This window comes from Blastomonas sp., from assembly GCF_030373265.1.
Classification (GTDB): Bacteria; Pseudomonadota; Alphaproteobacteria; order Sphingomonadales; family Sphingomonadaceae; genus Blastomonas.
In genome coordinates this window covers 57,672-112,641 of the sequence record NZ_JAUCZC010000012.1, presented here as the reverse complement: position 1 = coordinate 112,641, position 54,970 = coordinate 57,672, and the positions used below count along the sequence as shown (strand labels likewise).

General features: G+C 65.0%; 45 protein-coding genes and 1 pseudogene (1 of these 46 running past the window's edge). 30 read left to right on the top strand and 16 right to left on the bottom strand.

The genetic code is table 11. The features are described 5' to 3' along the window. Both QUV11_RS09250 and QUV11_RS09245 read right to left on the bottom strand, forming a co-directional pair. Positions 1–505: pseudogene (locus QUV11_RS09250) on the bottom strand (class II poly(R)-hydroxyalkanoic acid synthase); the annotation flags it as partial. Positions 506–619: 114 nt separating this feature from the next. Further along, on the bottom strand, positions 620–907 hold the full coding sequence (locus tag QUV11_RS09245; RefSeq protein ID WP_300881903.1) for a 4a-hydroxytetrahydrobiopterin dehydratase: 288 nt from the start codon (positions 905–907) through the stop codon (positions 620–622). 51 nt (positions 908–958) lie between these two features. Between QUV11_RS09245 and ccmA the strand changes: the two genes are divergently transcribed. Both ccmA and QUV11_RS09235 read left to right on the top strand, forming a co-directional pair. Further along, positions 959–1,603 (top strand): heme ABC exporter ATP-binding protein CcmA, encoded by a 645-nt coding sequence (gene ccmA, locus QUV11_RS09240; protein WP_300881901.1) that lies wholly within the window; start codon positions 959–961, stop codon positions 1,601–1,603. After that, on the top strand, positions 1,600–2,271 hold the full coding sequence (locus QUV11_RS09235) for a heme exporter protein CcmB (RefSeq protein ID WP_300881899.1): 672 nt from the start codon (positions 1,600–1,602) through the stop codon (positions 2,269–2,271). The genes ccmA and QUV11_RS09235 overlap by 4 nt, the downstream gene beginning before the upstream one ends. A gap of 3 nt (positions 2,272–2,274) precedes the next feature. Here QUV11_RS09235 and QUV11_RS09230 read toward each other — a convergent pair whose 3' ends face one another. Further along, positions 2,275–3,006 carry an extensin family protein gene (locus QUV11_RS09230; RefSeq protein WP_300881897.1) on the bottom strand — a complete coding sequence of 244 codons (732 nt, stop codon included), beginning with the start codon at positions 3,004–3,006 and terminating at the stop codon, positions 2,275–2,277. 120 nt (positions 3,007–3,126) lie between these two features. Here QUV11_RS09230 and QUV11_RS09225 point away from each other — a divergent pair, with 120 nt between their 5' ends. Beyond that, positions 3,127–3,570 (top strand): hypothetical protein, encoded by a 444-nt coding sequence (locus tag QUV11_RS09225; RefSeq protein ID WP_300881895.1) that lies wholly within the window; start codon positions 3,127–3,129, stop codon positions 3,568–3,570. Between the two features lie 222 nt (positions 3,571–3,792). Here the strand turns inward: QUV11_RS09225 and QUV11_RS09220 are convergent, their stop codons facing one another. From QUV11_RS09220 to QUV11_RS09200, 5 genes are all read right to left on the bottom strand, one after another. Then, positions 3,793–5,181, bottom strand: coding sequence for a glutamate--cysteine ligase (locus QUV11_RS09220; RefSeq protein WP_300881893.1), 1,389 nt, complete (start codon positions 5,179–5,181; stop codon positions 3,793–3,795). 100 nt (positions 5,182–5,281) lie between these two features. After that, entirely contained in the window at positions 5,282–6,043 is a 762-nt protein-coding gene (locus tag QUV11_RS09215) for a 16S rRNA (uracil(1498)-N(3))-methyltransferase (RefSeq protein WP_300881891.1), read from the bottom strand. A gap of 446 nt (positions 6,044–6,489) precedes the next feature. Next, positions 6,490–6,711 (bottom strand): hypothetical protein, encoded by a 222-nt coding sequence (locus QUV11_RS09210; protein ID WP_300881889.1) that lies wholly within the window; start codon positions 6,709–6,711, stop codon positions 6,490–6,492. A gap of 239 nt (positions 6,712–6,950) precedes the next feature. After that, the gene (locus QUV11_RS09205; RefSeq protein WP_300881887.1) at positions 6,951–8,621 is read right to left on the bottom strand and encodes an amidohydrolase; all 1,671 of its coding nucleotides are present in this window, start codon (positions 8,619–8,621) and stop codon (positions 6,951–6,953) included. Next, on the bottom strand, positions 8,618–9,502 hold the full coding sequence (locus QUV11_RS09200; RefSeq protein ID WP_300881885.1) for an NAD(P)-dependent oxidoreductase: 885 nt from the start codon (positions 9,500–9,502) through the stop codon (positions 8,618–8,620). Before QUV11_RS09200 ends, QUV11_RS09205 begins: the two co-directional genes overlap by 4 nt. Before the next feature lie 59 nt (positions 9,503–9,561). On the opposite strand from QUV11_RS09200, the gene QUV11_RS09195 reads away from it, so the two are divergent. The 7 genes from QUV11_RS09195 to QUV11_RS09165 all read left to right on the top strand — a co-directional run bounded on the left by QUV11_RS09195 (position 9,562) and on the right by QUV11_RS09165 (position 21,838). Continuing rightward, positions 9,562–10,788 carry a threonine ammonia-lyase gene (locus QUV11_RS09195; protein ID WP_300881883.1) on the top strand — a complete coding sequence of 409 codons (1,227 nt, stop codon included), beginning with the start codon at positions 9,562–9,564 and terminating at the stop codon, positions 10,786–10,788. A gap of 459 nt (positions 10,789–11,247) precedes the next feature. Continuing rightward, positions 11,248–12,003 carry an arginyltransferase gene (locus QUV11_RS09190; protein ID WP_300881881.1) on the top strand — a complete coding sequence of 252 codons (756 nt, stop codon included), beginning with the start codon at positions 11,248–11,250 and terminating at the stop codon, positions 12,001–12,003. 55 nt (positions 12,004–12,058) lie between these two features. Then, positions 12,059–14,323, top strand: a complete 2,265-nt coding sequence (locus tag QUV11_RS09185) for an autotransporter assembly complex family protein (protein ID WP_300881879.1) — start codon at positions 12,059–12,061, stop codon at positions 14,321–14,323. Next, entirely contained in the window at positions 14,323–18,546 is a 4,224-nt protein-coding gene (locus tag QUV11_RS09180) for a translocation/assembly module TamB domain-containing protein (RefSeq protein ID WP_300881877.1), read from the top strand. The genes QUV11_RS09185 and QUV11_RS09180 overlap by 1 nt, the downstream gene beginning before the upstream one ends. Positions 18,547–18,694: 148 nt before the next feature. After that, positions 18,695–19,615, top strand: coding sequence for an alpha/beta hydrolase (locus QUV11_RS09175; RefSeq protein ID WP_300881875.1), 921 nt, complete (start codon positions 18,695–18,697; stop codon positions 19,613–19,615). Then, positions 19,612–20,862: an aminotransferase class V-fold PLP-dependent enzyme gene (locus QUV11_RS09170; protein ID WP_300881873.1), complete on the top strand. Its 1,251-nt coding sequence runs from the start codon at positions 19,612–19,614 to the stop codon at positions 20,860–20,862. Before QUV11_RS09175 ends, QUV11_RS09170 begins: the two co-directional genes overlap by 4 nt. Before the next feature lie 124 nt (positions 20,863–20,986). After that, positions 20,987–21,838, top strand: a complete 852-nt coding sequence (locus QUV11_RS09165) for a universal stress protein (RefSeq protein ID WP_300881871.1) — start codon at positions 20,987–20,989, stop codon at positions 21,836–21,838. Between the two features lie 163 nt (positions 21,839–22,001). Here the strand turns inward: QUV11_RS09165 and QUV11_RS09160 are convergent, their stop codons facing one another. From QUV11_RS09160 to QUV11_RS09150, 3 genes are all read right to left on the bottom strand, one after another. Beyond that, positions 22,002–23,048 (bottom strand): tyrosine-protein phosphatase, encoded by a 1,047-nt coding sequence (locus tag QUV11_RS09160; RefSeq protein ID WP_300881869.1) that lies wholly within the window; start codon positions 23,046–23,048, stop codon positions 22,002–22,004. A 14-nt stretch (positions 23,049–23,062) separates the two neighbouring features. After that, a complete protein-coding gene (locus QUV11_RS09155; RefSeq protein WP_300881867.1) occupies positions 23,063–25,699 on the bottom strand; it encodes a TonB-dependent receptor in 2,637 nt (878 codons plus the stop codon). A 186-nt stretch (positions 25,700–25,885) separates the two neighbouring features. After that, positions 25,886–26,554, bottom strand: coding sequence for an arylesterase (locus QUV11_RS09150; RefSeq protein ID WP_300881865.1), 669 nt, complete (start codon positions 26,552–26,554; stop codon positions 25,886–25,888). Between the two features lie 53 nt (positions 26,555–26,607). Between QUV11_RS09150 and QUV11_RS09145 the strand changes: the two genes are divergently transcribed. The 6 genes from QUV11_RS09145 to QUV11_RS09120 all read left to right on the top strand — a co-directional run bounded on the left by QUV11_RS09145 (position 26,608) and on the right by QUV11_RS09120 (position 32,993). Then, on the top strand, positions 26,608–27,318 hold the full coding sequence (locus tag QUV11_RS09145) for an ABC transporter ATP-binding protein (RefSeq protein ID WP_300881863.1): 711 nt from the start codon (positions 26,608–26,610) through the stop codon (positions 27,316–27,318). 97 nt (positions 27,319–27,415) lie between these two features. Continuing rightward, positions 27,416–29,947, top strand: coding sequence for an FtsX-like permease family protein (locus tag QUV11_RS09140; RefSeq protein ID WP_300881861.1), 2,532 nt, complete (start codon positions 27,416–27,418; stop codon positions 29,945–29,947). A gap of 61 nt (positions 29,948–30,008) precedes the next feature. Further along, the gene (locus QUV11_RS09135; protein ID WP_300881859.1) at positions 30,009–30,680 is read left to right on the top strand and encodes a hypothetical protein; all 672 of its coding nucleotides are present in this window, start codon (positions 30,009–30,011) and stop codon (positions 30,678–30,680) included. Positions 30,681–30,893: 213 nt separating this feature from the next. Continuing rightward, positions 30,894–31,682, top strand: coding sequence for a hypothetical protein (locus QUV11_RS09130; protein ID WP_300881857.1), 789 nt, complete (start codon positions 30,894–30,896; stop codon positions 31,680–31,682). A gap of 80 nt (positions 31,683–31,762) precedes the next feature. Further along, positions 31,763–32,104, top strand: a complete 342-nt coding sequence (locus QUV11_RS09125; RefSeq protein ID WP_300881913.1) for a hypothetical protein — start codon at positions 31,763–31,765, stop codon at positions 32,102–32,104. Then, a complete protein-coding gene (locus tag QUV11_RS09120) occupies positions 31,998–32,993 on the top strand; it encodes a L,D-transpeptidase (protein WP_300881910.1) in 996 nt (331 codons plus the stop codon). The genes QUV11_RS09125 and QUV11_RS09120 overlap by 107 nt, the downstream gene beginning before the upstream one ends. A 7-nt stretch (positions 32,994–33,000) precedes the next feature. Here the strand turns inward: QUV11_RS09120 and QUV11_RS09115 are convergent, their stop codons facing one another. The 3 genes from QUV11_RS09115 to QUV11_RS09105 all read right to left on the bottom strand — a co-directional run bounded on the left by QUV11_RS09115 (position 33,001) and on the right by QUV11_RS09105 (position 37,338). Then, positions 33,001–33,864 carry a hypothetical protein gene (locus QUV11_RS09115; RefSeq protein ID WP_300881855.1) on the bottom strand — a complete coding sequence of 288 codons (864 nt, stop codon included), beginning with the start codon at positions 33,862–33,864 and terminating at the stop codon, positions 33,001–33,003. Between the two features lie 563 nt (positions 33,865–34,427). Further along, entirely contained in the window at positions 34,428–35,345 is a 918-nt protein-coding gene (locus QUV11_RS09110) for a phasin family protein (protein WP_300881853.1), read from the bottom strand. 175 nt (positions 35,346–35,520) lie between these two features. Then, positions 35,521–37,338, bottom strand: a complete 1,818-nt coding sequence (locus tag QUV11_RS09105) for a class I poly(R)-hydroxyalkanoic acid synthase (protein WP_300881851.1) — start codon at positions 37,336–37,338, stop codon at positions 35,521–35,523. A 288-nt stretch (positions 37,339–37,626) separates the two neighbouring features. Between QUV11_RS09105 and QUV11_RS09100 the strand changes: the two genes are divergently transcribed. The 5 genes from QUV11_RS09100 to QUV11_RS09080 all read left to right on the top strand — a co-directional run bounded on the left by QUV11_RS09100 (position 37,627) and on the right by QUV11_RS09080 (position 42,048). Next, positions 37,627–38,838, top strand: coding sequence for an LL-diaminopimelate aminotransferase (locus QUV11_RS09100; protein ID WP_300881849.1), 1,212 nt, complete (start codon positions 37,627–37,629; stop codon positions 38,836–38,838). A 109-nt stretch (positions 38,839–38,947) separates the two neighbouring features. Further along, a complete protein-coding gene (locus QUV11_RS09095) occupies positions 38,948–39,649 on the top strand; it encodes a response regulator transcription factor (protein WP_300881847.1) in 702 nt (233 codons plus the stop codon). 83 nt (positions 39,650–39,732) lie between these two features. After that, positions 39,733–40,422 carry a glutathione binding-like protein gene (locus tag QUV11_RS09090; protein WP_300881845.1) on the top strand — a complete coding sequence of 230 codons (690 nt, stop codon included), beginning with the start codon at positions 39,733–39,735 and terminating at the stop codon, positions 40,420–40,422. Positions 40,423–40,612: 190 nt separating this feature from the next. Continuing rightward, positions 40,613–41,242: a 2-hydroxychromene-2-carboxylate isomerase gene (locus QUV11_RS09085; protein ID WP_300881843.1), complete on the top strand. Its 630-nt coding sequence runs from the start codon at positions 40,613–40,615 to the stop codon at positions 41,240–41,242. After that, entirely contained in the window at positions 41,239–42,048 is an 810-nt protein-coding gene (locus tag QUV11_RS09080; RefSeq protein ID WP_300881841.1) for a crotonase/enoyl-CoA hydratase family protein, read from the top strand. The genes QUV11_RS09085 and QUV11_RS09080 overlap by 4 nt, the downstream gene beginning before the upstream one ends. Before the next feature lie 139 nt (positions 42,049–42,187). On the opposite strand, the gene QUV11_RS09075 is transcribed toward QUV11_RS09080, so the two are convergent. Together QUV11_RS09075 and QUV11_RS09070 are read right to left on the bottom strand one after the other, a co-directional pair. Beyond that, entirely contained in the window at positions 42,188–43,204 is a 1,017-nt protein-coding gene (locus QUV11_RS09075) for an SDR family oxidoreductase (protein ID WP_300881840.1), read from the bottom strand. A 250-nt stretch (positions 43,205–43,454) separates the two neighbouring features. Beyond that, complete coding sequence (locus tag QUV11_RS09070) at positions 43,455–44,507, bottom strand: methyltransferase domain-containing protein (RefSeq protein ID WP_300881838.1); 1,053 nt, start codon at positions 44,505–44,507, stop codon at positions 43,455–43,457. Between the two features lie 85 nt (positions 44,508–44,592). Here QUV11_RS09070 and QUV11_RS09065 point away from each other — a divergent pair, with 85 nt between their 5' ends. The 9 genes from QUV11_RS09065 to QUV11_RS09025 all read left to right on the top strand — a co-directional run. Next, positions 44,593–46,005: an FAD-dependent oxidoreductase gene (locus QUV11_RS09065; protein WP_300881836.1), complete on the top strand. Its 1,413-nt coding sequence runs from the start codon at positions 44,593–44,595 to the stop codon at positions 46,003–46,005. A gap of 672 nt (positions 46,006–46,677) precedes the next feature. Next, a complete protein-coding gene (locus QUV11_RS09060) occupies positions 46,678–47,322 on the top strand; it encodes an XrtA/PEP-CTERM system exopolysaccharide export protein (protein WP_300881834.1) in 645 nt (214 codons plus the stop codon). A gap of 50 nt (positions 47,323–47,372) precedes the next feature. Next, complete coding sequence (locus QUV11_RS09055; protein ID WP_300881832.1) at positions 47,373–48,890, top strand: XrtA system polysaccharide chain length determinant; 1,518 nt, start codon at positions 47,373–47,375, stop codon at positions 48,888–48,890. A 14-nt stretch (positions 48,891–48,904) separates the two neighbouring features. Further along, positions 48,905–49,900 (top strand): AAA family ATPase, encoded by a 996-nt coding sequence (locus QUV11_RS09050; protein ID WP_300881829.1) that lies wholly within the window; start codon positions 48,905–48,907, stop codon positions 49,898–49,900. Between the two features lie 2 nt (positions 49,901–49,902). Continuing rightward, positions 49,903–51,591, top strand: a complete 1,689-nt coding sequence (locus tag QUV11_RS09045; RefSeq protein WP_300881827.1) for a hypothetical protein — start codon at positions 49,903–49,905, stop codon at positions 51,589–51,591. A gap of 29 nt (positions 51,592–51,620) precedes the next feature. Then, positions 51,621–52,859: an XrtA/PEP-CTERM system-associated ATPase gene (locus tag QUV11_RS09040; RefSeq protein ID WP_300881825.1), complete on the top strand. Its 1,239-nt coding sequence runs from the start codon at positions 51,621–51,623 to the stop codon at positions 52,857–52,859. Between the two features lie 34 nt (positions 52,860–52,893). Continuing rightward, positions 52,894–53,790, top strand: a complete 897-nt coding sequence (locus QUV11_RS09035; RefSeq protein WP_300881823.1) for an XrtA system polysaccharide deacetylase — start codon at positions 52,894–52,896, stop codon at positions 53,788–53,790. Then, positions 53,790–54,884, top strand: a complete 1,095-nt coding sequence (locus QUV11_RS09030) for a FemAB family XrtA/PEP-CTERM system-associated protein (protein WP_300881821.1) — start codon at positions 53,790–53,792, stop codon at positions 54,882–54,884. The genes QUV11_RS09035 and QUV11_RS09030 overlap by 1 nt, the downstream gene beginning before the upstream one ends. Before the next feature lies 1 nt (position 54,885). Beyond that, a protein-coding gene (locus tag QUV11_RS09025) for a TIGR03087 family PEP-CTERM/XrtA system glycosyltransferase (protein WP_300881819.1) crosses the window boundary here: on the top strand, positions 54,886–54,970 show its start. 1,139 nt of this gene lie beyond the right edge of the window; only the first 85 of its 1,224 coding nucleotides appear in the window; its start codon is at positions 54,886–54,888; its stop codon lies beyond the right edge, outside the window.

Below are 54,970 nucleotides of genomic sequence, written 5' to 3'. Positions count from 1 at the left end.
TGTAGACCATGTCGTTATAGGCGTTCTTCAGCCCCTTGAGCAGCGACAGCCCGCCCGAATCGACGATCCGCTTCTGCGCCATCGGGTTGCCGAGCAGCGTGTTGGTGGGGGCCAGCGCATCGATTATGATCGCCGAGATGAAGTTGGCGCGGTCGCGCTCGAGCGCGTCGAGCTCAAGCTCGTCGATCCAGCTCTTCATGCCCTTTTGCACGGCCATGTAATATTGAGCACCGGCGCGAAAGAACGGATTGAACCGCCACGCCGGGTCCATGAAGCGCTTGTCCTTGGGGTCGGGCGAAAGCTCCGACTGGCCCATCATGATCTTGACGACGTCTTCCGAAAACGACTGGGCGTGGCGCATGGTGCGCGCCGGGTCGCTGGCGGTCTCGCGCAGCAGCAGCCCGATCGCGCCGACGAAATCCTCCCGCGCCAGCCCCATCAACGGCCCCAGCGCGGTGGTGGACTGCGCTGCCTCTTCGACCAGATTGGGGGTGTCGTCTGCCATATGCTCTCTCTCCACTTTGGCGCGCCGCCCCGTTCATGCGGGATCGGTCGGACGCATACCGTATAGCGAGCAGGCGACCTGCACAATGGGCGCCGGAGAGAGCAGATCAGGACGTCAGATCAGCGCGTCGATCTGGGTCGCAAGGTCGATATCGCGCTGCGAAAGCCCGCCCGCATCGTGCGTGGTCAGCAGGATTTCGACCCGGCTGTAGACATTCGACCATTCGGGGTGGTGATCGGCCTTTTCGGCCAGGATCGCGACGCGGGTCATGAAGCCGAACGCCTCGACGAAATCGGTAAACTTGAAGGTGCGGGTGAGCCCGTCGCGCACCGGCTCTGGCGTCCATTCGGGCAGGGCGGCAAAGGCGGTGGTGCGTTCGATGTCGGTCAGTTTGGTGACCATCGGTTCGTCTCCTCTTGGCAGCGGGCGGCAATTGCGCCTATCGCGGTGCAGATGGCGCAAGATGCTGCACAAACCAAGGGCTTTGACGCGGACGCGGCGCTGGAATGCACCGGGCTTGCCTGTGTGCGCGGCGGCCGGATGCTGTTTCGCGGCGTGTCGTTCGCGCTTGCGGCTGGCGAGGCGCTCCATGTCACCGGCCCCAATGGCCTGGGCAAATCCAGCCTTATCCGCGTGCTTGCCGGGCTGCTTCCGGCCTATGCCGGCGCGGTGAAGGCCACGGGGCGGATGGCGCTGGCCGATGAAAAGGTGGCGCTGGATCAGGGGCAACCGCTTGGCCGTGCGCTGGCGCACTGGACGCAGCTCGATGGCAGTGCCGACGCCGCCATCGCCGGCGCCCTGGCCGCGGTGGACATGGCCCATCTTGCCGATGTTCCGGTGCGGTTTCTCTCGACCGGCCAGCGCAAGCGCGCGTTGCTCGCGCGGATCAGCCTGTCGCGCGCGGCCATCTGGCTGCTCGACGAGCCGGCCAACGGTTTGGACACCGCCTCGATCGAGCGATTGGGCGGGCTGATGGCGGCGCACCGCGCGAACGGCGGCATCGTGCTCGCCGCATCGCATCAGCCGCTGCCGCTGGAGGGCGCGCAGACGCTGCCGCTCGCCGCGTTCGTACCCGCCGTTTTGGATGAGCCCGCATGATCGGCGCATTGGGCACGCTGATCCGGCGCGAGCTGATGCTGGCCTTTGGCCTGGGCGGTGGAACGCGCGGCTCGGCCGGGTTCATCATGCCGATCATCTTCTTCCTCGCGGTGGCGACGATCTATCCGTTCGCGGTCGGGCCCGATGTGCAGTTGCTCGGGCGCACCGGGGGCGGTGTGATCTGGGTCGCGGCGTTGCTCGCAAGCATCCTGCCGATCGACCGGCTGGTGCAGGCGGATGTCGACCAGGGGATGATCGACCAGTATGTCGTGCGCGGCCTCTCCGAAGAGCTGATCGCTCTGGCGAAGACCATCGGTCACTGGCTGAGCTTCGGTCCGCCCTTGATGCTGGCGGCGGTCATTTCGGCAGGGCTTTTGGGCCAGACATCTGAGCAGCTGCTGACCATCGAGATCGGCCTTGCCTGCGCGACTCCCGCGCTAGCGGCTCTGGGCGTCATGATCGCCTCGCTGACCGCAGGCCTGCGCCATGGTGCGGCGCTGGGCGGGCTGCTGCTGCTGCCGCTCGCGGTGCCGTTGCTGATCTTCGGCGCGGGCAGTCTCGCCCCCGGTAGCCAGAACGGTCTGCTGCTACTCGCCGCCGCCAGCCTTTTGCTCACCGTCATCTGCCCGATCGCCGCAGGGGCCGCGATCCGCGCCGGACGCGAGTAACGATCAGCGGCACGCGCTCCAGCCCATCGCCCCGCGATCAGCCAAGTCGAAATGGAAGTGGTCTGCGTGCGCGGCGTTGTAGTCGGGCGACAGCGTGGTCGAGAAGACGTCGCACGCGCCATCGCGCACGCGCTTGAGGAACAGCGCCTTTTCATCGCCACCGAACCAGTCGCCCAGCACCGAGATGCGGCGGCCGTCCTCGAGCACGAAGCCGCTGACATCGAGCGCATTCGCCGTGGCGTGTTCGCTCCAGGATCCCTCGCTGCGGCTATACATCCGGCGACACGAGTAACTGCCGAAGGTCTCGATCCGGCTGACCCGGCTGCCCAGGATCTCCTGCGCCTGCGGCTGGACCACCTGCGCCTGCCAGATCAGCAGGCCGGTCATCATCGGGCACGACGGCGCGACCGAGGCGGGGGCAAGCGGAAGCAGCTCCTGACCCGACGACGCGCGCACCGCATTGTCGACCCGGCACTGGTCCGCGCCGAACGGTTCGGACGGGGTGAAATCGAGTCCAGAGGTCTCGAGCAGCGCAAGGCACTGGTCGCGATCTTCGGACAGCTGCACGATCTTGCGCCCGGTGGACATCCCGATGGGTTCGCTGAGCGACAGCGGCGTCCAGGGCATGTCCTCGCGTCCGGGTTTCAGCCAGGCGAACAGCACCACCAGCGCGAACGCGAAGATGGCGAGCCAGATCAGGCGCCGGGCGAGGCCGATGATGTTGGGAGCACGCATATGGGCCACCTTACGCGGGCATGCGGCAGAAGGATGCAGCACGATTACCTGCGGCGTAATTGTTCCGGCGCGGGCGGGCGGGGTAATCGGGGACATCGAGACGCAAACGGAGACCCAGATATGAACGGCAAATGGCAGGCGCAGATGCAGCTTTGGTGCGGCGCGGTGATGATCTTCGGGTTGTTGCTGATGAGCGGCGCTTTCGAGGCGACCAGCGCTGTCACCGATGCGATGTTCGCGATTCTCGATGCGCCGGGGCCATTGAACTACGATCCTGTCTTGCGATTCTCGCTGGCGCTGATGGGCGCAGTGACCCTTGGCTGGGGCGCAACCGTGCTCGCGGTGGTGCGCGGCACGCGCGAGATGCCCGCCGCGCAATCGCTGGCGCTATGGCGCGGAATCACGGTTGCCTTGCTCTTGTGGTACGTCGTCGACAGCGCCCTCTCGGTCGCCACCGGCTTCTGGCGCAACGCGCTTTCGAACACCGTGCTGATCGGCTGGTACCTGCTGTTGGTCGCGCGCCACCCGGCACGCGCAGGGCAGGGGCAGGCAGCGCGGGCGTAGCGCATACCCCTCCGTCATTCCCGCGAAAGCGGGAATCCCGCTTCATCTACGTTTGCGCAGTTGCGGGACCCCCGCGTTCGCGGGGGTGACGGGAAGGGAATGCCGAAACGAAAGCGCATTTTCACCCTCACCCAGCTTCGACTAATTCGCTTCGCTCATCAAGGCTTCGCAACCCTCTCCCATCGAGGGAGAGGGGAAGGATTCAAGGGAGAGGGAAAGTGATCAGAACTGCATCTCGTCATAGATCCGGCTGAGGTCGCCGCCCCATTCGCCGTGATACTTGGCGAGCAGGTCTTCCGCTGGGGTTTTGCCGCGCGCGACGGTGTCGCGCAGTGGTTCGAGGAAGCCGGTTTCGTTGTCGCCGCTCGAGTTGGTGCGCGCGCGGGCGGCGAGGCCCGAGGAGGCGATGTCGAGCACTTCGGCAGCGATGTCGAGCAATTTGCCGCCGCCGGCGATCGGCGCGTTGAGACCCATCTTGGGGACAGAATCGCGCAGGGTCTGGCGTTCCTCGATGGTCCAGCCCTTGACCACATCCCACGCGGCGTCGAGCGCGCCCTGGTCATAGAGCAGGCCGACCCAAAGGGCGGGCAGCGCGCAGATCTTGCTCCACGGGCCGCCATCGGCGCCGCGCATCTCGAGGAAGCTCTTCAGCCGGACTTCGGGGAAGGCGGTCGAGAGGTGATCGTTCCAGTCGCTGATCGTCGGACGTTCGCCGGGCAGGGCGGGCAGCTTGCCGTTGAGGAAATCGCGGAAGCTCTGGCCGGCCGCATCGATGTACAGCCCGTCGCGGAAGACGAAGTACATCGGCACGTCGAGCATGTATTCGACATAGCGTTCATAGCCGAAGCCATCTTCGAACACGAACGGCAGCATGCCGGTGCGCGCAGGGTCGGTGTCCGACCAGATGTGGCTGCGGTACGAAAGCATGCCGTTGGGCTTGCCCTCGGTGAACGGCGAGTTGGCGAACAGCGCGGTCGCGAGCGGCTGCAGCGCGAGGCCTACGCGGAACTTCTTGGCCATGTCGGCCTCGCTCGCATAATCGAGGTTCACCTGGATCGTGCAGGTGCGCAGCATCATGTCGAGCCCCATGGAGCCGACGCGCGGCATATGGTCGAGCATGATGCCATAGCGGCCCTTGGGCATGATCGGCAGTTCGGCGCGGGTCTTGTCGGGCCACATGCCCATGCCGAGAAACCCGGTGTTGGTCTTCTCGCCCACGGCCTTGACCTGGGCGAGATGCCGCCCGGTTTCGGCGCAGGTCTGGTGCAGGTTTTCGAGCGGCGCGCCCGACAGTTCGAGCTGGCCGGCAGGCTCGAGGCTGACGGTGCCATCGGGGCCGCGCATCGCGATGACGTTGGTGCCGCCTGCCGGGGTCAGTTCCTCGACCGGCTCCCAGCCGAATTCGCCGAGCGACATCAAAAGATCGTGGATGCCGCCGGGTTCGGCATAGCTCGGCGCGTGGTGATCGGCGCGGTTGAACACGAATTTCTCATGCTCGGTGCCGATCCGCCAATCGGCCTTGGGCTTCTCGCCCTCGCGCATCGGCTCGGCCAGCTGCGCAATCGAGGTGATCACGGGATCATCCTGCCCGGTGGTGGTACGTGTGCTCATTGTGCGCCCTGAACCCTGCTCTGTCTTTGGTCGCTGGCTTTAGTTGCGGCTTGCAACCCAAGCTAGTCCTAATTGTGTAATGGGGAGAATAGCCTGGCTTTCAAGCGACCCAATCGCCTTGCGACGCCATCCACACCGCGGTGGCAGCGATGGCCGCCGTTTCCGCGCGCAGGATCCGCGGGCCAAGCGATACCGGAACAGCGGCGGGATGGCCGCAGATCGCGGCGTTCTCGGCGTCGGTGAAACCGCCCTCGGGGCCGATCACAACCCCTGCCGGCCCAGGATGCAGCGCGATGGCCTGCGGGAGTGAAACGCCGCTGCCCTCGTGCAGCCGTTCATCGGCAAAGAACAGCGGGCGGCCTTCGGGCCAGGTCTTGAGCAGCGCATCGAGCTTGGTCAGCGCTGAGATCTCCGGCAGCGCGGTGCGCTCGCATTGTTCAGCCGCTTCGATCATCGTGCCGCGCAGCCGGTCGGGCTTGACCTTGTCGACCACCGCGCGATCGGTCAGCACCGGGACGAAGCGCGCAACGCCTAGTTCACAGGCCTTCTCGGCAAGAAAATCGAACCGCGCCTTCTTGATCGGCGCGGCGCATAGCCAGAAATCGGGTACCGCCTCGCGCGGCCGCAACAGGCATTCGATGGTCAGCGTCAGGTCGCGCTTGCCGCGCGCGGTGACCCTTGCGAGATATTCGCCGCTGATATCGTCGAACAGCTTGACCGCCGCGCCTTCCGTCAGCCGCATGACATTGACCAGATAATGCGCCTGTCCACCCTCGATGCGCAGCGAACCCGCTGTCGCCAGAGGCTGATCGACAAACAGACGCGGCGAGGAGCGCGGGGGCCAGGCAGGGGTTGCGGTCATGCGATCGCCTTATCGCGATGCCGCTGCCAGGTCCAGCATAGGGGGTTCAGCGCTGCGCGCGCACGAAAACCGGCCCGCGGGCGAGGCCGCTGCCGGAGAAACATCATGATAAAGGGGATAAGCCCGGGCGCGATGAGAAGGGGGGAGGATCGCGCGCCCGGGCTCATATTTGTTAGAACGACATCGGAGGGGGGGCTTGGTCTGTCGTCCTGAATCAAAAACCAAGATCGCGAATTTTGGTTCCGACAAAAAATGCAGGCGATGATATTTTTTTCGAAGAGCGTTTTGGGCGGCTGATGCCACCTGTCCCACCGAGCGGACTGAAAGGCGCTCCAAGGCAATGAGGCCAGCCGCCGGTGGGACCGAGAGGGCATAAAAAAACGGGGCCCGAAGACCCCGTTTTCTAACTTGATAGGACCGAAACGGTCCGACCTGTCTGATCGAAATCAGGGGCTGGTCGGGGTGTCGCTGTCCTGGTCGGCTGCAATCACGATACCACCGATAACGGCAGCAGCGGCGAGAACGCCGATGATGATTCCGGTGCCGCCTTCAGCTTCGTTTTCTTCTGCCGAAACAGCCGAAATACGCTCTGCGCCAGCCTGCGCCAGTACCGGCGTTGCGGTGATGGCAAGTGCAGCAAGAGCAGCTGCAGCAATACGATTCTTCATTATAGCCTCCGTCACGTCTTAGTTCGGTTCCCTAATCCATTGAAGATCAAGGATTTTCAACCCGTTGTGAAAAGAGCGTTGTTTCCGCTCTTCCCGACACTCAATGCCCCACTAAGGCTTAAGTTCCGGTCATGCAAGGCAGAATTCACGTTCTAAAAGGCGCAAAAAGGCTTTTGTGGCAGGGTGTTGCATGCGGGCAACGAATGCTTTCAAAGGGGTTAATACGGACGGCCGATGCCTTATCGGCCGCCGCGCGCTTCATAGCGGCGCACCCCGCCGATCCAGGTTTCCACCACCTTGGCATTGCGCAGTTCGCCGGGGCTGCTGAGCAGCGGATCGATATCGAGCAAGATGAAATCCGCCCGCATTCCCGGTTGCAGCGTGCCAAAGCGGTCTTCGGCAAAGCCGGCATAGGCCGCGCCGCGGGTGAAGGCGTCGATTGCCTGTACCCGGCTCAACCGTTCCTGCGGCTGCCATCCACCGAAAGGCTGTCCGTCCGCGCCTTCGCGCGTGATCGCGGCGGCCAGTCCGGGAAACGGATCGGGCGATTCCACCGGCGTGTCCGACCCGAAGGCCAGCGGTACGCCGCCTTCGCTCAGCGTTTTCCAGGCATAGGCCCCTGCCAGCCGCGCCGGACCCAGCCGGGCCTCTGCCATCAGCCGGTCAGAAATCTGGTGCACCGGCTGCATCGAGGCGATGATGCCGTTCTTGGCCAGGCGCGGGATGTCGAGCGGATCGATGATCTGCGCGTGCTCGATCCGCCAGCGGCGGTCGCCCTTATAGTCCTGCGCCAGTTCCTCGATGGCGGACAGGGCCTGCGCGTTGGCGCCGTCGCCGATGGCGTGCGCGGCCACCTGGAAATCGTCCATGGCTGCGCGGCTCATCATGTTGAGCAGCTGGGTGTCGTTGACGAAGCTCAATCCGCGTTCGCCGGGCTTGTCGGCGTAATCGGCCTTGAGCCGCGCCCCGCGTGATCCCAGCGCGCCATCGAGATACAGCTTCACCCCGTTGAGCCGCAGCCGGTCGTCATACAGCCATGGTGTCGGACGGGGGCCAGCGATGGCGACCATCGCATCGATCCCGCTGGCATAGGCCATGATCCGGACATAGAGCCTTTGTTCGTCGCCCGCGCGGCGATAGGCCTGCCAATCGTCGATCGAGGTCCCCATATCGGCGATCCCGGTGATGCCCAGGCCGAGCAGATGATCCTGCGCTGCGATCAATGCGGCATCGCGGTCGACCGCGCGCGGCGGTGGCACGGATTTGGCCACCAGCGTTTCGGCGGCATCGACGAACACGCCCGCAGGCTTGCCGCCGATCCGTTCGATCCGCCCGCCCGGCGGGTCCTTGGCATCCGGCTTGACGCCGGCTGCCTGCATCGCGGCGGTGTTAGCCCAGCCGGCATGGCCATCGACCCGCTCCAGCCAGACCGGGCGATCGGGAACGACCGCGTCGAGATCGGCTGCGGTGGGAAAGCGGCCAAGACCCCATTTTTCCTGGTTCCACCCGCGCCCGATGATCCATGGGCGGGAAGGGTGCTCGTCGGCATAGGCCTTGATCAGTCCAAGCGCCTCCTCGAGCGAGCGCGTGCCCGACAGATCGAGCGTCAGCAGCGAAAAGCCGAGCCCCATGACATGGCCATGCGCATCGATGATGCCAGGCATCAAGGTGCGGCCGTCACCGTCGAGCTTGTAGTCGAGCTTTTCGGGGCGCTTGTCGCGGCGCTGAAGCAGTGCCTTGACCTTGCCATCGTCGTCGATGACCAGCCCGGTGAAGTTGACGACCTTGCCCTTGGCATCGAGAGTCATGCCGTTGACGTTGTCGATCAGGCCATCGGCAAATGCGGGGACGGCAGCGCTGGTCAGCAGCGCGGTGGTGAGCGCGAGCGCGCGCAGGGTGCGGCCGATCACTTGCGCGGCAACCTGCGAACGAGGGCGCTGGTGTCCTGTCGGCCCGCACCCAGATGCTGCGCCTCTGCAAAGAACTGGTCGAGCAGGCCTGCCACCGGAATCGAAGCGCCGTTGTTGCGCGCCTCGTCGAGCGCCAGCCCCAGGTCCTTGCGCATCCAGTCGATGGCAAAGCCGAAGTCGAAGCTGTCCTCCGACATCGTCTTCCAGCGGTTGTCCATCTGCCAGCTCTGCGCCGCACCGCCCGAGATCGCCGAAAACACCTTGTCGAGATCGAGCCGGCTCGCCTGGGCAAAGCGCATCGCCTCGCTCAGTCCGCCGATGATGCCCGCGATGCAGATCTGGTTGACCATCTTGGTGGTCTGGCCATCGCCCGGACCGCCGACATGGACGATCCGCGAGGAATAGCTGTCGATGATCGGCCGTGCCGCCTCGATCGCTTCGGGCTTGCCGCCGCACATGATCGCAAGCGTGCCGTTTTCGGCGCCGGCCTGGCCTCCGGTCACCGGTGCGTCGACGCACAAGATGCCCTTGGCGCGACCTTCGACCGAAATCTGTCGCGCGATCGTCGCCGACACGGTGGTGTGATCGATGAACACCGACCCGCGGGGCAGCGTGTTGAACGCGCCCTGACGGCCCATGATCACCTGGGCCAGATCGTCGTCGTTGCCGACGCAGGTGATCACCGCATCCATGCCTTCCGCCGCTTCTGCGGGGGTGGCGGCGACGCGTGCCATGCCGGCCAGATGCGGATGTGCTTCGAGCCAGCTGTGAACCTTCGCCGGGCTGCGATTGTACAGCGCCAACGAGTGCCCGTTGTTGCCCAGATGCCGCGCCATGGGACCGCCCATTACGCCGATGCCGATAAATGCTATATTTGCCATGGCGGTGCCTTAACGGATGTTTTCAATCGGCGCCATATCGGTTAGGTGCCGCAGCCGATATGACCAGCCCATCCGCACAGCTCACCCTCGAGACCATCCGCGCCGCGCACCAGCGCATCGCCGGGTCGATCGTCCGCACCCCGACCTTGGTGAGCAAGACGCTGTCGGCGATTACCGGGGCGACGGTCTATTTGAAGTTCGAGAACCTCCAGTTCACCGCCGCCTACAAGGAGCGTGGTGCGCTCAACTTCCTCTCCCAGATGAGCGAAGAGGCCAAGGCCAAGGGCGTCATCGCCGCCTCTGCCGGCAACCATGCGCAGGGTCTGGCCTGGCACGGCACCCGGCTGGGCGTTCCGGTCACCATCGTGATGCCCAAGACCACGCCGACCATCAAGGTCCAGCAGACCGAAGCCAATGGCGGCAAGGTGATCCTGTTCGGCGAGAAATATGACGATGCCTATGCGCATGCGCGCGAGCTCGAGGCGACCGAGGGGCTGACCTTCGTCCATCCGTTCGACGATCCCGTCATTGCCTCGGGGCAGGGGACGGTCGCGATCGAGATGCTCGAGGATGCGCCCGACATCGATCATTTCATCATTCCGATCGGTGGTGGTGGACTGTTCTCGGGCATGGGCACCGCGGCGCGCGCGCTGAAGCCCGACATCAAGCTCACCGGTGTGCAGGCCAGGCTTTATCCCAGCATGTACAACACCGTGAAGGGCACCGATTATCCGTGCGAGGGCGACACGCTGGCCGAGGGCATTGCGGTCAAGCAGCCCGGCGACTTCACCCGCGAAATCGTCCGCGCGCTCGCCGATGACATCGTGCTGGTCACCGAGCCGCAGCTCGAGACCGCGGTCAGCCTGTTGCTGCAGATCGAAAAGACTGTGGCCGAAGGCGCCGGCGCAGCAGGGCTTGCCGCCTTGCTGGCAGAGCCCGAGCGCTTTGCGGGCCAGACCGTCGGCGTGGTGCTGTGCGGCGGCAACATCGATACCCGGCTGCTTGCCAACGTGCTGCTGCGCGATCTGGCGCGGTCCGGACGGCTGGCCCGTCTGCGCATCGCGCTGCAGGACCGCCCCGGCGCGCTGTTCAAGGTGATGCGCCAGTTCGACGCGCATCAGGTCAACATCATCGAGATCTACCACCAGCGCGTGTTCACCAACCTGCCCGCTAAGGGCCTGATCACCGACATCGAATGCGAAGCCCGCGACCGCGCCCAGCTCGAAGCGCTGATCACCTCGCTCAAGGCGAGCGGCTATGACGTGGGCCTGGTCGAGGTCGCCTGAGGGGCGGTGGACGGACCGGCCTCATCGCGGCTGCTGATTTGCTTGCCTCTCCCTTGATGGGAGAGGCAGCGAGACTTGGTGGCTTTGCCACCTAGTCGCAGCGGTGAGGGTGATGGTGCGGCTGGGTGCTGACTGCAGGCCCGGGAAAGCCTTCACAATCCGGAGAGATCACCCCCACCCAACCCTCCCCCATCAAGGGGGAGGGCTTTCTGAACGTTTTTGCATGCAGGACGGGCGGGAAGTCGCGCCCCATTTCGCGTATCCCGCGTGGCCACGATTCAGCATGAATCCTTTCTTTATCCACAGGACAGCGCAGTCTGCCGCCAAATTGACTCGACTTGGCGCTGCTTAACCATGAAAGTTGGTTAACCGGCTTGGCGGCGGCGCGGGTTATCGATCATACCGGCGTCGGGTCTTCTCCCGCACGTCAGGCAACCAGAAACAAGGATCGTTCCGCACGTGAGCGCACCGGCACGCTTTCCCCGATTCTTCGTGACCAACCCCGGTCCGTGTCCGTATCTGCCGGGCAAGAGCGAGCGCAAGGTGTTCACCGAGCTCAACGGCCCGCATGCCGACGAACTCAACGATGCGCTCAGCCGCATCGGCTTTCGCCGCAGCCAGAATGTCGCGTATCGGCCCAGCTGCCTGGATTGCCGCGCCTGTGTCTCGGTGCGGGTGGTGGCCGAAAAATTCGCGCCCAGCCTGGGCCAGCGCAAGCTGCTGCGGCGCAACCGCGACCTCATCGTTTCCGCCTGCCGCCCCTGGTCGACGCAGGAGCAATACGACCTGTTGCGCCGGTATCTCAAGGCGCGGCATCCCGGTGGCGGCATGTCCGACATGGACGACATGGATTATGCCGACATGGTCGAGCATTCGCCGGTGCGCAGCTATGTCATCGAATATCGCGAGCCCAACCCCGATGGCAGTGCCGGCAAGCTGGTCGGCGCGTGCCTCACCGACCAGCAGGGCGACGGCCTGTCGATGATCTACAGCTTCTACGAGCCCGACCATCCCACCCGGCGGGGCCTGGGCAACTACATCATCATGGACCACATCCAGCGCGCTGCACGGGCGCGGCTGCCCTATGTGTATCTGGGCTATTGGGTAAAATCTTCGCCCCGGATGCAGTACAAGGTCAAATACCAGCCGCTTGAACTGCTTGGTCCCGATGGCTGGCACCCGTTCGACCTTGAACGCGACGCTGGCGAGGTCTAGACGTCTCGCGCGGCCTCGGGGCGTGACCCGTACGCGTGGAAAGCAAATTGGGTAGATGAGTCTGGCTGATCGCGGGTGCCTGGCAGCGGCCTGGACAATGGCTTTGCTGGCCGCAGGCGTGGCAATGCCGGACACCGCGCGCGCGCAGGATGCGTCGCCGCAGCCCGTGGCCCCGGTGCCGGCCCTTTCCGCGCCCTCTCCCATCGCACCCCTCGACGACCCGCTGGGGATCGATCCGCTCGCCCCGCTCGACCAGCTGCCCGGAATGGAGGTCGACTGGCCCGAAGGTGGTGACGTGCCCGAATGGCCCGGCGAATTCTCGGTCGAGGACAGCCTGCCGCCCGAGGGCGCGACCGCCGATGCGTCCGACAGCGCCAATCCCGATAGCGTGGCGACCAGCGCGGATGATGTGCGCGACGGCCTGGCTGCTGCAGCGGCGCCGCTTGAAGACATGCCACAGGTTGAGGGTGGGGACTCCGAAGCCGCGACCCGGCGGGCCGAACGTCAGGCGGAGCGAGAGGAGCGCCGCGCCGAGCGCCAGGCGCTGCGCGCTCTGGACAATGGCGATGTGCGCTATCGCGTGGTCGTGACATTCGTCCCGTCGGATGACCTGAACGCGCTCGATCAGGGGGCGTTCACCGAGCGTTTCCGATCCTTGTCGACGCTCGAGCGGCTCTCGGGCGACGACGCCAACCTGGCACAGGTCAACCGCCGTGCGCGCGACGACCGCGACCTGCTCGACAACATGCTGCGGGTCTATGGTTTCTACGATGGCGAGGTGCGCAACTCGGTCGCGCGGATCGAGGGGCAGGACCGCGTCGCGATGACCTTCGATATCACCGCAGGACCGCTGTACACGCTGAGCGCGGTCGAACTGGCAGGGCTCGATGCGGTGGGCGTCGACGTGCCCGCGATGCGCGCGGCGTTTGGCGTGAAGACCGGCGATCCGGCCAATTCGGACAGGATTGTCGCCGGGCGGCTGGCAGTGCTGACCCGCTTGCTGGAAACCGGCTTTGCGTTTGCCGAGACCGGCGAGCCCGACCTGCTCATCGATCACGACCTGCGCAGCGGCGCGCTCACTCTGCCGGTCCGGCCGGGCGGCCGGTATCGCTTCGGCGGCATCGTGACCGGCGAGGATGACCTGTTCGGGTCCCGGCATCTGCGGCGCATTGCCCGTTTCGACAGCGGCGACATCTTCCAGGCCTCGGAGGTCGACGATCTGCGCCGTGCGATCCTGGCGACCGGGCTGGTCTCGACCGTGACGTTGACCCCGGTCGCGGCGACCCCGCCAATCGGGGCAGAATTGGGGACGGTCGATATCGCCGTCGCAACGACCGCTGCGCCGTTGCGCACCATTGCCGGGGCGTTGGGCTATGGCACCGGCGAGGGCTATCGTGCCGAGGTGAGCTGGGAGCATCGCAATTTCTTCCCGCCCGAAGGTCTGGTGCGCGCCCGCGCGGTAGGCGGTACGCAAGAGCAGCTGATCAACCTGGTGTATCGTCGCAACAACTTCATGAAGCGCGACCGGGTGCTGACCGCGCAGGTGCTGGCGAGCAACATCAACCGCAATGCCTTCGAGGCGCGTACCTTTCTGGTGGCAGGCTCGCTCGAGCGGCAGACCAACCTGATCTTCCAGAAGAAGTGGACATGGTCGGTGGGCGGCGAACTGGTGCTCTCCGACGAACGCGACGGCCGCTCGCGCATCGTCGGCGGCGCGCGGCGGACCTTCTTCATCGCTGCGCTGCCGACTTCGCTGACCTATGACGGCAGCGACGATCTGCTCGACCCGAGCAAGGGTTTTCGTCTGGGCGGGCGCGTGTCGCCGGAGTATTCGCTGCAGTCGGGCAGCCAGGGCTATGTGCGCATCCAGCTCGACGGCAGCTATTACCAGCCCGTGTCGGAGCGGATCGTGATGGCGGGCCGAATGCGGCTGGGCAGCACCATCGGCGCGGGACGCTTCGATATCGCGCCCTCGCGCCGCTTCTATGCGGGCGGCGGCGGATCGGTGCGCGGCTATGGCTTCCAGCGGATCGGGCCGCGCGACGCCAATGACGACCCCATCGGGGGCAATGGCCTGGCCGAGTTCTCGCTCGAGGCGCGCGTACGCTTCGGTGATTTCGGCGTGGTGCCGTTTTTCGATGCGGGCAACGTCTATGCCGACAGCCTGCCTGACCTCAATGGCCTGCGCTACGGCGCGGGCATCGGCGTGCGCTACTACAGCAGCTTCGGCCCGTTGCGCATCGATGTCGCGACCCCGCTCAACCGCCAGTCGGGCGACAGCCGGATCGGCGTCTATATCTCGCTGGGTCAGGCCTTCTGATGGCGGACGAGACCGTGCCCCCGGCGGACGATGCCATGACACCCCCCGGTGGGGATGAGCGCTCCGTCGCGGGGCGCAGGCCGGTGCGCTGGGGCCGGGGACTTGTGCTTGCGGTGCTCGGTCTGGCACTGGCCGTAGCGGCGCTGGTGTTCGCGCTCGATACCGGGCCCGGACGCCGGTTCATCGCCGAACAGCTCGCAGGCTATGAGCTCAAATCGGGGCTCAAGCTGCGCGTCGCGCGGATCGATGGCTCGATCTATGGCAAGGCGGTGCTGCGCGGGGTCGAGGTTTACGATACCCGCCGCGTGTTCTTCACCGCCTCGAGCGTCGATCTCGACTGGCGGCCGTTCCGCTTCCTCGCCAACCGCCTCGACATCCGCGATCTCGTCATCCGCCGTGGCGAACTGCGCAGCCTGCCCGAGCTCAACCCCGGCGATCCCGACGACCCGCTTCTGCCTGGCTTCGACATCCGGATCGACCGGCTGCGCGCCGACGGGCTCGTCATCCGTCAGGGGATCGCCGGCGCGCGCCGGGTGGCCAATATCGCGGGCAAGGTCGACATCCGGTCGGGCCGGGTGCTGGTCGATGCGCGCGCGGCGCTGACCGATGGCACCGACCGGCTGGCGCTGGTCATCGATGCGATGCCCGATCAGAACCGGCTGATGATCGATGCCGATGTGCGTGCGCCGGCAGGCGGCGCGATCGCCACGCTCGCCGGGCTGGAGCAGGATGTCACCGCTTCGATCAAGGGGCAGGGCGACTGGGACTTCTGGCAGGGCAGGCTTGCCGCGACGCTGGGCGAGGGCGAGCTCGCCGCGCTCGACATCAACCAGCGTGAAGGCAATGTCCGGATCAGCGGCACGGTCCGTCCCATGCCGCTGATCGGCACGCAGATGGCGGGCGCGCTCGGCCCGGCCGTCGGTGTCTGGGCGCAGGGTACGCTCGATGCGCGGGTGCTGTCGGGCACGCTGGCGCTCGCGGCGCAGGCGGGGACGGTCACCGCCAACGGCGCGATCGATCTGGGCGACAACCGCTTCGACGATGTCGACGTGGTTGCGCTGCTGACCCGGCCGCAACTGCTCGCCCCTGGGCTGGACGCGCGCGCGCTGCGCGCCGCCATCACCCTGAACGGTGCCTTCACCGATCTGGTTGCGCCCTACCGGCTTACCGCGGATCGTCTGGCGATCGCCGGGGTTAGCGCCGACAGGGTCCTCGCAGAAGGCACGATCACCCGTGCGGGCGCGGATTTCACGATTCACGTCAAGATCAGCGCCACGCGCGTGGTCACCGGTAACGCCTATGGCGACCGGCTGGCGAGCGGGCTGGTCGGCGAGGGCGTGGTGCGGATGCGCGACGGACAGCTGAGCAGCGACCCGATCCGGCTCGCCAGCCGCACCTTCACCGCTCTGGTCCAGCTCTCGGGCAGCGCCGAGCGCGGACGCTATCTTGCGGTCGCCGATGTGCGGCTGCCGGCCTTTGCGGTCGAGAATGTCGGCGATGCCGATATCGATGCAAACGTGCGCCTCGCCTTTGGCGGCGGCGCGGGCTGGGATCTGCTCGGCGATGTCCGCGTGCTGATGCGCAGGATCGTCAACGAGACCGTGGTGACGCTGATCGGCCCTGCGCCGCGCTTTTCGAGCAAGTTCAGTTATGGTGCGGGCCAGCCTTTCGTGCTGCGCGATGCGAGCCTTGCCGCCGAGAAGCTCGCGCTGATCGGCGGCGGGCGGGTCGAAACCGATGGCCGCATCGTGCTGCGCGCCAGCGGGCGGCATCGCGATTATGGCGCGCTCGATGTCAGCGCCGATTCGATCCGAGGCGATACGCGTGCGGTGCTGACCCTGGCCGATCCGCTACCGGCTTTGGGCGTCACCGATCTGCAGCTCGCGCTGGGCACCGTGCCCGATGGGTTCTCGGTCGATGTCACCGGTCAGTCGGCGCTGGGACCACTGGAGGGCGTCACCCGGATTTTCGCCCGCGAGGCGGGACGGACGCTGATCGAGGTCGAACGCTTCAGCGTGTCGCGGGCGCTGTTTGCCGGCGACATCTTCGCCACCAGCGCAGGCATCGACGGCGCGCTCACGGTGTCGGGTGGCGGGATCACGGGCGACGTCACGCTCGATCCACGCGCCGAAGGGCAGGGGGTCAAAGCCTTGATCAACCTCGCCAATGCACGCTTCGATGGCGAAGTGCCGATCACGATCAACCGCGGGTCGATGGAGGTGGATGCCCTGCTCGCCGATGGCCGCAGCACGGTCACCGGCAGCATCCGCGGCCAGGGCATCGCGCGCGGTCCGTTGTTCATCGGACGGCTCGCGGCGAACGCCAATCTGGTCAACGGCGAGGGCCGGGTCACCGCTTCGCTGGCGGGCCGGCGCGGCAGCAATTTCGATCTGCAAACCGGCGTCCAGATCGCGCGCAACGCGCTCGTCGTTTCAGGCAACGGCCAATATGGCAACCGCCGCCTGCGGCTGATGCGCCCGGCCCGGCTGACCCGGCTCGAGGACGGCGGCTGGCGGCTCGCGCCTGCCGTGCTGCGCGTCGGGCGCGGGCGGATCGGCGCGCAGGGCCGCTTCGGTGGCGGGCTGACCGATATCACCGCGCAGTTCAACACCGTGCCGATGGCGCTGTTCGATGTCGCGGTGCGTGAGCTCGGCTTCGGCGGCAACGCCTCGGGGACGCTCAGCTATCGTCAGGCAGACGGCGGCGTGCCCACCGGCAAGGCCAGCGTGAAGCTCGACAATCTCACCCGCACCGGACTGATCGCCAGCTCGCGCCCGGTCGATATTGCGGCCAATCTGGCACTCACCGCCGATGCGCTGGCGATGCGCGCGGTGATCGCCGAGCAGGACAAGACGGTCGGGCGAGCGCAGGCCCGGATCAGCGGTCTGCCCGCCGGGTTCGACCTGTTCGGGCGGCTGCAGCGCGGCGCGCTCGCCGGACAACTGCGCTTCAACGGTCCGGCGGATTCGCTGTGGCGGCTGCTGGGGGTCGAGGCGTTCGACGTCACCGGCCAGGTCGGGGTGTCCGCCGATCTTTCGGGCAGCCTGCTCGATCCGCGCATCAATGGCGTGCTGGCGACGCGCACCGCGCGGCTCGAGAGCGCGGTCGCCGGCACGATCATCACCGATATCGCCTCGCGCGGGCAGTTCAACGGATCGCGGCTGACCTTCTCCAGCTTCAGCGGCAAGGTGGGATCGAACGGGACGGTCAGTGGGTCGGGCTATGTCGATTATGGCGGCCTGTTCGCGTCGCCCTCGCAAGGGGTGGCGGTCGAGATCAGGGCCGACGCCAAGAACGCGCAGCTCGTCAACCGCGACGATTTCGGGGCGACGGTGACCGGCCCGCTGATCATTTCCTCCGACGGCCGGTCGGGGACGCTGGGGGGCGATGTCGTGCTCAACCGGGGCCGGTTCCGGCTGGGCCAGTACAATGCAGCGCAGGCACTGCCGATCATCACCGTGCGCGAGGTCAACCGCCGTGCCGACGAGGCACCGCGCCGCGAGCGCCCGGCCATTTGGCGCTATGATGTCAAGGCGCGCGCCGCCAACCAGTTCACCGTGACCGGAATGGGGCTGAACAGCGAATGGTCCGCCGACGTCGCGCTGACCGGAACCATCGATGCACCCAGGATATCCGGACAGGCCGATCTGGTGCGCGGGGAATATGAATTTGCCGGGCGCGAGTTCGATCTGGTGCGCGGGCGGATCAACTTCCGCGGCGAAAACCCACCCAACCCCTCGCTCGATATCGCCGCGTCGGCCAACCTCACCGATCTGAACGCCACCATCAATGTGCGCGGCACCGGGCTGCAGCCGGAAATCAGCTTCACCAGCACGCCGGCGCTGCCCGAGGACGAGCTGCTCGCGCGGCTGCTGTTCGGATCGTCGATCACCGATATCTCCGCGCCCGAAGCGGTGCAGCTGGCCGCGGCCCTGGCATCGCTGCGCGGCGGCGGCGGGCTCGATCCGATCAACGCGCTGCGCGGCGCGATCGGGCTCGACCGTCTGCGCATCGTCGAGGGCGACCAGACCCTGGGGCAGGGCACCAGTATCGCGGCGGGCAAATACATCACCCGCAACACCTATGTCGAAATCGTCACCGACGGCCGCGGCTATTCGGCGACCCAGGTCGAGTTCCAGATCACGCGCTGGCTGTCGCTGCTGTCATCGATCTCGACTATCGGTCGCCAAAGCGCCAATGTGCGGATATCGAGGGATTATTGAGGCGGGCATTGCAAAACCCTGCCATCCCCGCTCAGCCTGAGCCTGTCGAAGGCGGCGCGCAGACGCCCAACCCCTAACGGGGCCTTCGACAAGCTCAGGCTGAGCGGGCATGGGTGCCGGGCTGAACAAAAATCGGAGAGGACACAGTGTGCGAACGATCAAATGGGGCGCCATCGCACTCGCGATGGTGTTGCTCGCGTTTCGACTGGTCGATGCGCCCGGGGCCTCGGCGCACATGAGCGGACCGGTGAACAATCCGCCGATCATGCAATGGCCCGATCTGCTGGAACAGCCGCGGCCGGCGGCCGACCAGACATTTGCCTATGGCGATGATCCGCTGCAGCTGGTCGATCTTTGGCTGCCGCAGGGCGCCGGCCCGCATCCGGTGGTGGTGATGATCCATGGCGGATGCTGGCAGACCGAGATCGCGACCCGCGACATCATGAACTACATTGCCGATGACCTGCGCAAGCACGGCATCGCGGTGTGGAACATCGAGTATCGCGGGGTGGATCGCGGCGGCGGCCACCCCGGCACCTATCACGACGTCGGCGCAGCGGCGGACCTGCTTGCCGCCAAGGCGCAGGCGCTGAACCTCGACCTGTCGACGACCATCGCCATCGGGCATTCGGCAGGCGGGCATCTGGCCTTGTGGCTGGCGGCGCGCCAGGCCTTGCCTGCAGACGAGCCCTTGCGCGGGGCAAACCCCTTGCGGATCGATGCCGCGATCAGCCAGGCGGGCATTGCCGATCTGCGCGCGGCGATGCAGCGCGACGGTCACGCCTGCGGCACCGAGGCGCCCAAGGCGATGGCGGGGGATGCATTCGCGCTGACCTCTCCACCCGAAATGCCGGTGAGCCAGGCGCTGCAGATCCAGTTCCACACCGACAAGGACCGCATCGCGCCGCCGGCTTATGCCACCGAATATGCGGCCGTGATGGCCAAGCGTGGAATCACGGTGGAAACCCATGTCCACGGGCCTGAGGGCCATGTCGAGCTGATCGCGCCGGCCAGCCGCAGCTGGGCTGCGCAGAGGGCCCGCATCCAGGAGCTGTTGAGCAAGCCATGAGCACAACCTACCCATCCTTGTCCGAAGCCGAAGCCCGCGATGCAGCCGATCCCTTGCGCCCTTGGCGCGAGCGGTTCGTGCTGCCCGACGGGGTGATCTATCTCGACGGAAATTCGCTGGGTGCGCTGCCCAAGGCGACCGCGGCCCTGATGCGCGATGTGACCGAACGGCAATGGGGCGAAGGGCTGATCCGCAGCTGGAACGATGCCGACTGGATCGGCGCGCCGCGGCGCATTGGCGACAAGATTGCCGACCTGATCCGCGCCGCACCGGGCGAGGTGATGGTCTGCGATTCGGTGACCGTGAATCTCTATAAACTGATGCTGGCGCTGCTCGCCGCGCGGCGCGACAGCGCGGCGGGCGAAGGCGGTACCATCCTCACCGAGAGCGGGAACTTCCCCACCGATCTGCACGTGGCCGCAGGTGTCGCGCGGCAGCACGGGCTGACGCTGGATGCTGCGCCCCGGGACCAGATTGCCGAGCGGATCGGGCCGGACACCGCGCTGATCGTGCTCACCCATGTCCACTACAAGACCGGCGAGCGGTTCGACATGGCGGGTGTGCAGGCACTGGCCGATGCGCACAATGTGCCGCTGATCTGGGACCTGTCGCACTCGGTGGGCGCTGTTCCGCTCGACATGGGTGCCGATGCGGCGCGCTTTGCCGTCGGCTGCGGCTACAAATATCTCAACGGCGGCCCCGGCGCGCCAGGGTTTCTGTATGTTGCTGCAGAGGCGCTCGAATTCCTGGGGTCGCCGATCCAGGGCTGGATGGGTCATGCCGCACCCTTTGCCATGACCGACGACTATGCGCCGGCCGAGGGGATCGAGCGGTTCCTCGCCGGAACGCCGCCCATGCTGTCGCTGCTGGCGCTTGAGGGCGGGGTGGACCTGATGCTCGAGGCGGACGAGCGCGCGCGCTGGAACAAAGCCCAAGCGCTGTTCGACTTTCTGACGCTGCTGATGGCCGCGCGCTGCCCGGACCTGGTGCCGATCACGCCCCAGCAGGCCGAACTGCGCGGCAGCCATGCAAGCTTTGCGCACCTGCACGCCTGGCCGATCAACCGGGCGCTGATCGAGGCGGGGGTCATCGGCGACTACCGCACCCCGGATGTGCTGCGGCTGGGGCTGACGCCGCTGTACCTTGGGTTTGCCGATATCTGGCTGGCGGTTGACCGGCTCGCTGCCATCATGGAAGATGGCCGTTGGCAACGCCCCGAGTACACCATTTTGAACAAAGTTACCTGAGTGCCGCGGAAACCTTCGGATGAAGGTGAACGTTAGACAACAGGAGGGCCATGATGCCGCAACGGTGTATGCCCTAGCATCCATTCATCAGCCAATAACGGCACGACACAAACGGGAGAGAGACATGAAGCGCCTTCTGGCCTGCCTTGACGTATCGCATTATTCGCAGACGGTGTGCGAGCACGCCGCCTGGGCCGCAACGCGGTTGGACGCGGAGGTCGAGCTTCTGCATGTCATTCAGCGCAACGCTGCCGATGACGTCCGCCAGGAACTGGGCAGCACCATGGACCTCGCCAGCAAGCCGGGCCTGCTCGATGAAATTCTCTCGCTGAAGATCGCCGAAGGCCAGCTGGCGGAACGGCAGGGACAGTTGCTGGTCCAGGCTGCGGTCGAGCAGCTGCGCGCCTTGGGTGTCACCCGCATCGAGACCACGCAGCGCGAAGGCGGGATCGTCGAGACGATCACCGAGCGCGAGGCGTTGAGCGATATGGTGATCATCGGCAAGCGCGGTGCTCAGGCCAATTTCGCCAAGGGGCATCTGGGCAGCAAGGTCGAACGGGTCGTGCGCCAGAGCCAGAAGCCGGTACTTGTCGCAACCCGGCTGTTCAAGGCGCCGCAGCGCATCGCCGTCGCCTTTGATGGCGGTCCATCGAGCCGCAAAGCCCTGGAATATGTCTCGGCCTCGCCTCTGTTCGCCGGTCTCGAGATCGATATCATCCTCGTGGGCGCTTATACCGACAAGAATGCCGGCCATATCGACTGGGCCCAGAGCCAGTTCAGTGGTCGCGCCGGGGTCAAGGCGATCCAGCGTGAAGGCAATCCGGACAGCGTGCTGCAGCAGGTCGCCAAGGAGCGTTCGATCGATCTGTTCGTGATGGGGGCCTATGGCCACAGCCCGCTGCGCAACATGCTGGTGGGCAGCACCACGACGCAGATGATCCGGTCGGGTCAGATGTCGGTGTTGCTGTTTAGGTAAGGGGTACCTCTTCCGTATGCTCTCTCCCCTTCAGGGGAGAGATGCGAGACTTGGCAGCTTGCTGCCTAGTCGCAGCAGAGAGGGGCTGGCCGAAGTCCATTCCCCTCTCCCAACCGCTGACCGAGTCACGTGCCTCGGTCAGCCCCCTGAAGGGGAGAGGGCTCTACTCCAAATAAAGCGACCGCAACCGCGCCACATCCACCGCGGTAATCCCCAGCGTCGCCAGATAGCCCTCGACCCCGCCATAATCGCGGTCGATCACCTCGAAGAACTGCGCCAGGTGCGATTGGCCCGAGGCCGAATAGAGCGGCTCGGCCTTGATCCCGCCCGGCTTCTTCGCGGCGGCGGTGTAATATTGGACGATCGGATTGTTCGGATGATCTGCAGGGTCGAGCGGCGGCAGTTCGTTCTGCGGGCGGCGCAATTGCGTGGAGAGGTGATAGTCCGCCAGGATCGTGTCGCGGTCGACCCCCAACACGCTGAGGATCAGCGCCGACGCGATCCCGGTGCGGTCCTGGCCGGCCGAGCAGTGGTACATTACTGCGCCGTCATCGGCGAGCAGCCGCTTGAACAGCGAGCGATACTGCGGGGCGAGCAGCTTCTCCATGCCGGTGTAGACATACTCGCCCTTCATGCTGCCCATATTGGCCATCAGGGGCTTGAGCGAATAGTCGTTGGAGACGAACAGCGCGCCGGTGCGGTCGTCGAGCAGCGTTCCGGCAACCTCGCGCTCCTCGAGCGACCGCAAATCGACGATGGTCCCGATATCGAGACCGCCGAGCAGGGTATAGTCCTGTTCTGTCAACAGCGGCAGCGCGCCCGAGCGGAACACCTTGCCCCAGCGCACCGTCTTGCCACCTGCGCCTTTGTAACCGCCCAGATCGCGGAAGTTGGATCCCTTGGCGAGTGGCAGCTCGCGTTCCGCCGCCAATGTCAACGATCCATCGCCGCCATCGCGCAGCACCACGAACTGGCGCTTGCTGGCGGGCATCGCGACGATCGCCTGGCCCTTGCGGTTGGCCTTGACCACCGGCGTGGCCGCGCCCGCGGCGACGGGCGTGTCGGTGACGATGATGTCGACCGGATCGCTGTCCTGCCAGCTGACCTTGACTGTATCGGCATCGATCCGGGCGACGGTCACGGTGTCCACCGCCAGAGCGGGGGCGGTGCTGGTCAGCAGGATCAGGGCGAGAGTGGTTTTGATGCGCATCGAAATATCTCCTGTCAGAAGCCGAAGCGGATGCCGGCAAGATAGCGGCGGCCGATCTGCTCGACCTCGGTCGGGCGCGCCCGGGTGCCCTGGAACGCAGTGTACTTCGCGTCGGTCAGATTGTTGAGATCGGCAAACAGGCTGATATTGGGCGTGATGTCATAGCGGATGGCGACATCGACATTGGTATAGCCACCGCGGAACTCGTCACCGGTCGCCACGCCGCCGCCGGTGCCGATCGACAGCGATTCCAGATAATCGGACCGCCACTGATAGCTGGCGCGGACCGACAGCCCGTATTTCTCGTAATAGAGCGAGGCGTTGACGATGGTGTCCGAGGTCCCGGGAAAGCCGATGTTCTGTCTGAGATCGGTGTCGAAATTGCCTTCGATCAGCGTCAGGTTGCCCTGGAAGCCGAAGCCATCGAGCGGCGAGGGCAGGAAGGTGAACTGCTGCTGGTAGTTGAACTCGACGCCGTAAAGCTTTCCCGCGTTACCGTTGAAGCTGGAGCTGAGCAGATAGCCCGAGCGATCGACGCCGCCCGAGTTGAATGCATCGTCGCCGACGATCTGGGTGTTCGAAAACAGCACATTGTCGACCCAGCGATGGAAACCCGCGACCGAGATGATGCCCTGGCCGGGAATGTAATATTCGAGGCTGGCATCGACACCCCAGGTGTATTCGGGCTGCAACGAGGGATTGCCGCCGCTGATCGTGCCGGGGCTGGTGGTGTCGTTGATCGCCGAGCTGACACGGATTTCGCCGAAGCTTGGCCGTGCGATGCCGCGCTGCCCGGCCGCCCGGAACACCAGATTGTCGCTCACATCGAAGCGCGCGTTGATGCTGGGGAAGATATCGGTGTATTCCTGTGGCGCCGAAAGCGGCACCAGTGCGCCATTGGCCAGCCGCGCCTGGCCCTGGTTGCCGATGCGGAAATGCTCAACCCGGGCGCCAGCGATCACCTGACCGCCCTCGAACACCAGCTTGGCCATGCCATAACCAGTCAGCGTCTTTTCGGTGAGCGCGAAGCGATTTTCGGCGGGCACATTGTTGGCGGGATTGAACCGGCCTTGGCGCTGCAGCGTCGCGAAGATATTGTCGAGATCGGCGCGCATCCTTGTGTTGTCGACATAGTTGAACGTCAATCCGAGCGGGAAGCCGGTGTCCCAAGGCTTGTCGGTGATGTAGCTCGCCGGATTGAAGCTGAGCCCGGTGCCAGCCAGCGCGGCAGGCGACAACGCAAGCGCGTTCGAAGTGGAAAAGAGGAAGCCGTTGATGTCGCGGTCGGCGTACAGAAAGCCGCCGGTCAAGGTCACATCGCCCAGTTCCTTCGCCACATCCAGCTTCACCGTATAGCTGTCGGTGAATACGTCCTGCACGACGGGGATCAGCAAGGCGGGCGATGCGTTGGTGTTGACGATCGTGCTCTGGTCGAAGTTCGCCAGCGCCGGGCCGCGCACGAAGCTGCCCGCCGTCGCGCCCGGCACGGTCTGGAACAGCTGGACGATGGGAAAATTCGGGCGGGTGAAGTCGAAGCTCACCGAAGGCGAGGTGGCCGTTGCGGTGCTCGCCTGGACCAAGGGCAGGAAGGTGGTGTTTTCGGTGCGGGTATAGTTGGCGGCGAAGTTCACCTTCCAGCCGTCGTCCTCGTAGTCCCCGCCGATGGTGTTGATGAAGTTGCGGGTGCGGTATTCGCCGAGGTTGAACGAGGCGCGCACCGGCACGCGGACGAGATTACCGCCAGACAGGTTGCGCGTGCCCGACAGCGCGCGGTCGAGCCGGATTTCGTACTGGTCGCGCTGCTCGTCATCCTTGAACTCGGTGTAGATGGTCTTGGCGTAAATCCGCTGACCCTCGGCCGGTGAATATTCCAGACCCGCAAACAGGCCGTTGTTCTCGCGCACCAGGCGATATTGACGGATATCGATCTCGGTCGGCCCAAATTGGGTCGCGGCGTTGGCTCTGACGTCGCTCGGATTGTCATACAGCCCGACCTCGCGGTTGTCCGTTACCTGCTCGCGGCGATAGTGCGATGCGCCCGCCACGATACCGAAGGTGCCATCGCTGTACGAGACGCGCAGCGATCCCTGGCGCTGGTCGCCATCGCCCAGTTCCATCAGCCCGTAGCCGACATCGCCCTGGACGTGGAGACCGGTCTTGCCCGCCAGTGGCGAGAAGGTGCGCAGGTCGATATTGGCGACGATCGCTTCGGCCTGGATGTTGGGGGTGAGCGACTTGTTGATCGCCAGCGCGCTCAGCAGCACCGCGGGCACCGCATCGAAGCGATAGGCGCGGGTGAGGCCGCCTTCGTCCGCGCCGATCATCGGAATGCCGTCGATGCTCACCGAGGTCCAGCGGTTGGGTGCGCCGCGCACTTGGATGTAGCGTTCCTGGCCCTGGTCGCGCTGCACCGCGACGGCGGGAAGCCGTGAGAGCGCAGCGGCGCTGTTCTGGTCGGGGAAGCGCCCGACCGAGTCCGCCGCGGAAATATCGATCAGGTTGTCGGCGTTGCGCTTCTGCGCGATCGATTCCCCCTGCGCGGTGATGATCGCGCCGCGCACGATGATCTCGCCGCCTTGATCGGCGTCTTCCTGTGCTGCGGTCGTCTGCGCGATGGCCGGCATCGCGGTCGATGCGGCCAGGACAGCCATCGATACACATAGCAATTTGCTGGTACGGAACTTCAGAATCATGACGCAACCCCCCGTTGGTGAACGAGGTGCAGCTAGAGCGGGCGAGTGACTCGCCAGCGTCGCAGGTGTGACGGATTATACGATTTATGGCGTCAAAATGACGCTAATTTGCCATCCCTTCGTCACCAAAACGCAGCATGCCGATCAGCCCTCCAGTTCGGCTGCCACCAAGTCGCTGATTCCGGACACAACCTTGGCAATGCCCTGCGGATTGGGATGGACGCCATCGGGGAGCATCAGCCCGGGATCGGTGATCACGCTATCGAGGAAGAACGGATACAGGTCCGCATCATAGGTCTTGGCAAGATCGGTGAAGATCGGGTTGAACCGGCCCGCATAATCCTGGCCGAGGTTGGGCGCGGCGATCATTCCGGTCAGCACCACGTCGATGTCGCGCTTCTGCAGTTCCTTGAGCATCGCCTCCATGTTGCTGCGGGTCTGGTCGGGGCTGATCCCGCGCAGCATGTCGTTGCCGCCCAGCCCAAGGAGGACGAGGTCGGGTTTGCGCGGCAGGCCATCGAGCGCGAACGCCAGCCGCTGCAGCCCCGCTGCGGTGGTATCGCCCGAGACCCCGGCGTTGTGGACCGTGACCTTGAGGCCCTTGGCGCCCAGCGCCTTTTCGAGCTGCGCAGGGAAGCTTTCGTCCTGCTTGACGCCATAGCCGGCATACAGGCTGTCGCCGAACGCCATCACCAATTTGGTGTCGGCGTTGAGCGCAGCGGGGCGGGCAGGGGCATCGGTGCGTTCGACCGGCGGCGGTGCAGCTTCGTCCGACGACGGCGAACATGCCGCAGTGCAATAGACAAGCGCCAATGCGGCCCCATATAGGATGATATTCCGACCCAAAGCGAAAGCCCTTTCATTTCATGCACGCACCTACGACGCGGTCCCATATTGCGATTGCCGCCCGCAATGTCACCCTTTCGCTGGGCGAAAGCGGCAATCAGACCCAGATATTGAAGGGCATCGACCTTGAAATCCCGCTCGGCCAGTCGGTGGCGCTGCTGGGGCCATCGGGATCGGGCAAGTCGTCGCTGATGGCGATCCTTTCGGGGCTCGAGCGCGCGACCAGCGGCGAGGTGACCGTCGCCGGGCTCGATTTCGGGCCGATGGACGAGGATGGTCTCGCCAGGGCGCGGCGCGGGCGCATCGGCATCGTGCTGCAGGCGTTCCACCTGCTGCCGACGATGACCGCGCTGGAGAATGTCGCGGTGCCGCTGGAGCTCGCGGGGCGCGACGATCCGTTCGGCACGGCAGCGCGCGAGCTCGAGGCGGTCGGCCTCGGCCACCGCGTCACGCATTATCCCAGCCAGCTTTCGGGCGGCGAACAGCAGCGCGTGGCGATCGCGCGCGCGATGGCGCCGGGGCCGGACATCATCTTTGCCGATGAGCCCACCGGCAACCTCGACGGGACGACGGGCGACGCGATCATCGATCTGCTGTTCGGCCGCCAGAAGACCAGCGGCGCGACGCTGCTGATTATCACGCATGATCCGGCGCTGGCGACACACTGCGACCGCGTCATCGAGATGCGCGACGGGCTGATCATCGCGGACCGTGCCGGGGGTGCTGCGTGAGTTTGCACTCTTCGTCATTCCCGCGAACGCGGGAATCCCGCTTGAACCATGCGCATAAGCGGGATTCCCGCGTCCGCGGAAATGACGGGATTACCGCATGACCTGGGCGCAGATCTGGCGCATCGCGCGGCGTGACCTTTCCGGGCGGTTCCGTGGCTTGCGCCTGCTCATCGTCTGCCTGTTCCTCGGCGTGGCGACGCTGGCGACGATCGGCAGCCTTACCGCGTCGATCACCGGCGAGCTGTCGCAGCGCGGGCAGGTAATCCTCGGCGGCGACTTCGAGGCAAGCATGTCGCAGCGCATGGCGAGCGAGGCCGAACTCGCCGCGTTCGAGGCGGAGGGCACAGTGTCCGAAACCGTGCGGATGCAGGCGATGGCGCAACGCATCGGCCAGCGCACCCGCGGCACCGGCCCCGATGCGATCCTCTCCGAGCTCAAGGGTGTCGATGCCGACTACCCGCTTTATGGTACGCTGACGCTGCAGCAGGGCACCTACGCGCCGCTCGATCCGCAAAGCGCGGTGATCGGCGCAGGCCTGGCCGACCGGCTCGATCTCAAGCCCGGCGACAAGGTCCGCTTCGGCGAGGCGGAGTTCGCCATACAGGCGATCATCGCCGACGAGCCCGACCGGCTGGGCGAGGGCTTCACGCTCGGCCCCGTCGCCCTGGTCTCCGATCTCGGCATCCAGCGCACCGGACTGATCCAGCCGGGCAGCATGTACGAAAGCAAATACCGCGTGAAGGTCGGTCCGCTCGCCGATCCGGTGGCGGCGATCGACCGCATCAAGGCGCAGTTCCCGCAAGGCGGGCTGGAGATGCGCGACCGCGAGCGCGGCGCGCCGGGCACCGCGCGCTTCATCGAGCGGATGGGGCAGTTCCTCTCGCTGGTGGGCTTGGCCGCGCTGGTGATCGCCGGGATCGGCGTCGGCAACGGCGTCGCGTCCTATCTCGCCACCAAGCGGCAGGGCATCGCCACGCTCAAGATCCTGGGCGCGGGCTCTGCCGATATCCTGCGCATCTACCTGGTGCAGATCCTCGCGGTCTCGGCGCTCGCCATCTTCGGCGGACTGATCGCCGGCGCGCTGATCCCGCCCGCGATCATCGCGGCGGCGGGCGACGTGCTGCCGGTGAAGCCCGGCTTTGCCATCCATCCGCTGCCGCTGGCGGTGAGCGCGGTCTATGGCCTGCTGATCGCGTTCATCTTCGCGCTGCCACCGCTGGCCCGCGCGCGGCACATTCCCGCGGCCGGGCTGTTCCGCTCGCTGGTCGAGGGCTATCGCTGGCCCGACCGCGCGACGATGATCGCGGTCGGCGCCGGCATCGCCGCGATCGTGGTGCTGGCTTTGGTCACCGCGCGCGAGGCGGTGTTCTCCGCCTGGTTCATGGCCGCGGCGACCGGCGTGCTGCTGCTGCTTGCCGGGATCGGCTGGGGCATCCGCTGGACGGCCTCGCGCCTGCCGCGCCCCAAGGCGCCGCTGCTGCGGCTGGCACTCGCCAACCTGCACCGCCCCGGCGCGCAGACCGGGCAACTGGTGGTCGCTCTGGGGCTGGGGCTGACGCTGTTCGTCATCCTTGCAGGGATCCAGACCAGCCTCACCAACGAGATCACCCGCACCGTGCCCAAGGAAGCGCCCAACCTGTTCGTGCTCGATGTCCCCGTTACGGGCCAGGCGCAGTTCCGCCAGACGGTGGAAGCCGCCGCCCCGGGCGCTGCGGTCAACACCGTGCCGTCATTGCGCGGCACGATCACCGGCTACAAGGACATCCGCGTCGCCGAGCTCGAGGACCTGCCCGACAACGCCTGGGTGCTGCGCGGCGAGCGCGGGCTCACCTATTCCGAGACGCTGCCCGAGGGCAGCGAGCTGATCGAGGGCGAATGGTGGCCCCGTGGCTATGACGGCCCCCCTCTGGTCTCGGTCGACAGGGAGATGGCGCAGACGCTCGACCTCAAGGTCGGCGACCCGCTCACCGTCAGCCTGCTCGGGCGCGAGTTCACCGCGACAATCGCCTCGCTGCGCCAGATCAACTGGGACACGATGGGCTTCAATTACGTGATGGTGTTCAGCCCCAACACCCTGCGCGAGGCGCCGCACAACCTCGCCGCCACCGTGTCGCTGAAGGGCATGCCGCAGGTCGACGCCAAGGAGCGCGCGGTATCCAAGGCGGTGCTCGCGGCGTTCGCGTCCTCCTCGGTGATCGAGGTGCGCGATGTCATCGGCCAGGTCTCTACGATCCTGACGCAGATCGCCACCGCCATCGCCGCCGCCGGATCGATCGCGATCCTGTCGGGCATCGCGGTGCTGATCGGCGCGATCGCCGCCAGCCGCCAGGCGCGGATCTACGACAGCGTGATCCTCAAGACCCTGGGCGCGACGCGAGGCCAGATCCTCTCGGCCCAGGCGCTCGAATATGGGTTGCTGGCAGCGCTGCTGGCGCTGGTGGCACTCGCGCTAGGGGTGACGGCGGCGTGGTATGTTATTACCCAGATTTTCAGCTTCAACTGGCTGCCCGACTGGCCCGTGGTGCTGATGACCCTGGGCGGAGGCGCGCTGCTGACGCTGGGGCTGGGTCTGGCGGGATCGCTGCCGGTGCTGGCGGCGAGGCCGGCGCGGGCTTTAAGGCAGTTGTGAGGGGGCGAAGGATTAGCCCCGGGTCTTGATGCCAAGTGAAATTTAGGGGAATGATAAACCCATGGATTTCATGAAGTTGCTGAACTCGCTGGACGAGCTTCTGTACGAAGTGATGAGCTGGCTCATCTTTTTCCCGTTGACGGTCTGGCGGACGATCGTCCGGCCGGTCGAGATGATGCAATACGCTGATCAGCAGCTAAACCAGCCTGAGGCCAAGCAATACGCGGACGCGCTCAATCCGCCCGTGTTCCTCACGGCCGCGCTTGCCATGACCCATTTCGGGGCCTCCGCCCTCGGTCAGGTCGATCAGATTGAAGCGAGCCATCGCGGTCTTTCAGCGATGATCAATGACGATACCAGTGCTCTCTTGCTTCGGATCATCGTTTTCGCACTCTTTCCGCTGATGATGGCCGTGCGCGAGGTTCGCCGCGAGAAACGGCCGCTGAACCGAAAGTCGCTGCAACTTCCATTCTACGCGCATTGCTATCCTGCGGCAATTTTCGCGCTTTTCCTGACTGCCGGTAGTATCCTGGCTGGCCTGACGCTGAGGCCGTTCCAGATTTTCGGATGGACCCTCATCGTTTCGGCGGTGGCCTATTATCTCATCGTGGCAACCGTCTGGTTTTCCCGGCAACCCGGTAGCAGTAGGATCGGCGCGTTCGGCTCAGCGCTTCGCGCGATGGTCGAAGCCTCCGTTGTTTTTGGGATTGCGGGCGTCCTGTTCAGTACATGAGTAGCCCAGAGCACTGGCGCGCCATGACGGTTGCGACTGCTTGTCGGCGCCGTACAGTTAACATGAGTGAATGTGGCGCGATGTTGCTTGCGCCGATTCATGGTTTAAGAGCGCTCAAGTATTGCTGATCGGTAGGAATTATGGTCCCTTTATAGAAGGGGGGTAACCTTGTCAGATTCGGGCCGCTGACTGCGGCTCGCAGGAGGCGAATGTATGAAGCGTATTGCCATCGCTATTACCGGTATTGCCCTTGGGTCCACGTTTACAGCAGTTGCGCAAACACCTCCCGAACTATCCGATCTTGTCGGGGCCAGGGGCTCAAGCGGCGAAGCCCAGATGATGTCGCGTGGGTACACAAACGTCCGCACCGAGCGAGGAGACGACCGGGTGTGGACGTTCTGGTGGAATCCGAACATGCAAACCTGCGTCACCGTTGCGACGGTGAACGGCCGTTACGCATCCATCACGACATCTCCCGCGCCTGATTGCAGACGTGAGGGCGGATCGGCAACGACTTTGCCAATGCCAGCCCCGGGTGGGGGCCCCATGCCGATGCCCGTGCCTTCGACACCCGCCGATGGGCAGTGGTTCGATACGGCACTGGTGTGTTTCGGCGAGGGTCAGCGTCCTGCCTTTGCCACGCGTTACGGATATACTTGGGACTATAACAAGGGGCGCTATATCTACGGAAACCGGACCGAATTGACCCCGCAGGACTTCGATGCGTCGGTCACCGTGCAGCTTTGGGAGGGGGGCGGACGCATTCGGCTGCCCAACAAGCTCATTCCTCCGATTCATTCGCGTGGGGAACACGGCTGGTGGGAGCTCGGCAAGGTCTCCAGAAGTCGTGACACCATCACCGCAGAATACCGACTGAACGGATTGAACAAGCCGCGGATGACGATCGACCGGCGCAGCGGCCGGATCTCCATCAGGGGCACCGGCGATTACGCATTCCGTGGTGAATGTGACACCGTCGACAATCAGCAACGCCGGTTCTGACACGTCGGTGCACGCTGAGCTGACCGGCGCATCGCGCCAGGCGCGGATCTACGACAGCGTGATCCAAGATCCTGGGCGCGATGCGGCGGCAGATCCTGTCGGCGCAGGCGATCGAATACGGGCTGCTCGCGGCGCTGCTGGAGGTGGTCGCGCTAGGGCTGGGGGTGACGGCTGCGTGGTATGTGATCACGAAGATGTTCGACTTCGGCTGGCAACCCGACTGGGGCGTGGTTTTCGTTAGTTCTGATTGCGAGTTACCGATCTCGACCCAGACCCGGTCGCTCCCGGCTCCCGATGACGACCAATCGAAAGGAAGTGCTCGTGCGTATTTCCCTTTACGCTATCATACTGGCATCATTTCTCGCTTCGCCAGCCGAAGCGCAAGGATCTCGCGAAAGTTCACAAACGGAACTGGCGCGTAGGGCAGACAGTCTCAAGCCTGGTCAATGGGTGTGGGCCCCGGCCGCGTCGCCGTCTGGCCCAGTCCTGGTATACGTTGATCTCTCGCGGCAGATCGCGACGGTTTACCGCAACGGTGTGCGGATAGGAGTGACCACCATATCGTCCGGCAAGCCTGGTCACGAGACACCGACCGGCGTGTTCACGATCCTTCAGAAAGACGCCAAGCACCGGTCGAGCACATATAACAATGCGCCGATGCCTTACCAGCAGCGATTAACTTGGGATGGGGTAGCACTGCATGCCGGGGGTTTGCCGGGGTACCCCGAAAGTCACGGGTGCATCCATCTGCCATTCGAATTTTCCCGCGCGCTTTTCGAGATCACCTCGCTTGGTGTGACGGTCGTTATACAGGGTGATGCTCTACACCATGTCCGAACATCGGATTTCAGTTTGCTTTCTCCGTTTGATGCCAAAGGTCGTCCGGTCGAAACGGAGACACTGGGGACTGCCGGTTATGTTTGGGAGCCACAGCGATCGACAACCGGACCACTGACTATCGTCGTATCAAAGTCGGATCAAAGGGTCGTCGTCATGCGCAGCGGCGTCGAGATCGGTCGCAGCATTGCGAAGATTGATGACCGGGATTCCGGCTCACATGTGATTACCTTACTTCGTAGCGCAAGCGGAACGCTACAATGGTCTTATCTCGGGCTTCCCGGTCATGAAGAGGAAGAGGGCAAGGTCCTGGATGAATCAGTCATCAACCGACTGCAGCTTCCACAACCCTTTTACGAGAATGTAAAAGGGTTGTTTGTTCCCGGTACAACGATCTTGATCACGCAATCAGCTGTCGGGACGAGTCCCGGAGAGCCTATCACTGTCATGGATGCAATCGCTCCCGGTATGTGAGCCATCGTCAATCTGGGGCTGGCATGCCGGGCAAGCTTGCCGAATAGCTTTGCGGGCTGTCGATTGTTTTGATCCATTTCACCGATGCAACGCGCCAGTTTGGGTCTGATTGTCTCAAGAGCGCGAACAGTCCAGCCAGATGCTTTGCGCCATAGGTGACATAGATCAGATTGCGTGATTCAGCGGCAAGACGTCCAGCAAGCACCCTGTTTCTATAGTCGAGGATAAGTGGATCCAAGGTATCGCGTTTTGCCGGGTCAGCGCTTGCCGTCATCGACATGGTCATGAAGCCGCGGCAAACAACCCCGGCCATGTCCCGCTGGGCCTGAGTGCCGTTTGAAAGATACTGCACAACAGTTTCGAAGCCGTCGGTATCAGGCGTTTCCGCCTTTCGCTTCGTGGCGGCGGCAAACGCCGGATTGCGCGCGGCAAGCCGATCGAATTCTGCCTTGAGTTCAGCAGTGGTAACGTCCGCTACAACGTGACGCTCTGGGTTTGCCACGCGATCGCGCTCCACGACGGCAAGATAGTCGCTTTGAAACCGTAGCCCGCACACTCTGCTCAGATCACGATAGGATGAGGTGAGATCCTTGCCGCCCGTCACGAGCTGATCGAACCATTGATCGGCCTCGGGTGTCGAGGGCTGCACCCCTTCGTAGTAAGCCACATAACCGCGCGAAAGCGCATCTTCGAGATCGAACACGACACCCTTATAAAAAGCATCCGACCCGACGTGCTGCATGCCCTGAAAGACCACGCGCTTGGTGCCGTTTGTCAACGTCACCTGTGGGACCAACGCAGGTCTGGTCTCGGCGAAAAACGCAAAAAAGTAGATCGGAGCTGCAAGCAGCATCGCCAGGACAAAGGTCATTGCGAATGAGGATTTGATCCATGCGGAAAGGAAAGTTCCACCCCAAACGTACCGCGCCAAGATCCACGCTACCGGGAGGGCGAGTAAGCATGCAATCAGTAACGTGATCGGAAACAACCACTGCCACGCTTGCAAGAGCATTGGTAGTGCCAGCAGAAAGCCACAGAGTGCGAGGAACCAGAAGATCGCACCAGCCCGGATTCGCCAAGGGTGATTACTGCCAATCATGCCTGCCCCACTATCTGCCGCCTATCCCATGGATTGAAATACTCTACCCGTTGTGACTTCTGGTCAAGATCGATCCGTTTTCAGACGTTTACGAACTGTCGAGGTGCGCCACTGACGATATCTCCGATTTTGGCGGAGGCGGTCGATCCGGTAAGCTCTGCCGGATTGGCGGTTTGTACCAGACCTCGCCGCTACATTTTACCGATCCTGGCAGTTTGCGGACGGCAGTTTCACGACACCTTGCAGACGAACCAACAAAAAAGCCGCCCCGGTTGCCCGGAGCGGCTTTTTTGTGGTTTCCCGACCGCCGTTGAAGGCGGTGGGAAGCTTTTGGGTCAGGCAGCCTTCTTGAAGCTGTCGACGGCAACGCTGACGCGGTTCGAGATCGGCTGGAACGCGTCGCCGGCGAGCTTAAGGAACATTTCGCTGTTCTTCGAGGTCTGGGCAACGGCGGTGTCGAAGCTCTTCTTGACCAGGCGGGTCTGCAGTTCGATGAACTCGGTCGGCGACTTGACGGTGGTCATTTCCTTGAGCGCGGCGGTCAGTTCTTCGAAGCCCTTCTTGGTGTCTTCGGCATAGCTCTGGCCCATTTCCTGCGCGCCCTTGGCAGCGATCTTGCCCGATTCGACCAGGGCTTCAACGTTGCCCTTGGAGAATTCGGTCGCCTGGCTGACCATTTCGGTGCCCTTTTCATAGGCGGTCTTGGCGCGGGTCGACATGTCGCCCATCAGGCCCTTGACGCGATCGGTCATGGCAGCGGCGGTGTTCTTGGCTTCGGCGGTCATGGTTTCGGTGGTGTTCATGGTGGTTTCCTTCTTCATCACGGGAGCGGCGGCCTTGGCGGCAACCGGAGTCTTGAGCACTGCGGACTTGGTTTTCGTGGCCTTGGGCGCAGCCGTCTTGGCGGCAGGCTTGGCCATCTTTGGTAGGTTCGGCTTTGATGGGACGGTCTTTGCGGTAACAGGCTTTGCGGTCTTGGCCTTGACGGCCTCGACCTTCGCGGCCTGCGGCTTGGCCGCCAGCGCGGACGCGGCCACCGATGCCTTGGCTGCAGCGTCAGGCTTTTCGGCAGGGGCCAGCGCCTTGGCGATCACGGTATCGATCGATTTGGCGGCGTCTGCCGGCTTGACCGGTTCGGCCTGCGGGGCCTGAACCTTGGGCGCTTCAACCTTGGCTGCCGGAGCAGCGCTTGCAGCAGCGGCATTGGCCGGTGCCGCTGTCTTGGCGGGGGGCGTTTTGCTCTGATCGGACATAGTCGGTTTCACTCATCTGCTGCGTTATGCTGCAGTGCACAATAGTGATCCGAAGTGGTTCCGTCAAGGAAAAATGTTGCAGTGCACAAAAGTCATGCTGCAGGCTTTCGCCCCGCCGTGGCGGGCGCTTGTGGTATCAGCCAGTTAGCGCAACGCGATGCCCGTTGCAACCGCATCAGCGGGTTTTGACGTACCGGCCCGGCGCATCCTCGATGGCTTTGAGCGTGCCCTTGCCGGGCACGCGCGCGCCCTTGGCCTTGACCGTTTCGGGGGCATGCGCCTTGAGCCAGGCGGCCCAGTCCGGCCACCAACTGCCCTTGGTCTCGGTCGCGCCCGCGATGAAATGCTCGAGCCCATTCACCGGTTCCTCGTTGGTCCAGTACTGGTATTTCTGCATCGAGGGCGGGTTGACCACGCCGGCGATATGGCCCGAGCCCGCCAGCACGAAACGGGTGGGCCCCGACAGGTGATCAGTCAGCCGCCACACGCTTTCGAGCGGGGCGATATGGTCTTCCTTGCCCGCCTGGATATAGGCCGGGGTCTCGATGAGCCTGAGGTCGATCGGTGTGCCGTCGACGACCATCGATCCGGGCTGCGCCAGCCGGTTGTCGCGGTAGAGATCCTTGAGGTACGATTTGTGCCACTTGGCGGGCAGGTTGGTGGTGTCGCCGTTCCAGTGCAGCAGGTCGAACGGCGGATAGTCCTCGCCGAGCAGATAGTTGTTGATGACATAGTTCCAGATCAGGTCGCGCCCGCGCAGCAGGTTGAAGGTCGCGGCCATATAGCGCCCGTCGAGAAAGCCCTTGGATCCGAGCTGATCGACCAGCTTGAGCTGCTCGTCATCGACGAACAGGGTCAAGTCGCCCGCTTTCTCAAAATCGACCTGCGCGGTGAAGAAGGTCACCGACTTGACCCGGTCGGCCTCGCCGCGCTTGGCGAGCAAGGCCAGCGTGGCGGCGAGCGTGGTGCCCGCGACGCAATAGCCGATCGTATGGACATGGGGGACCGAGAGCGCATCGCGCACCACGTCGATCGCCTCGATCTGCGCCTTGACGTAATCGTCCCAGACGATCTCGGCCATGCTCTCGTCGGCGGATTTCCAGGAGACCATGAACACGGTGATGCCCTGCTCGGTCGCCCAGCGCACGAAGCTCTTCTGCGGGTTGAGATCGAGGATGTAGAAGCGGTTGATCCACGGCGGGAAGATCACCAGCGGCACCTCGAGCACCTCGTCGGTGGTCGGCGTGTACTGGATCAGCTGGAACAGGTCGGTCTCGTAGACCACCTTGCCCGGGGTCACCGCGATGTTGCGACCAAGCTCGAACGCGTCGGGATCGGTGTGGGTGAGCTGGCCCTTGCGCATGTCGGACAGCATGTGCTCGAGCCCCTTGAGCAGGTTCTCGCCCTTGCTCTCGACCATCTTCTCCAGCACCAGCGGGTTGGTCGCCGCGAAGTTGGCGGGGCTCGATGCGTCGATCAGGCCCTTCAGCGCGAACCGCATCTTTTCCTTCTGCCGCGGCTCGAGCCCGTCGATGCTGTCGGCGATGCGCAACATCTGTTCGGACACCATCAGATAGCTCTGCTGGATCAGCGCATAGACCGGGTTGTCGTGCCACTGGCGCGCGGCGAAACGGCGGTCGCTGCGCAGTTCGGGGACGCTGCCCGGCGCCTTGGGCGGGCCGCCCTCGGTTTCGGCGAGCATTGCCGGCGGCGTCATCGCGCCGATGAAACCCTGCCACAAGGTCATGCCATCGCGCCACATATCGGCCTGCGCATCGAGCATCGCCTGCGGCATCGATCCCATCCAGGCGGGAAGCCGCGACTGGAACGCCGCCGGATCGGTAAAGGCGCTCATGTCGATCGGGGTCTGCTGCGCCATGGTCGCGGCGTGCTCCAGCATCATCTGCTGCGCGCGGCCGACCACCCAGGTCCAGTGCTGCATCTCTTCCAGCGCGGGGAGGGCCGGTGGGGTGGTTTCGGTGTCGCCTGGCATGATCGTCTCTCGCTTTTTTCTCTTTGGCCTGTCCTAGCAGCGGTGGGTTGCAAAGATAAGTCCTTCTAAATCCTCCCCTGCAAGGGGAGGGGGACCATCCGCAGGATGGTGGAGGGGTAGCGATCACGAGCAGCGCTGGTGTGCAGCCGCTTCCCCTCCGTCTCGCCTGCGGCGATCCACCTCCCCGTGCCGGGGAGGATCAGAGCTGTCCCGCTTTTGCTCGACACGCGCACCCACATACGTCAAAGAACTGCCTCCATTCACGGAGAACTGAAAAGCGAATTTGATATGTCCGAAGAATTCTACCGCATCAAACGCCTGCCCCCTTATGTCATTGCCGAAGTCAATGCGATGCGGGCCGCGGCGCGAGCGGGCGGAGAGGACATCATCGATCTGGGCATGGGCAATCCCGACCTGCCGCCGCCACAGCACGTGATCGACAAGCTGTGCGAAGTGGCGATGAAGCCCGATGCGCATGGCTACAGCCAGTCCAAGGGCATTCCGGGCCTCCGCAAGGCGCAGGCGAACTATTACGCGCGCCGCTTCAACGTCGAGCTCGATCCCGAGACCGAGGTCGTGGTGACGATGGGGTCGAAGGAGGGGCTGTCGAGCCTCGCCAACGCGATCACCGCGCCGGGCGATGTCGTGCTTGCGCCCAACCCCAGCTATCCGATCCATACCTTCGGGTTCATCATCGCCGGTGCCACGATCCGATCGGTGCCGACCACGCCCGACGAGAACTATTGGCGCTCGCTCGACCGCGCGATGGCGTTCACCGTTCCGCGCCCCTCGGTGCTGGTGGTGGGCTATCCGTCCAACCCGACCGCCGAAGTCGTCGATCTGGCGTTCTACGAGCGGCTGGTTGCGTGGGCCAAGGAGAACAAGGTCTGGGTGCTGTCAGACCTCGCCTATAGCGAGCTGTACTTCGACGGCTGCCCGACCCCATCGATCCTGCAGGTGCCCGGCGCCAAGGATGTCGCGGTCGAATTCACCTCGATGTCCAAGACCTATTCGATGGCCGGATGGCGGATGGGCTTTGCGGTGGGCAACAAGACGCTGATCTCGGCGCTGACCCGGGTGAAGAGCTATCTCGATTATGGAGCATTCACCCCGATCCAGGCGGCGGCCTGCGCCGCGCTCAACGGACCGCAGGATATCGTCCAGAAGAACCGCGAGCTCTATCACAAGCGCCGCGACGTGATGGTCGAGGCATTCGGTCGCGCAGGCTGGGATATCCCCCCGCCGCGTGCATCGATGTTTGCTTGGGCGCCGCTGCCGCCCGCGCTCAAGCACATGGGAAGCCTTGAGTTTTCCAAGCAGTTGCTGCAGCATGCCAAGGTCGCGGTCGCGCCCGGGGTCGGCTATGGCGAGGACGGCGAGGGCTTCGTCCGGATCGCGATGGTCGAGAACGAGCAGCGCCTGCGCCAGGCCGCGCGCAACGTGAAGCGCTATCTCGCCAGCATGGGCGTCAACGCCCCCGGGCAGGCCGTCGGCAGCTGATGCTCGCGCGCGGTTGCTCCATTCTGGAGCCGGTTGCGCTCACTGCACCGCGATAAACGCGCTTTAATCTTCGCTGGCGCCCCACCGGGCGCCAGCGGGGTGCGGGGCGATGTGGCGCGGTGAAGAGGCATGTCTGGCAGAGCCGTGGGGCGCAGGCTGCGACCAGCCGTCGACCTGGCAGATGATCGGCCCGGACAGCGCCTTGCTGCAATCTTTGGCGCAGGCGCTGGCACGCTTTGGGGTTGCGGCCGCGGCAACCGATCTATCCTGTGCCCTGACTGCGAGCATGCCGGTGCTGTGCGATGCGCGCAGCCGGGGCGTGGTGCACAGCCTGCTTGGCCAGCCCCCATCGCGACCGGCACCAATTCTGGTGTTCGGAGCCAACTCTTGCCAGCTTCGAGCACGGCTGATCCTGGCTGGGGCCGATGATGCGGTGTCGGCACGCATCACGCCTTATGAACTGGCTGCTCGCATGCAGGCCGCGCTTCGAGCGCAGGCGACGACGCAAGGCATCATCCATCTGGCGGGCTTTGCTTTCGACACCGGGCTCCGGCGGGTTTGCTGGCAGGGCACGGTCGTGCCGTTGATGCCGCGCGAGTTCGATCTGCTATTGGTGCTCGCGCGGAATGCAGGCGTCGCCATCAGCCGCGACATGCTGTTGAGGAAGGTCTGGCGCACCGCGTTCGACCCGGGCACCAACAGCCCTGAGGTGCATATCTTCAAGCTGCGGCAGAAACTCGCAGGTCTCGGCGAGGCGGTAAGGATCGAGACGGTCAAGCGCCAGGGGTATCGGTTGGTCAGCGCGCCTTAACCGCAGGGGTGACAGCGCGGCGCGGTGCGGTATGGTCGGGGCACAAAAGGACCACCGAATCCGCAAGAGAGGCTGCTGCACCGATGATCGACCTGTATTACGCGCCCACGCCCAATGGGTGGAAGATATCGATCATGCTCGAGGAGTGCGGCCTGCCGTACACGGTCAGGCCAGTGAACATCGGCGCGGGCGAGCAGTTCGCGCCGGCGTTCCTGGCCATCAGCCCGAACAACCGCATCCCGGCGATCGTCGATCAGGATCCGCCCGGCGGCGGCGACCCGGTGAGCGTGTTCGAAACCGGCGCCATCCTGCTCTATCTGGCGGAGAAGAGCGGCCGGTTCATGCCCACCGATCTGCGCGGGCGCACGCGGGTGACCGAGTGGCTGATGTGGCAGATGGGTGGCCTCGGGCCGATGCTCGGGCAGAACGGCCATTTCAAGCTCTATGCGCCCGAGAAGCTGCCTTACGCCATCGACCGCTACGCGCGCGAGACTGCGCGGCTCTACGGCGTGCTCGATCGGCGGCTGGGCGAGGCGGAGTATGTCGCGGGGGCGGACTACACCATCGCCGACATCGCGATCTTCCCGTGGATCATGACGCACAAGCGCCAGGAGATAACCCTGGCGGATTATCCCAATATCGCGCGCTGGTACGCGCTGTGCCGCGCGCGGCCCGCGCTGCAAGCGGGGCTCGGCGTGATGAAGGACGCGATCAACCGCAACCCGCAGGCGGACGCGAAGACCCGCGAGACCTTGTTCGGGATCAAGACGTGAGCGATTGCGGTTCTTGCCCACCTTCATTCCCATCGTCACCCCCGCGAAGGCGGGGGGCCCGCTTGTGCTCAGCGGCCGCGCCCAAGCGGGATTCCCGCGTTCGCGGGAATGACGGGACGAGGCATGGGAAAATTCATCTGACTCCTGGGCTCCGGCTTTCTCCGGAGAACGGCTTTGGAGATGTGTTGTCATGACCCCCCAAATCGAATTCTGCTTCGACCTCTCCAGCCCGTGGACCTACCTCGCGTTCCACAACATCCGCCCGCTCGCAGCACGGCACGGGGCGACGATCTGCTGGACGCCGATCCTGGTCGGAGGGGTGTTCAATGCGGCCAACCCGTCGGTCTATGCGGCGCGCGAGAGCGGCAGCAGTCCCAAGTTCAAGCACATGGCCAAGATCCTGCGCGACTGGGCGCAATGGACCGGGGTCGAGCTCAACTTCCCATCGCCGCACCACCCGCTCAAGAGCGTGCACGCGATGCGCGCGGCGTGCGCTCTGGAGGAGGATCAGGCCGCGCTCGAACGCTTCGCCGAGGCCGCGTTCCACGCGTATTTCGTCGAGCAGCGCAATCTCGATGATCCCGCCGAAGTCGCTGCGGTGGCCGATGGCATCGGCCTGGACGGGGCGGCGCTGATCGCTGCGGCCAACAGCCAGCCCATCAAGGATCGGCTGCGCGCCAACACCGATTCGCTGGTCGCGCGCGGCGGCTATGGTTCGCCCTCGATTTTCGTGCGCGGCACCGATATGTATTTCGGAAACGACCAGTTGCCGCTGGTGGAACAGGCGCTTGTCCGCGCCAAGGGAGAGACGATTTCATGAACGACCGGGTCAGCATCACCATCGCAAATCACGTCGCCGATGTCCGGCTCAACCGCGCGGACAAGATGAACGCGCTCGACCCTGCGATGTTCGACGGCATCATCGCTGCGATCGACCGGCTGGGCAATGAGCCCGGCGTGCGCGCGGTGGTGCTGTCGGGCGAGGGGCGCTCGTTCTGCGCGGGGCTCGATATGGCGAGCTTTACCGCGCCCGGCGGCGGATCGGGCGGCGGACTAGAAGGTGGGGCGCCCGCCGCGCTCACCGACCGGACCTATGGCAACGCCAACAAGTTCCAGCAGGTCGCGTTCGGCTGGCGCGCGCTGCCGATGCCGGTGATCGCGGCGGTGCACGGCGTGTGCTTTGGCGGGGGCCTGCAGATCATGTCGGGCGCGTGCATGCGGATCATCGCCCCCGATGCGCGGCTGTCGATCATGGAAATGCGCTGGGGACTGATCCCGGATATGGGTGGCTATGCGCTGTGGCGCGGCACGGTGCGCGATGACGTTTTGCGCGAGCTCACCTACACCAACCGAGAATTCTCGGGCGAAGAGGCCGGCCGCATCGGCTTTGCCACGCATGTCGAGGCCGATCCTTATGCCCGCGCGATGGCCATCGCCACCGAGATCGCGGCCAAGAACCCCGACGCGGTGCGCGCCGCCAAGGACCTGTTCAACCGCACTCCGGACCTGGACACCGACGCGATCCTGATGGAGGAGAGCGTGCTGCAGGAACAGATCATCCGCACCCCCAACCAGATGGAAGCGGTGTTTGCGTTCATGCAGAAACGGCCTGCAAACTTCAGCTGAGGTTCGATTCAGCTTCCTCGTCATTCCCGCGCACGCAGGAATCCCGCTTTTTCACCGACGACGGCGCGGAAGCGGGACCCCCGCCTTCGCGGGGGTGACGGAAACACTGCGGCATTTGGCAAAGTCGAGGGACGTTGCGCTAACGCCAGTCCAGGAACCCCGCCCGGATGCAGTGGTCGATCATCCGCCTGAACGCCGCATTGTCCACGGCGGGTGGAGGAATGTCGGCGATGTTGCGAAGCGTATCGCCTGCAAACCGCGGGCTGCGCAGGAAATAGTCGAAGAACTGCGGGCCGATCCGGCGATGGACCATCGCGATGCGCCGGTCGAGCGTGGCCGGATCATAGGCGTCAGGGCTGACGATCCTGGCGGGCACGGTGCCCGGGTACTCGCTGACAATCCGCAGCATGTCTGTCATCGCAAAGGGCGCCGCGCCGACCAGATGCACGCGCTGGCCATCGAACGCGGTGATGTCTTGCGCCATCGCCATCAGCCCGGCGGTGACGTGGCAGATCGGCACGATGGCAAAGGCCGCATCGGGCGCGGCAGGGACCGCACCCAGCAGCGGCGATCCGAACAGCCGGAACAGGTGATGAAACCCATCGATCCGTGCAATCGCGCCATCGCTCAACCGCCCGACGATGATCGCGGGGCGGGCGATGGCAGCGACCAAGCCTTGCGCCCGCGCGGCCTCGACCAAAGCTTCGGCGCGCGCCTTGCTGGCCTCGTAGCCGTTGGTGAAGTCGGCCGCGGGGTGGGCGGGGGCCTCCGCTATGAGGCCATCGGCGCGGCCGCAGACATAGGCGGTCGAGACGTGGAGCAGTGGGTAGTCCCAGCTTTGCGCCAGCGTGATGGCATGCGCGGTGCCGCCGACGTTGACCGCCTCGTGCACCGCGTCTGCCGCCGAGAAGTCCACCGTCGCGGCGCAGTGGATCAGCAGGTCCATGTCCTGCGGCGGCTCGGCCAGTCCGAAGCCGGGGAGCGCGACATCGCCCTGCAGCACCGTGATCTCGCCGATCCGATTCCGCCCATCCATGTCGAGCACATCGCGCCCTTCGCCGCGCACCAGTGCGGTGACGCGGTGGCCGGCATCGAGCAATGCGCCCGCCAGCGCCCCGCCGACCAGCCCGGTCGCGCCGGTCAGGAAGATGTGCATGTGAACTCCGGATTTTCGAGCGCTAACCCCGTCCGCTCAGACTGAGCCTGTCGAAGGCCCCGCGCACCCGCTCCGGCCATCTTGCTCGTCACCCCCGCGAAGGCGGGGGTCCCGCTTGTGCTCCGCGCAGTAGAAGAAGCGGGATTCCCGCGTGCGCGGGAATGACGGAGATAGATACGGAACCATCGCGCGGGGCCTTCGACAGGCTCAGGCTGAGCGGGACTTGGGAGCCTATCGCGAAGGCAGCAGATCAACAGCACCCCACCAGATCGCCATCCTCGCCCGTGCTTTGCGCATAAGGCAATCCCCCGCCGCAACCTGCGAACACGCCGTAATGCGTCGAGAAATCGCCGATGAACTGGAAGTGCTCGGCAAAGCGGGTGTCGGACAGCATCTTCCAGCTGTTGCCGCAGATCGGGAAGATCCGGCCGCGCTCGATCAGGTGGTGCTTGTCGAGCGTGAACACGCGCTCCTCGCCCTCGACGCTGCCCAGATACACCACCGCCTGGCCGTAATCCTCGCACTCGGGCTCGAGGTCGTCGAGCTTGAACAGCCGGTAGGTGGCGGAGAAGAAATCGATGCCGTCGAGCATCGCGGCGATGCGCGGATCGCCGATGCCCAAGGGACGGTCCTTGACCAGCCGCGGGTCGGTAAAGCCCGCCGCCTTGGACAGCTTGAGGAAATCGCCCCAGTACAGCGCGCCCGACAGGCACTCGCCGTGCAGCACCGGATCGGTCAGCAGATGCAGCGGCACCCGCCGGCTCGAATAGACGTCGGAGAAATACATCTCGCCGCCGGGCTTGAGCAGCCGGTGCGCATCGGCGAACACCTTGGCCTTGTCGCCGACCAGATTGATCACGCAGTTCGATACGATGATATCGAAGCTGCCGGGTTCTAGATCGAGCGCGTCGAGCTTCTCGATATCGCCCTCGACAAAGCGGACGTTCGACTTGGCATAGCCGAAGGTCTCGCGGTGCCATTCGAGATGCGTGTTGGCGATCGCGAGCTGCTCGGGGGTGGCATCGACCCCGACGACCTCGCCGTGCTCGCCGACAAGCTGCGCGAGAATATACGCGTCCTGCCCCGAGCCCGAGCCCAGATCGAGGATCCGCGCGCCCGCAATCGCCGACGGCGCGATCAGGCCGCAGCCATAATAGCGCGCCTTCACATCGGGGTGCACATTGGCCAGCGCCTTGATCACCGCGAGCGGCGGGCGTTCCGAGGTGGTACACGCATCGGTGCGCAGATCGGCGGATTCCGACAGCACCTTGCCGTAATATTCACGCGAATTTTCGAGATTCATGCTGGATTCCCTCTGAGCTGGCGCACATGGTCTAGCGACTGGCATTCGCTGTAACCAGCAAGATTGTTTCACCGAAACGGGGTCTATGAAATATTCGCACGACGTGATCGTCATCGGGGCAGGGTCTGCCGGGCTGGTCTGCTCGGGCGGGCTCGCGATGTTCGGGCTGAAGCCGGTATTGATCGAGCGCGCGGCGATGGGGGGCGATTGCCTCAACACCGGCTGCGTGCCCAGCAAGGCGCTGATTTCCGCCGCGCACCGCGCGCACGACATGCGCAATGCCGCCGAGTTCGGCATGGCTTCTGTAGAACCCGAAGTCGACTTCCGCGCGGTGCACGCAGCGGTGCATCAGGCGATCACCACGATCGAGCCGCACGACAGCGTCGAACGCTTCGAAGGCATGGGGGTCGAGGTTGTGCGCGGCGACGCGACCTTCACCGGGCCCAAGAGCGTTGTGGTGAACGGCACCACCTACACCGCGCCGCGCATCGTGATCGCGGTGGGCAGCCGCGCATACGTCCCGCCGATCAAGGGGCTGGAGCAGGTTCCCTACCTCACCAACCACAACGTCTGGGACCTGACCGAGCTGCCCAGGCGGCTGATCGTGCTGGGCGGCGGGCCGATCGGCATGGAGATGGCACAGGCGTTCCGGCGGCTGGGCTCGGAGGTCGTGGTCGCCAGCAAGGGGCGTCCGTTCCCCAAGGATGACAGTGACGCCGCCAAAATCGTGATCGACCGGCTGACCGGCGAGGGGATCGAGCTGATCGTTGAGGCCGAGGCCGATGCGGTGGCAAAGACCGCCGATGGCCTTGTGCTGACGCTCAAGGACGGGCGCACGATCACCGGCACGCACCTGCTGATCGCCACCGGGCGCGAAGTCAACTTCGACGGGCTGGGGCTCGAGGTTGCAGGCGTGAAGTACGACAAGAAGGGCATCCTGGTCGATGCGCGGCGGCGGACCAGCGCGAAGCATATCTATGCCATCGGTGACTGCCGCGAGGGCCCGCGCTTTACCCATGTCAGCGGCTATGAGGGCGGCAATGTCGCGCTCGAGATCAGCCTGGGGGTGCCGACCAAGGCGAACTATGCCGCGCTCCCCTGGGTCACCTATACCGACCCCGAACTCGCGCAGGTCGGCATGACCGAGGACGAGGCGCGCAAGGTGCACGGCGACACGATCACCGTGTGGCGCGAGGACTTCGACCACAACGACCGCGCGGTCACCGAGCGCGAGGTCACCGGCTTCGTCAAACTGGTCAAGAAGGGCAGCAAGGTCATCGGCGGCACCGTCGTCGGCCGCGGCGCGGGCGACCTGATCCTGCCGATCGCGATGATGATCGCGGGCAAATCCTCGACCTTCGGCGTCGCCAGCCTGATCGTGCCCTATCCCAACCGATCCGAGCACATCAAGGCGGCGGCGTTCGCGTCGGATGAGGGCAAGGTGTTCAACAAATGGTCGCGCGGCTGGGCGCGGTTTCTGGCGCGGCGGCGGGGGTAGGCTGGTATTGCATTCCTGACCTGCCTGTTACCGTCACCCCGGATCAAGCCCGGGATGACGGGATGGGCCGAATGGCGAAGGCAGGGTCGTTTGCCGCAAGACAGCGTTTTTTCCAGAGTGCTACAGTAACTCCACCCCCTCCGCTCAGCCTGAGCCTGTCGAAGGCCCCGCGCTAAGGTTCGTCCAAGGCACACGTCGTCCCCGCGCACGCGGGGGTCCCGCTTTGATTACGATGGGTGGAGAACAAGCGGGATTCCCGCGTTCGCGGGAATGACGGGGATGGTGACGGAGCGGTTTCGCGGGGCCTTCGACAGGCTCAGGCTGAGCGGGGGTGGTTGTCGGTTCGCTCAGTTGGCTTGCGTTTGGCTCAACGGTCTGGAGATGGGCCCCTGCCTTCGCAGGGGAGCGGGGCGGGCAGTCGCGCGGGCGATGCGCGTCTGCCGTGCTTGAGCGAAGCGCATGGATCGCGCTTCGGCAACCGCCAGGCGCGCAACCCGCCAGCGTGCGGCCGATCACACCATGGATGTAAAAACGTCTGCACCATGAAGCACTAACGCTATGTTCACCCTTTTTCGTCATAGCTGATGCCAATCTGCGCGAACCCGGCCTGCAATTCCTGCTGTCAGCAGGGCGTGGGCTGCGGAATCGCCGGTGGTCTAAAAAGGTGCTGACATGGGATTGTTCCGTCTGTTGAAAATGGGAATCGCGGCTCTGGCTGCAACTGCACTGGTGGCAGGTTGCGCCTCGACCGCCAGCGGGCCGCAGCTGCCACCGGCATCGTTCGTCTCGCTCTCGGATGGTCCCGGCGAGGAATATATCATCGGCCCACTCGACGAATTGACCGTGTTCGTGTGGCGCAATCCCGAGCTGGGCGCCAAGGTGCAGGTGCGCCCCGATGGCCGCATCACTACGCCGCTGATCACCGATATGCCTGCCGTCGGCAAGACTCCGACGATGCTCGCCGAAGACATCAAACTTCAACTGTCGCAGTTCATCCAGGAGCCGATCGTCTCGGTGATCGTCAACAGCTTCGCCGGCACCTTCTCGCAGCAGGTGCGAATCGTCGGCGCGACCGAAAAGCCCGCCTCGATCCCGTATCGTGCCAACATGACGTTGCTCGATGCCATGATTGCCGTGGGAGGACTTTCCGAATTCGCCGCGGGAAACCGTGCCAAGCTGGTACGGTTCGACAAGATTTCGGGCCGTCAGCAGGAATATGCGATAAAGCTGGGCGACCTCATCAAGAAGGGCGACAGCCGCGCCAACGTGCTGCTGCAGCCTGGCGATGTCATCATCATCCCGGAAAGCATGTTCTGAGCGCGTCACACGCCGACCCGCACAGCCCAATCGAAAGAAAAGCCTGACCGATGAATGGCCTCTACGAAGAATTCAGGATCGCGGTGCACAGCGTCTGGCAACGCCGCTGGCTGGCGATGGCGATCGCCTGGGGCATCTGCGTGCTCGGCTGGCTGGCGGTCGCATTGATCCCCAACACCTATGAATCGCAGGCCAAGCTTTTCGTCCAGACCAAGGCGATCCTGCCCGACAACACCGGCATCAGCGCGGTCGAGCGGCAGAAGCAGATCGACACCGTCGAACAGACGCTGACGTCTGCCGCCAACCTCGAAAAGGTGGTGCGCGGAACCGATCTGGGCAAGAACCTGGTCACCCCGCGTGAAGTCGAAGGCGCGGTGGGCGGCTTGCGCGGCGCGATCAAGATCAAGTCCGAGCAGGACAATCTGTTCGAGATTTCCGCGACCATGTCCGCAGGCGGCCGCTCCGACGGCGAGGCCGCGACGCTGGCGCGCGACGTCGTCCAGAAGCTGATCGACATCTTCGTTGAAGAGAACCTGGCTGGCGGCCGCGGCGAGACCAGCGACACGCTGCGCTTTCTCGACGAACAGCTCGCCAAGCGGCAGAAGGACCTCGAGATCGCCGAGCAGAAGCGGGTGAAGTTCGAGACCGAGAATCTGGGCATGCTGCCCGGCATCGGATCGGTGAGCCAGCGGCTCGAGCAGGGCCGGATCGAGATCAACCAGATCGATTCGCAGCTGATCGCCGCCCAAAGCGCGCTGGCTGCGATCAACGGCCAGGTTGCCGGAACCCCGCAGACGATCGCCGGTGGCGCCGGTGGCGCGGTCAGCCCGCTGGCGCAGGCGCAGGGCGAGCTTGCTTCGATGAAGGCGCGTGGCCTGACCGACCAGCATCCCGATGTGCTGGCGTTGAAAAGCCAGATCGCGGCGCTGCGCGCTGCGGGGGCAGGCAACGCAAACGCCAATTACGGTGTTCCCAATCCGGCGTACAGCTCGCTGGTCAGCATGAAGGCCGAGCGCGAGGCGGCGGTGACCGCGCTGCAATCGCGCAAGTCCGCCTTGCAGGGCGAGATGAATGCGATGGTCGCCAAGCAGATCCAGGAGCCGGGCGTTGCCGCCGAGCAGGCGCGGATCGCGCGCGACTATGAAGTCCTCAAAACCTCGTACGACAAGCTGCTTGGCGATCGCGAACAGGTGCGGCTGCGCGGGCAGGTGGAGACGCAGACCGATGCGGTCCGCTTCGACCTGATCACGCCGCCGTCCAGCCCGCGCACTCCGGTGGCGCCCAACCGTCCGCTGTTGCTGGTGGCGGTGCTGCTCGCCGGGATCGCAGGCGGCGTTGGCGGGGCGTTTGCTCTGGGCCAGCTCAGCGCGAGCTATCCCACCTCCGCCAAGCTGGAGGCCGCAAGCGGCCTGCCGGTGATCGGATCGATCTCGCAGATGCTGACCCAGGCCCAGCGCGACGAGCGCAAGCGCAAGCTGCGCATGTACCTCGGCTCGGGCGGGGCGTTGGTCGGCGTCTTCCTGCTGCTGCTGATGATCGAGTTCATCCAGCGCGGTTCGGTGGTGTGAGGGATAAAAGAGACATGACCATGCACGATCCCATCCCGTCGCCCGACAAGCCCTCCGGCACGCCATCGCTGATCGAGCGGGCGTCGGAGATGTACGATTTCCGCAAATCGCTCAATCAGGCAGGGCCTGATTTGCCGCCCGCGGAAGAGCCGGACACCGACGCCGCAAAGGCGCCCGCGCCCGGCATGGCTCCGCCGGTGCCGCCCGCTGCTGCCGCAAGTGCTGCGCCCATGGCACGACCCGTCGCGCCTGTGCGTCCGCGCAGCACGTCCAGCCTTCCGGTGGCGGTGATCGATCGCGATGTCCTGCGCGAGCGCGCGTTCATCGTGCCCGACGGCCCGGTGACCAGCATTTCCGAAGAGTTCCGCATCGTCAAACGCCGCCTGCTCGCCAGCATCCGTGCCGAGGCCAATGCCGGGCTGGGCGCGGCGGCGCAGCGCATCCTGATCTGCTCGGCGCAGCCCAATGAGGGCAAGACCTACAGCGCGATCAATCTCGCGCTCTCGATCGCGACCGAGCAGGACCACGATGTGCTGCTGGTCGATGCCGATTTTGCCAAGCCGAGCATCTTGTCGTCGCTGGGGATCGAAGGCCAGCGAGGGCTGATGGATGCCCTCGCCGATCCCGACGTCGCGGTGGAAGACTGCATCATCCCGACCGATATCCGCGGTCTTTCGGTTCTTCCCGCCGGTCGCCAGACCAACACCGACAGCGAGTACCTCGCGTCTGTGCGCACCCGCGATGTGCTCGCAAGGCTTACCGATGGCCGGCCAGGTCGGATCGTGATTTTCGATTCGCCGCCGCTGCTCGCGGCCTCGCCCGCAGCCACGCTCGCCCAGCATGTTGGCCATGCGCTGATGGTGGTGCGCGCCGACGTCACCAGCGAACGCGCCTTGCGCGATGCGCTGGGGCTGATTGCGGGGTGCAACCAGATTCAGTTGCTGCTCAATGGAACCAGATTTTCTCCCTCGGGCCGCAGCTTCGGTTCCTATTATGGATATGGAGAGTGACCATGGGCAAATGGTCTGATTTCAGGAATGGCAAACGCAGCGTCCCGCTGACCGCGCTCGTGATCGCGCTCGCCGCCGTGCCGCAGATTGCGCACGCGCAGCAGGCCGACGCGGGCCCGGGCAACGATGCCGGAAGCGGTCGTCAGCGCACCACCGTGGTCCCCTATCTGGAAGTTGGCCAGGTGCTGTTTGCCGATCTCAAGAATGGCGGCGACCTTCTGACCTACAGCCTGGTGGCCGTCGGGGTCGATGCCGCCGTCCAGACCACACGCGCCGAAGCCCAGGTCAGCCTGCGCTATGAACGGCGTTTTTCGTGGAGCGATCAGTTTCCCGACGAGGATGTGGTGAGCGGCATCGCTCGCGCCAATCTGCAAGTCATCCCCAACGCGCTGTCGATCGAGGCGGGCGCGATCGGCGTGCGCTCGCGGATCGACCCGAGGGGCGATGCGCCGAGCAATCTCATCGGCGGCTCGGACAACGTCACGCAGGTCTATTCGCTGTATGCCGGGCCGACGCTTGCGACGCAGGTCGGCACGGTGGATGTCAACGCGCTGTATCGTATCGGCTATACCAAGGTCGATGCCGGCCAAGTGGTGCTGCCGGCAGGTCAGCGCCAGATCGACGTGTTCGGCGACAGCGTGAGCCATGTCGCCAGCCTGGCCATCGGCCAGCAGCCCGGCGGCTTCCTGCCGATCGGCTGGTCGGTGAGCGGGGGCTATCTGCGCGAAGATACCAGCCAGTTGGACCAGCGCTTCGAGGACAAGATCGTCCGCGCCGATATCACCGTGCCGGTCAGCCCGACCTTGGCGCTGGTCGGCGGCGTGGGCTATGAGGATATCGAGATTTCCGAGCGCGATGCGCTGCGCGATGCCGCGGGCAATCCGGTAGTCGGCAATGACGGGCGCCTGGTCACCGACCGCAATTCGCCGCGCCTGTTGTCCTACGATCAGGATGGCCTGATCTGGGATGTCGGCGTGCTCTGGCGCCCCAGCCGCCGCACCTCGCTCGAGGCGCGGGTCGGCAAGCGCTATGACAGCATGACCTATTACGGGTCGTTCACCTACACCCCCAGCCAGCGGCTGGCGGCGAACCTGACGGTCTATGATCTGGTGTCAGGCTTCGGTTCGCGGCTCAACGACAACCTGGCCGGACTGCCGACGCAGTTCGATACCACGCGCAACCCGCTGAGCGGCGATCTCAACAGTTGCATCTTCGGTGGTGCCGGCGGCGCCTGCCTCAACGATTCGCTGCAGTCGGTCGCGTCCTCCTTCTTCCGTACCCGCGGCGTGACAGGGCAGGTCAGTCTGACCAGCGGCAGCTGGACGCATGGCGTGGGCGCCGGGTACAGCCGCCGCAAGTTCTTCGCCGCCGATACCGGCGCGCTGGCCGGCTTCGACCAGACCATCGATGAGATATGGTTCGCCAGCTATGTCGGCGCCAAGCAGCTCGATGCGCGCTCCAGCCTCAGCGGCACGGTCTATGCGACCTATCTTGAAAACGGACCCGGCCAGGCCTTCGCCGGTGCGGGCGGGGACGTGCTCGGGATCGGCACCAACGCCGCCTATTTCCGCAACTTCACCAACCGGTTCTCGGGAAGCCTGGCCGTGGGGCTCGATTATTTCGAACCGCAGGGCTTTGAAAGCAGCCTGATCGCCTCGGCGCTGCTGGCGCTGCGCTATTCGTTCCGTTAAGTTTATCTAGAAGATCAAGGGGCAAGCCCATGTACGAGACCCATTACGGACTGACCGGACGGCCATTTCAGCTGACCCCCGATCCGCGCTTCTATTTCGAGAGCGCGACGCATCGCAAGGCGATGTCGTATCTGGGCTATGGCCTGGCGCAGGGCGAGGGGTTCATCATCATCACCGGCGAGATCGGTGCGGGCAAGTCGACATTGGTCGCGCATCTGATGCAGACCGTCGACAGCGCGCGGCTGACTGCAGCGCAGATCGTCACCACCCAGCTCAAGGGCGATGACCTGCTGCACATGGTGGCGAGCAGCTTCGGTGTTGCAACCGCAGGCCTCGACAAGACCGGCACCTTGGGCGCGATCGAGCATTTCCTCCACACCGAGGCACGCGCCGGACGTCGCTGCCTGCTGGTGGTCGATGAATCGCAGAACCTCCCGCTGCCCGCGCTCGAAGAGCTGCGGATGCTGTCCAACTTCCAGTTGGGCAGCCATCCGCTGCTGCAGATCTTCCTGCTTGGCCAGCCCGAGTTCCGCGCTTCGGTGCAGGGCGCGCCGGGGCTCGAACAGCTTCGCCAGCGGATCATCGCCACGCATCACCTGGGCGCGATGGATGCCCACGAGCTGCAGCCCTATATCGAGCATCGGATGAAGCTGGTCGGATGGCAGGGCCGCCCGGCCTTTGCCGATGATGTGTGGGCCAAATTGTTCGCAGAGACCGGCGGTATCCCGCGCAAGGTCAACATGCTGATCAACCGTGTGCTGCTGATGGCCGCAGTGGAAAACCGCGAGACGGTGGATGCGGCTCTGGTCGAAGCGGTGGTCGCCGACCTGGCGGTCGACGCGATGACCGACGACGACTGGGCGAACGAGGCCGCGCTCGCCAGCGCCGCGTCGCATGCCGAGCATGCAGCCGCCGTCGCAGCGCCCTCCGGGGTGCCGGCGGCAGCGATGTCCGCGCCTGCCATCCCGGAAGTCAGCAAGGCCGATTTCAACCAGTTCGTCGCCGAGGTCCGCACCTTTGCCGGGCAGCAGGAAGACGAGCGCAAGTTTCTGGTCCACGAACTGCAGGCAGCTCTGGACCGGGTGCAGGCGCTGGAAGCGCGCCCCGCGCAGCCCTCGGTGGACCTCGAGCCTCTGCTTGCCCGCATCCATGCGCTCGAAGCCCAGCAGGCCGAGCAGCAAAAGGCATTGCACCGCGTGCTTGCTTTGCTGGTAGGTTGGGTCGAGGACGAATCCTCTGGCGTGTGGCCCCGCGGCCGCGCCGCCTGATCCTTGATTTTTTTCTGCCGTTTGCCAGGAGCCGATGAAAGTGCGCGAAGCATCGCTGGGACCAGATCGCACCGACGCGCGCGCCATCGTCAACGGGCTTTCCGTCGATGTCGAAGAGTATTTCCAGGTCGGGGCATTCGAGACCACGATCGCGCGCGGCGACTGGGACACCATCGCCAGCCGGGTGGAGCTGAACACCGGCATGGTGCTCGACCTCTTCGCGCGCTGCGGGGTCAAGGCGACGTTCTTCACATTGGGCTGGGTGGCAGAGCGTTACCCGGCTCTGGTGCGCCGGATCGTCGCTGAGGGTCACGAGATCGCCAGTCACGGCTGGGACCACACCCGCGTGTTCACGATGACCCCCGACCAGTTCCGCGCCGATATCGATCGCGCGCGCAAGGCGCTCGAGGATGCGGGCGGGGTCGCGATCAAGGGCTATCGCGCGCCGAGCTTCTCGATCGACCAGCGCACCCCCTGGGCCCACCCGATCCTCGCCGAGCAGGGCTATGCCTATTCGTCGAGCGTCGCGCCGATCGCGCATGACCATTATGGCTGGCGCGCCGCGCCGCGCTTTGCGTTTCACCCGGTGGCAGGATCGGATATGATCGAGCTGCCGGTGACCACGGTCGAGCTGGGCGAGCGGCGTTTCGGCGCGGGCGGCGGCGGCTTCTTTCGCATCCTGCCCTACGCCCTGTCCAAATGGGCGCTGCGCCGCGTCAACGGCACCGATGGCCAGCCGGCGATCTTCTATTTCCACCCCTGGGAGGTCGATCCCGATCAGCCGCGGGTGGCCGACGCGCCGCTCAAGTCGCGGGTTCGCCACTATACCCAATTGGGCGCGATGGCGGGCAAGCTCGAGCAATTGACCCATGATTTCCACTGGTGCCGGATCGACGAGATCGCGCTGCCGCTGGCGGCGGGGCGGCTGTGATGCTGCACTTTGCGCCGCCGACGCTGACCGCACCTGTCATCAGGCTGGCCAACCTTGCCGACCCGCAGGAGCGCGCCCGGTTGTCGGCGTGGCTGGACGCTCGCGATGACGCGACCGTCTTCCACCGCATCGCCTGGGGACAGGCGGTAGCATCATCGACCGGCCATGATTTCCTGGCTTTGGTTGCCGAGGATGCCGCCGGATCGCTCACCGGATACCTGCCGCTGCATGCGGTGCACTCGCCTTTGTTCGGGCGCGCGATGGTGTCGGCGGGCTTTGCGGTCGATGGCGGGATCATCGCTGCCGATAGCGCCAGCGCGCAGGCCCTGGCCGAGGCGGGCTGGCAGCTGGCCGAGCGTCACAGCGCGCCGACGCTCGAGCTGCGCGGCGGATGGCTTCCCGATGATCCGCGCTGGACGATCAAGTCGGATGCGCATGCCGGCTTCGTCGCTGACCTTGTGCCCGAAAGCGCCGATGCCGACCAGAAGCAGCTCGAATGGGTGCCGCGCAAGCAGCGCGCCGAGGTCCGCAAGGGGCTGGCCAACGAGCTCGTTGTCCGCACCGGCAGCAGCGCGCTCGACCGGCAGCAGCATTATGCGGTGTACGCGACAAGCGTCCGCAACCTGGGCACCCCGGTGTTCCCGCGCGGCTTGTTCGAGGCGGTGCTCGATGGGCTGGGCGACGATGCCGATATCCTGACCGTGCTGCACAACGATGTTCCGGTGGCGAGCGTGCTCAACCTTTATCATCGCGGCACCGTCATGCCGTTCTGGGGCGGCGGCGTGTGGGCGGCGCGCGGGCTACGCGCCAACGACATCATGTATTATGCGCTGATGAACCACGCCCGGCGGCGCGGCTGCAGCCGGTTCGATTTCGGCCGGTCGAAGGTCGGCAGCGGCGCGTTTTCCTTCAAGAAGAACTGGGGCTTCGAGCCGTCGCCACTGAGCTATGCCATCCGCAACGCCGATGGCCAGCCGCCGCGCGATGTGAACCCGCTCAGCCCCAAATACCGGCTGCAGATCGCGCTATGGCAGCGCCTGCCGTTGCCGATCGCCAACCGGCTCGGGCCGCTGATCGCGAACGGGCTTGGCTGACATGGGCGAGACACTGTTCCTGGCGCACCGCATTCCGTTTCCGCCGGACCGCGGCGACAAGATCCGTTCGTGCGCCATGCTGCGCG

Coding starts and splice junctions, on each gene's coding strand:
- QUV11_RS09110 (WP_300881853.1), bottom strand. CDS start 35,345: ATGTCCGATCAGAGCAAAACGCCCCCCGCCAAGACAGCGGCACCGGCC.
- QUV11_RS09040 (WP_300881825.1), top strand. CDS start 51,621: ATGTACGAGACCCATTACGGACTGACCGGACGGCCATTTCAGCTGACC.
- QUV11_RS09225 (WP_300881895.1), top strand. CDS start 3,127: ATGAACGGCAAATGGCAGGCGCAGATGCAGCTTTGGTGCGGCGCGGTG.
- QUV11_RS09030 (WP_300881821.1), top strand. CDS start 53,790: ATGCTGCACTTTGCGCCGCCGACGCTGACCGCACCTGTCATCAGGCTG.
- QUV11_RS09160 (WP_300881869.1), bottom strand. CDS start 23,048: ATGCGCATCAAAACCACTCTCGCCCTGATCCTGCTGACCAGCACCGCC.
- QUV11_RS09185 (WP_300881879.1), top strand. CDS start 12,059: ATGAGTCTGGCTGATCGCGGGTGCCTGGCAGCGGCCTGGACAATGGCT.
- QUV11_RS09180 (WP_300881877.1), top strand. CDS start 14,323: ATGGCGGACGAGACCGTGCCCCCGGCGGACGATGCCATGACACCCCCC.
- QUV11_RS09140 (WP_300881861.1), top strand. CDS start 27,416: ATGACCTGGGCGCAGATCTGGCGCATCGCGCGGCGTGACCTTTCCGGG.
- QUV11_RS09035 (WP_300881823.1), top strand. CDS start 52,894: ATGAAAGTGCGCGAAGCATCGCTGGGACCAGATCGCACCGACGCGCGC.
- QUV11_RS09235 (WP_300881899.1), top strand. CDS start 1,600: ATGATCGGCGCATTGGGCACGCTGATCCGGCGCGAGCTGATGCTGGCC.
- QUV11_RS09075 (WP_300881840.1), bottom strand. CDS start 43,204: ATGCACATCTTCCTGACCGGCGCGACCGGGCTGGTCGGCGGGGCGCTG.
- QUV11_RS09045 (WP_300881827.1), top strand. CDS start 49,903: ATGGGCAAATGGTCTGATTTCAGGAATGGCAAACGCAGCGTCCCGCTG.
- QUV11_RS09065 (WP_300881836.1), top strand. CDS start 44,593: ATGAAATATTCGCACGACGTGATCGTCATCGGGGCAGGGTCTGCCGGG.
- QUV11_RS09195 (WP_300881883.1), top strand. CDS start 9,562: ATGACCAGCCCATCCGCACAGCTCACCCTCGAGACCATCCGCGCCGCG.
- QUV11_RS09115 (WP_300881855.1), bottom strand. CDS start 33,864: ATGACCTTTGTCCTGGCGATGCTGCTTGCAGCTCCGATCTACTTTTTT.
- QUV11_RS09155 (WP_300881867.1), bottom strand. CDS start 25,699: ATGGCTGTCCTGGCCGCATCGACCGCGATGCCGGCCATCGCGCAGACG.
- QUV11_RS09070 (WP_300881838.1), bottom strand. CDS start 44,507: ATGAATCTCGAAAATTCGCGTGAATATTACGGCAAGGTGCTGTCGGAA.
- QUV11_RS09060 (WP_300881834.1), top strand. CDS start 46,678: ATGGGATTGTTCCGTCTGTTGAAAATGGGAATCGCGGCTCTGGCTGCA.
- QUV11_RS09215 (WP_300881891.1), bottom strand. CDS start 6,043: ATGACCGCAACCCCTGCCTGGCCCCCGCGCTCCTCGCCGCGTCTGTTT.
- QUV11_RS09230 (WP_300881897.1), bottom strand. CDS start 3,006: ATGCGTGCTCCCAACATCATCGGCCTCGCCCGGCGCCTGATCTGGCTC.
- QUV11_RS09100 (WP_300881849.1), top strand. CDS start 37,627: ATGTCCGAAGAATTCTACCGCATCAAACGCCTGCCCCCTTATGTCATT.
- QUV11_RS09135 (WP_300881859.1), top strand. CDS start 30,009: ATGGATTTCATGAAGTTGCTGAACTCGCTGGACGAGCTTCTGTACGAA.
- QUV11_RS09200 (WP_300881885.1), bottom strand. CDS start 9,502: ATGGCAAATATAGCATTTATCGGCATCGGCGTAATGGGCGGTCCCATG.
- ccmA (WP_300881901.1), top strand. CDS start 959: ATGGCGCAAGATGCTGCACAAACCAAGGGCTTTGACGCGGACGCGGCG.
- QUV11_RS09095 (WP_300881847.1), top strand. CDS start 38,948: ATGTGGCGCGGTGAAGAGGCATGTCTGGCAGAGCCGTGGGGCGCAGGC.
- QUV11_RS09220 (WP_300881893.1), bottom strand. CDS start 5,181: ATGAGCACACGTACCACCACCGGGCAGGATGATCCCGTGATCACCTCG.
- QUV11_RS09165 (WP_300881871.1), top strand. CDS start 20,987: ATGAAGCGCCTTCTGGCCTGCCTTGACGTATCGCATTATTCGCAGACG.
- QUV11_RS09085 (WP_300881843.1), top strand. CDS start 40,613: ATGACCCCCCAAATCGAATTCTGCTTCGACCTCTCCAGCCCGTGGACC.
- QUV11_RS09170 (WP_300881873.1), top strand. CDS start 19,612: ATGAGCACAACCTACCCATCCTTGTCCGAAGCCGAAGCCCGCGATGCA.
- QUV11_RS09105 (WP_300881851.1), bottom strand. CDS start 37,338: ATGCCAGGCGACACCGAAACCACCCCACCGGCCCTCCCCGCGCTGGAA.
- QUV11_RS09080 (WP_300881841.1), top strand. CDS start 41,239: ATGAACGACCGGGTCAGCATCACCATCGCAAATCACGTCGCCGATGTC.
- QUV11_RS09050 (WP_300881829.1), top strand. CDS start 48,905: ATGACCATGCACGATCCCATCCCGTCGCCCGACAAGCCCTCCGGCACG.
- QUV11_RS09245 (WP_300881903.1), bottom strand. CDS start 907: ATGGTCACCAAACTGACCGACATCGAACGCACCACCGCCTTTGCCGCC.
- QUV11_RS09145 (WP_300881863.1), top strand. CDS start 26,608: ATGCACGCACCTACGACGCGGTCCCATATTGCGATTGCCGCCCGCAAT.
- QUV11_RS09055 (WP_300881832.1), top strand. CDS start 47,373: ATGAATGGCCTCTACGAAGAATTCAGGATCGCGGTGCACAGCGTCTGG.
- QUV11_RS09130 (WP_300881857.1), top strand. CDS start 30,894: ATGAAGCGTATTGCCATCGCTATTACCGGTATTGCCCTTGGGTCCACG.
- QUV11_RS09090 (WP_300881845.1), top strand. CDS start 39,733: ATGATCGACCTGTATTACGCGCCCACGCCCAATGGGTGGAAGATATCG.
- QUV11_RS09210 (WP_300881889.1), bottom strand. CDS start 6,711: ATGAAGAATCGTATTGCTGCAGCTGCTCTTGCTGCACTTGCCATCACC.
- QUV11_RS09125 (WP_300881913.1), top strand. CDS start 31,763: ATGCGGCGGCAGATCCTGTCGGCGCAGGCGATCGAATACGGGCTGCTC.